The sequence below is a fragment of the Curtobacterium sp. VKM Ac-2889 genome, assembly GCF_015350855.1.
GTDB lineage: Bacteria > Actinomycetota > Actinomycetes > Actinomycetales > Microbacteriaceae > Curtobacterium > Curtobacterium poinsettiae.
The window spans coordinates 230,687-288,357 of the sequence record NZ_JADKSC010000003.1; the positions used below are offsets into that span (position 1 = coordinate 230,687).

Below are 57,671 nucleotides of genomic sequence, written 5' to 3' on the forward strand. Positions count from 1 at the left end.
GTGTCGGTCGTGCGATCGGGGAGGTCTCGTCGATGAGCGGTGTCCCCGTGGTCGACAAGGCGTACACGATCCTCGGGCTGCTGGCCTCGCTCAACATCGGCCTGTTCGTGCTCAACATGGTGCCGCTGCTGCCGCTCGACGGCGGGCACATCGCGGGCGCGCTGTGGGAAGCGATCAAACGACGGTCGTTCAAGCTCGTCGGCAAGGCCGACCCGGGGCCCATCGACCTGGCGAAGACGATGCCGCTGACGATGGTCGTCGTGGTGCTGCTGGCGGGCATGAGCGCGCTGCTCATCTACGCCGACATCGTCCGACCTGTGAACCTGTTCGGGTAGCGCTCGGAGCCACTACGCTCAGCGCATGAGCACAGCCGCCACGAACCCTCCCGAGGTTCGCGCCGTCGAACGACAGGGGCTCGACGTCATCGCCGAGTCGGATCGGAAGGGCTCCCCGAGGGGGCTGTTCTGGCCGTGGTTCGCGGCGAACATCTCCGTCCTCGGCATCGCGTACGGGTCGTTCGTCATCGGGTTCGGTATCTCGCTGGCCCAGGCGACGATCGTCTCGGTCATCGGGGTGGTGTTCTCGTTCCTGCTGTGCGGCATCGTCGCGATCGCCGGCAAGCGCGGTTCGGCGCCGACCATGGTGCTGAGCCGAGCGGCGTTCGGGGTCCGCGGCAACCGGGTGCCCTCGTTCCTCAGCTGGGTCCTCACCGTCGGGTGGGAGACCTCGCTCGCCGCGCTGGCGGTCCTGGCGACCTCGACCGTCTTCACCGAGCTCGGTTGGGACGGCGGGGTGCTGACGAAGGTCGTCGCGCTGATCGTCGTCGCAGCGCTCGTGGTCGGCGCCGGGATCGCCGGGTTCGACGTGATCATGCGCCTGCAGACCGTGATCACCGTCGTCACCGCCGTGTTGACCGTCGTCTACATCGTGCTCGCCGCGCCGACGATCGACTTCGCGGCGCTCGGTGCCCTGCCGTCCGGCAGCACCCAGAACGTCATCGGGGCGCTCGTGCTCGTGATGACCGGGTTCGGCCTGGGCTGGGTGAACGCCGCCGCCGACTACTCGCGGTACCTGCCGCGGGGCGCGTCCACCGGTGGCGTCGTCGGGTGGACGACCCTCGGTGGCGCACTGGCACCGGCGATCCTCGTGGTCTTCGGCGTCCTGCTCGCCGGGTCCTCGCCGGACCTCAACGCTGCCATCCAGGACGACCCGATCGGCGCGCTCACCACGATCCTGCCGATCTGGTTCCTCATCCCGTTCGCGATCGTGGCGATCCTCGGGCTCGTCGGGGGAGCCGTCCTCGACATCTACTCGTCGGGCCTCGCGCTGCTCAGCGCCGGCGTGAAGATCCCGCGGCCGGTCGCCGCCGGGGTCGACGGCGCGTTCATGGTCGCCGGCGCCGTGTACATCGCCTTCTTCTCGGAGAGCTTCGTGAAGCCGTTCCAGGCGTTCCTCGTGACCCTCGGGGTGCCGATCGCCGCGTGGGCCGGCATCTTCGTCGCAGATGTCCTGCTCCGTCGTCGCGCCTACGCCGAGGCGGAGCTCGACGATCGCCGCGGGCGCTACGGAGACGTCCGGTGGCTGCCGATCGCGCTCGTCGTGCTCGGCACGGTGCTCGGCTGGGGTCTGGTCACGAACACGTACGGCGTCCCCGCGTGGCTGAACTGGCAGGGCTACCTGCTCGGCCCGTTCGGACTCGGCGGACGCGGAGGCGCCTGGGCGTACGCGAACCTCGGCGTCCTCGTCGCCCTGCTGGTCGGGTTCCTCGGCACGCTGCTGTTCGCGCGTGGGTCGATCCGCCGTCAGGAAGCACTGAGCACCCCGGAAGCACTCGGCACCCCGGAAGCACTCGGCACCCCGGACGACCTGCGATGAGCGCGGAGGTCCCCGACGACGCCTGGCTCGTCGTCATCGACATGCAGCAGGTCTTCACGGGCGAGAACCCGTGGGCGGCACCGCGCTTCGACCACGCCGGCGCCGGCATCGAACGGCTCCTGCCCCGGTTCACCGGTCGCACGGTCTTCACCCGCTTCGTCGCCCCGGTCCAGCCCGAGGGTGCGTGGGTGCCGTACTACCGCGAATGGCCCTTCGCGCTGCTCCCGGACGCCGACCCGCTGTACGCGCTCACCGAGCCCTTCGCGTCTGCTGCCGCGGACCGGAACGACCCCGTCGTCACGGAACCGACCTTCGGCAAGTGGGGGACGGGCCTCCAGGCCGTCGTCGGCGACCATCCGCACCTGGTGCTCACGGGGGTGTCGACCGACTGCTGCGTGCTGTCGACCGCGCTGGCGGCGGCGGATGCCGGCGCGACGGTGACGGTCGTGGCCGACGCCTGCGCCGGCGCCAGCGACGCGGACCACGACCGGGCCCTCGCGGTGATGCGGCTCTACGCCCCGCTCATCACGGTCGTGGACTCGGTCAGGGAGCTCTGAACGGACCCACGGGGACCAGAGCCGGCATGGTCAGACCGAGCGCGTAGAGTGCTCACGTGCCCGCAGTCAACCTCGGTATGCCCAAGTCCCCCGAAACCCTCGCTACGCGTCGCAAGTCGCGGCAGATCCGGGTCGGCAAGGTGCTCGTGGGCGGCGACGCCCCGGTGTCCGTGCAGTCGATGACCACGACGCAGACCACCAACATCAACGCGACGCTGCAGCAGATCGCCGAGCTCACGGCGTCCGGCTGCGACATCGTCCGGGTCGCCGTGCCCACGCAGGACGACGCCGACGCGCTGGCGATCATCGCGAAGAAGTCGCAGATCCCCGTGATCGCCGACATCCACTTCCAGCCGAAGTACGTCTTCCAGGCGATCGACGCCGGCTGCGCGGCGGTCCGCGTCAACCCGGGCAACATCCGCAAGTTCGACGACCAGGTCGGCGCGATCGCCAAGGCTGCCAAGGACGCCGGCGTCTCGCTCCGCATCGGTGTGAACGCGGGGTCGCTCGAGCCGAGCCTGCTGCAGAAGTACGGCAAGGCCACCCCCGAGGCGCTCGTCGAGTCCGCCGTGTGGGAAGCCTCCCTGTTCGAGGAGCACGACTTCCACGACTTCAAGATCTCGGTCAAGCACAACGACCCGATCGTCATGGTGAAGGCCTACCGCCAGCTGGCCGCCGCTGGTGACTGGCCGCTGCACCTCGGTGTGACCGAGGCCGGGCCGGAGTTCCAGGGCACCATCAAGAGCGCCACCGCGTTCGGCATCCTGCTGGCCGAGGGCATCGGCGACACCATCCGCGTGTCGCTCTCGGCCCCGCCCGCGCAAGAGGTCAAGGTCGGCCTGCAGATCCTGCAGTCGCTCAACCTGCGGGAGCGCAAGCTCGAGATCGTCTCCTGCCCGAGCTGTGGCCGCGCCCAGGTCGACGTCTACCAGCTCGCGAACGACGTCACGAAGGGGCTCGAGGGCATGACCGTCCCGCTCCGCGTGGCCGTCATGGGCTGCGTCGTGAACGGACCGGGCGAGGCACGTGAGGCCGACCTCGGCGTCGCCTCCGGCAACGGCAAGGGGCAGATCTTCGTCAAGGGCCAGGTCGTCAAGACCGTGCCCGAAGCCGAGATCGTCCAGACGCTCATCAACGAGGCGAACCGCATCGCGGACGAGATGGGTCCCGCGGCCGCCACCGGCACGCCCCAGGTGATCATGGCGCCGTAGGCGCGACCACCATCCCGACCGGAGGCCCGGTGCCAGCTGGCACCGGGCCTCCGGTCCGTCGTCGGGCGGCGCCGGCGCTGGCGACAGCGCCGGTCTGCACGGTGCGTGCTTCGCGGTTCCGTGCCGGGTTGATCGCCCCGTGCGAGCCTGCAGGCGCGCACGGGGCGGCTGGTCCCGCACCGGCCGATCAACCCCGCACCGTGCGGCGCTGCTCCGCGACGCCTGCGACGCCGGCGACGCGCGTGCCGCGCCGGTGAACGGCCTGGAGGCCCGGCGCGGCTGCTCGACGTGCGTCCCGTCGGCACGGTGCGGACTTCGCGAGCGGCAGCCGGGTTGATCGCCCCGTGCGAGCCTGCAGGCGCGCACCGAGCGGCTCGTGCCGCACGAGCCGGCGAGCCTCGCACCGTGCCGAGCGGCGATCCTCGCGCACAGCGGCGGGGACACCGTAGGGAACCCGCGCCGCCGGCCCGCCGCCACTAGGCTTGCCCCGTGGTCACACGGCTTTCGCATCTGTTCCTCCGTACGCTCCGCGACGACCCCTCCGACGCCGAGGTGACGAGCCACAAGCTGCTCGTCCGCGCCGGGTACGTCCGTCGCCAGTCCCCGGGGATCTTCGCCTGGCTGCCGCTCGGCCTCCGGGTGCGCGCCAAGATCGAGGCGATCATCCGCGACGAGATGGTCGCAGCCGGTGCACAGGAGGTCCTGCTGCCCGCGCTCCTGCCGCGTGAGCCGTACGAGGCGACGAACCGCTGGACCGAGTACGGCGACGGCATGTTCCGCCTGCAGGACCGCAAGGGGTCCGACTACCTGCTCGCCCCCACGCACGAGGAGATGTTCGCGCTCCTGGTGAAGGACCTGTACTCGTCCTACAAGGACCTGCCGGTCACCCTGTTCCAGATCCAGGACAAGTACCGCGACGAGGCCCGGCCCCGCGCCGGCCTCCTGCGCGGCCGCGAGTTCACGATGAAGGACGCGTACTCGTTCGACCTCACGGACGAGGGGCTCGAGCGCAGCTACCAGGTCATGCGCGATGCGTACGAGAAGATCTTCGCCCGCCTGGGCCTCGACTACGTCATCGTCAAGGCCGATGCCGGCGCGATGGGCGGCTCCAAGTCCGAGGAGTTCCTGCACCCGATCGGCGTCGGCGAGGACACCTTCGTCCGCAGCGCCGGCGGTTACGCGGCCAACGTCGAGGCGTACGTCACCCCGGTCCCCGAGTCCCTGCCGGTCGAGGGCCAGCCCGAACCCGTGCTCCTGCCGGCGTCGGACACCCCGACGATCGACACCCTCGTCGCCCACGCCAACCAGGTCGCCCCGCGCGACGGCGCACCGTGGACCGCGGCCGACACGCTGAAGAACGTCGTCCTCGCGCTCACGCACCTCGACGGCACGCGGGAGGTCGTGGTCGTCGGCCTGCCCGGTGACCGCGACGTCGACCTGAAGCGTGCCGAGGTGTCGTTCGCCCCGGCCGAGGTCGAGGCCGCCGGCGACGACGACTTCAAGAAGCACCGTGGCCTGGTGAAGGGCTACATCGGCCCGCAGGTCCTCGGCGCCGACAGCGCCACCGGCATCCGCTACTTCGTCGACCCGCGCGTGGTCGACGGCACGAGCTGGATCACCGGCGCCAACGAGCGCGGCGTGCACGTCTCCGCCCTCGTCGCCGGCCGCGACTTCGTGGCCGACGGTGTCGTCGAGGTCTCCGACGTCCGTGCCGGCGACCCGTCCCCGGACGGCTCCGGCCCCCTCGAGACCGCCCGCGGCATGGAGATCGGGCACGTCTTCCAGCTCGGTCGCAAGTACGCCGAGGCGCTCGGCCTCAAGGTGCAGGACGAGAACGGCAAGCTCGCCACGGTGACGATGGGCTCCTACGGCATCGGCGTGACCCGCATCCTCGCGATCCTGGCCGAGTCCCACAACGACGAGAAGGGCCTGGTCTGGCCGAAGAACGTCGCACCGTTCGACGTGCACATCGTCGCCACGGGTCGCGACCAGGTCGCCTACGAGCTGGCATCCTCGGTCGTCGCCGAGCTCGAGGGCGAACGGTTCGACGTGCTCTACGACGACCGCCCGAAGGTGTCGCCCGGCGTGAAGCTCCGTGACGCCGAACTGCTCGGCATGCCGATCGTCGTCGTCGCGGGTCGCGGCGCCGCCGACGGCGTCGTCGAGCTGTGGGACCGTGCGACGGGCGACCGCCGCGACGTGCCGGTGGCCGAACTGCTCGACGCGGTCCGCGCGATCTGACACGACGCCGTCGTGTCCGCTGGACACCGCCGATCCGACGAGACGCCGCCCGATCGGGCGGCGTCTCGCGCATCTGGCGGCGTCTCGGCGAGACGACGGCGTGTCACGACCTGGACGTGACCACCTGACGGACGGGAGGCCCGTGGCGACGCCGCCACGGGCCTCCTGTCCGCCGTCTGGTTCTGGGGTACGCTTGTGGCCGACTTCTGCGCAGTTCCACCCCGCAGGAGCGACTCATCTGAATACGGAGGCACCTCGGTGAAGATCGATCTCGCAGTCCTGCGACTCATGGAGCGCGAGCGGGAGATCCCGTTCGACGAGCTCGTCCAGATCATCGAATCTGCCATCCTGACCGCCTACCAGAAGCACGCCGACGAGAACGGCGAGCCGGCCCACGCGCAGTCGCGTGTGGAGCTCGACCGCAAGTCCGGCGAGGTCAGCGTCTACGTCCCCGAGCTCGACGACGAGGGCACCGTCATCGGTGAAGCCGTCGACCAGCCGAGCGACTTCGGGCGCATCGCGGCCTTCGCGGCGAAGCAGGTCATCAACCAGCGCCTGCGCGACATCGGCGACGACAAGATCCTCGGCGAGTTCCGCGGCAAGGAAGGCGACATCGTCGCCGGCGTGGTCCAGCAGGGCCCGAACCCGAAGATGGTGCACGTCGACCTCGGCACGATCGAGGCGATCCTGCCGCCCGAGGAGCAGGTGCCGGGGGAGTCCTACACGCACGGCTCCCGCATCCGCGTCTACGTGACGAGTGTCGCCCGCGGCAACAAGGGTCCGCAGATCACCGTCTCGCGCACGCACCCGGGCCTGGTCCGGAAGCTCTTCGCGCTCGAGGTCCCGGAGATCGCGTCCGGCGTCGTCGAGATCACCTCCCTCGCCCGCGAGGCCGGTCACCGCACGAAGATCGCCGTCAAGGCCAACGAGCCCGGTGTCAACGCGAAGGGCGCCTGCATCGGCGAGCTCGGCGCACGTGTCCGGTCCGTCACGAACGAGCTCGGTGCCGAGAAGATCGACATCGTCGACTACTCGTCCGACCTGGCGTCGTTCGTCGCGAGCGCCCTGTCGCCGGCCAAGGTGACGAGCGCGTTCGTGCTCGACGCCTCGACCAAGGCCGTCCGCGCACTCGTGCCGGACTACCAGCTGTCGCTCGCGATCGGCAAGGAAGGTCAGAACGCCCGCCTCGCCGCGAAGCTCACCGGTGCACGCATCGACATCCAGCCGGACTCCATCCTGGACGGCGAGGACTAGGACGATTTCGCCCCCGGCGTGCCCCTCGAGGGCGCGCCGGATCGCGCACGTCCGAGGCAAGGAGTAGAGTGGTTCCCGTCAGAACGTGCATCGGCAGTCGCCGTCGCGCTTCCCGATCCTCCCTCCTCCGAGTCGTCGCCCTGAGCGATGGCCGTGTCGTGGCGGATCCGAAGGCAGTCATGCCGGGCCGGGGAGCATGGCTCACACCGACCGTCGATGCCTACGATCTGGCCGTCAAGCGCAGGGCTTTCCGCCGTGCGCTCCGGTTGGATCGCGATCCCGACACGTCCGCGGTGCTCGACCACATCGCCGGTCTCCCACAGGAACCGGCCGAGCGCCCGGACATGACAGAACAGGCTGAACGGCTTATGGACAACTGATGAGCGGCTCGAAGTGAGACCCGTCATCCATTGAGTCCTGCCCCTTCACGGGGTGGGACCCGTGAAGGAGAACAGTGGCTAAACCACGCGTACACGAGATCGCAAGCGAACTCGGCGTCGACAGCAAGACCGCACTCGAAAAGCTCAAGGAGCTCGGCGAGTTCGTCCGGGGCGCCAGCTCGAGCATCGAGCCCCCCGTGGCACGGAAGCTCCGTGCCGCCCTGCAGGCAGACGGCGTCCCCGCGTCGAAGCCCGCCGACTCGGCGTCCGCGCCGAGCGCACCCGCCAAGGCCAGCGCGCCGAAGTCGAGTGCACCCAAGCCCGGCGGCCCCCGTCCGGGTCCGGCTCGTCCGGCCCCCGCGCCGGAGCCCGAGGCCCCGGCAGCACCCGCTGCCGACGTGCCGGCACCGGCCGCACCGAAGTCCGTCGCCCAGCGACAGGCCGAGGCCGAGGCCGCGCAGAAGGCCCGTGCCGAGAAGCAGGCCGCTGAGCAGCAGGCCGCCGCGCAGGCCGGCGACTCGACCGACGAAGCACCGAAGTCCGACGCGGTGAAGCCGGGCAGCAGCCCGAAGGCTCCCGCGGCGGCCGGTCCGAAGCCGGGTGGCCCCAAGCCCGGTGCACGTCCGGGCAACAACCCGTACTCGTCGAACCAGGGCATGGGCTCGCGCCCGCCGCGCCCCGGCAACAACCCGTACTCCTCCAACCAGGGCATGGGCCAGCGCCCTGCCGCCGGCGCAGCCGGTGGCGGTGGCATCCCGCGTCCGCAGCCCCCGCGTCCGGGCACGCCCCGTCCGGGTGCTCCGCGTCCGGGTGGTCCCGGTCAGGGCAACCGTCCCAACGGCTTCGGGCAGCGCCCGGGCCAGGGTGGTGGCCGTGGCGGCCCCGGTGCACGTCCGGGTGCCGGCGGCGGTGCCGGTGGCGGCTTCCCGCGTCCGGCCTTCAGCGGCCCGCGTCCCGCCGGTGGCGGTGGCCGTGGTCGTGGCCCCGGTGGTGGTACCGCGGGTGCGTTCGGTCGCGGTGGCGGCAAGAGCCGTGCCCGCAAGTCGAAGCGGACGAAGCGCGCCGAGTACGAGATGCGTCAGGCCCCGTCGCTCGGCGGTGTGCAGGTCCCTCGTGGCGACGGCAACACGGTCGTCCGACTCCGTCGTGGTGCGAGCATCTCGGACTTCGCGGACAAGATCGACGCCATGCCCGGCAACCTCGTGACGGTGCTGTTCCACCTCGGTGAGATGGCGACCGCGACCGAGTCGCTGGACGAGGCCACGTTCGAGGTCCTGGGCGACGAGCTGGGCTACAAGATCCAGATCGTCTCGCCCGAGGACGAGGACAAGGAGCTCCTCGAGGGCTTCGACATCGACCTCGAAGCAGAACTCGAGGACGAAGACGACGACGTGCTGCAGCAGCGGCCGCCGGTGGTCACCGTCATGGGTCACGTCGACCACGGCAAGACCCGCCTCCTCGACGCGATCCGCAACTCGAAGGTCGTCGAGGGCGAGGCCGGTGGCATCACCCAGCACATCGGTGCGTACCAGATCGTCGCCCAGCACGAGGGCATCGACCGCCCGATCACCTTCATCGACACCCCGGGTCACGAGGCCTTCACGGCCATGCGTGCTCGTGGTGCCCAGGTGACGGACATCGCGATCCTCGTGGTCGCGGCGGACGACGGCATCATGCCCCAGACCATCGAGGCGTTGAACCACGCGCAGTCGGCCGGTGTGCCGATCGTCGTCGCGGTCAACAAGATCGACAAGGAAGGCGCGAACCCCGCCAAGGTCCGCCAGCAGCTCACCGAGTACAACCTGGTGGCCGAGGAGTACGGCGGCGACGTCATGTTCGTCGACGTGTCGGCGCGGCAGAACATCGGCATCCAGGAGCTCCTGGACGCCGTGCTGCTCACCGCGGACGCCGGTCTCGACCTGCGTGCCAACCCCGACAAGGACGCACGTGGTGTGGCGATCGAAGCCCGACTCGACAAGGGTCGCGGTGCAGTCGCCACGGTGCTCATCCAGTCCGGCACGCTCCACGTCGGTGACGCCATCGTGGCCGGCACGGCGTACGGCCGTGTCCGTGCGATGACGGACGAGAACGGGGTCGCGGTCAAGGCTGCGACGCCGAGCCGCCCGGTCCAGGTGCAGGGTCTGTCCTCGGTGCCCCGCGCCGGTGACACCTTCCTCGTCACGGAAGAAGACCGCACGGCCCGTCAGATCGCTGAGAAGCGTGAAGCGGCCGAGCGCAACGCCCTGCTGGCGAAGTCGCGCAAGCGCATCTCGCTCGAGGACTTCACCCGTGCGCTCGAAGAGGGCAAGGTCGAGTCGCTCAACCTCATCATCAAGGGTGACGTCTCCGGTGCCGTCGAGGCACTCGAGCAGTCGCTCCTCGACATCGAGGTCGACGACAGCGTCCAGCTCCGCATCCTGCACCGCGGTGTCGGTGCGATCACGGAGTCGGACATCGACCTCGCCACGATCGACAACGCCATCGTCATCGGCTTCAACGTCCGTCCGGACGTCAAGGCCCGTGAACGTGCGGCGCGCGAAGGCATCGACGTGCGCTTCTACTCGGTCATCTACAACGCACTCGACGACATCGAGCAGTCCCTCAAGGGCATGCTCAAGCCCGAGTACGAAGAGGTCCAGTCGGGCGTCGCCGAGATCCGCGAGGTGTTCCGTTCCTCGAAGTTCGGCAACATCGCGGGTGTCATCGTCCGCTCCGGCACGATCACGCGCAACGCCAAGGCGCGCGTCATCCGCGAGGGCGTCGTGGTCGCCGATGGCCTGGCCATCGAGTCGCTGCGTCGCTTCAAGGACGACGTGACCGAGGTCCGCACGGACTTCGAAGCCGGTATCGGTCTGGGCAAGTTCAACGACATCCAGATCGGCGACGAGGTCGAGACGACCGAACTCGTCGAGAAGCCGCGCGACTGATCGCGTGACTCCTCTGGGCCCCGGCCTCCCGACGCGGGAGGCCGGGGCCCGACCCCTTTCCCACGCAGGACCACCGGCGGGAAGTGTCCCGCCACTGCCTCAGGAGGCACCCACATGGCCGATCCGCAGCGCGCACGCAAGATGGCGGACCGCATCAAGGAAGTCGTCGCACGTCGACTCGACAAGGGTCTGCGGGACCCGCGACTCGGGTTCGTCACGATCACCGACGTCCGTGTGACCGGTGACCTGCAGCACGCGTCGATCTTCTACACCGTCTACGGCACCGACGAGGAGCGCGCAGACTCCGCAGCGGCGCTCAAGGCCGCGACCGGCATGCTCCGGTCCGAGGTCGGCAAGAACATCACCGCCCGGCTCACGCCGTCGCTGGAGTTCATCGCGGACGCCCTGCCCGAGACGTCGGCGCACATGGAGGACCTGCTCGTGCAGGCCCAGGTGCGCGACGAGCAGGTCCGTGCGGCCTCGGTCGGCGCGACGTACGCCGGCGACGCCGACCCGTACAAGCGCGACGAGGACGACGAGGACGACGACTCCGAGGACGACGGCGCCGCCGAAGCCCGTTCCTAGACCCCGGGCAGCTGGTAGCCGCTCGCGTCGTCGCCGACGGCGAGACCGTCACGCAGCAGCGACGCGAGCGCCCGGTCGCGCTGGTCTGCGTCCGGCCACACCGGTTCGATCTCGGACCGGGTGACCGGCACGTCGCTGGAGCGCAGCTCGGCCATGATCAGCCCGCGGACCTGCCGATCACTGCCGGCGAACTTCGCCTGGCGCGGTGCCCGCGGTCCGTCGTGCTCCGGGTAGCCGGCAGCACGCCAGGCGCAGCGGTCCGCGATCGGGCAGGCGTCGCACGCGGGGGAGCGTGAGACGCACACCAGGGCGCCGAGCTCCATCACGGCGGCGTTCGTGGCCGCGGCGTCGTCACGGTCCACCGGCAGGACGGACTCCATCAGCGGGAGGTCCTGCTTCGCCTTCGCCGGCCCGGGTTCGCCCTGGCCGAGGACCGCCCGTGCGAGCACGCGGCGAACGTTGACGTCGACGACCGGGTGCCGGTCGCCGTAGGCGAAGACCGCGACGGCCCGTGCGGTGTAGTCGCCGATGCCCGGCAGCGCGAGCAGGGCGTCGACGTCCCGAGGCACCACGTTGCCGTGGTCGGTCGCGATCGCGGTCGCCGCGGCGTGCAGCGCGAGCGCGCGTCTCGGGTAGCCGAGCCGGTCCCAGGCGCGCACCGCCTCGGACGGAGGCGATTCTGCGAGGTCGCGAGGCGTCGGCCACCGGGTGAGCCACGCCTCCAGTCGGGGGATCACGCGCGCGACCTGCGTCTGCTGCAGCATGATCTCGCTGACCAGGGTGCCCCAGGCGGGGAAGCCGGGGCGGCGCCACGGCAGGTCCCGCGCCTGCTGCCGGAACCACGCGATCAGCGGGGTGGCGATGTCGGGCTGTTCCGGCGTGGCCGGTTCCTGCACGCCGGCTCCCGCGGTCGGGTTGTCCACATTCTGTCTGGAGGCCCGACTCGCGTTCACCACGACAGCCTACGGTGGACGCATGGCACGCTGGGCACCCGAAGAGACCGACACGATGGCCGCGATCGCTGCAGAGGCGATCGCGCAGGTCGGCACCAACCGCACCGTCATCGGCATCGACGGGCAGGACGGCACCGACCTCGAACGGGTCGCCGCCGCGCTCGTCTCCGGGTTCGAGCAGCACGGGGTCTCCGCCATGGCGGCCGCTGCGCCGTCGGCCGACCAGGACACGCTCCGGGCCGATCTGGTCACGCCCTTCCGCACGACCGGTGCCGGCGACGGCGTGTTGATCGTGCACGGGCGGGGCCTCCTCGCCCCCGGGGTCCGCACCCTGTGGCGCTGGTCGCTGTGGGTGGAGCAGGAAGCCGGGCGGCTCGAGCGCCGGGCCGACGTCAAGATCGCGGCCTCCGCGGTGCTCGACGTCACCGATCCCGAGCACCCCCGCCGTGAGTGGAACGACGCCTGCTGACCGGCGCTGGTAATCTCTCCTGGTGCTCGAAACCGCGCCGGACGGCATCCTCCTCGTCGACAAACCGCAGGGGATCTCCAGCCACCGGGTGGTCTCCATCGCCCGCCGGCGACTCGGCCTGAAGAAGGTCGGCCACGCGGGCACCCTCGACCCCATGGCCACCGGGCTGCTCCTGCTCGGCATCGGGCCGTCGACCCGGTTGCTCACGCACCTGGTGGGGCTCGACAAGACGTACACGGCGACCATCCGGCTCGGTGTGTCGACGGACTCCGACGACGCCGACGGCACGCCCACCACGGCTCCCGGTGTGACCGCTGCCGACGTCTCGGAGGCCGCCGTCGAGGCCGCCGTCGCCGAACAGCGCGGCGTGATCGACCAGGTCCCGTCCACCGTCAGTGCGATCAAGGTCGACGGGCGCCGCGCCTACGACCTGGCGCGGAAGGGTGAGGCGGTCGAACTCAAGTCCCGCACGGTGACCGTCTCGCAGTTCGACGTCACGAACCGCAACGACCGGACCGTCACCGTGGACGGCACGGACGTCGCCGTGGTGGACCTCGACGTCGTCGTCACCTGCTCCTCGGGCACCTACGTCCGTGCGCTCGCCCGTGACGTCGGCGCGACGCTCGGCACCGGCGCACACCTCGTCGCGCTCCGTCGGACCCGGGTCGGACCGTTCGACGTGCAGGACGCGATCGACCTCGAGGACGATGCCGTCGACGTCCGCGCCGCGCTCGCACGTCCTGCGGACATCGCCCGTCGACTGTTCTCCTCCGTCACCCTCGATGCCGCGTCGGCGAAGGACCTCACCGACGGCAAGCGCGTGGCCGCGGAGCACCCCGATTCGGACGGGCCGGTGGCAGCGGTCACCGCCTCCGACGACCGGCTCGTAGGCCTGGTGTCCGTCCGGCGCGGGCTGCTCCGGGTCATCACCAACTTCCCGGCGCCCGGTGCGTCGTCCTCCTCGCAGACCGGAGCGCGCGCGTGATCGAGTGGTTCATGTGGGTGCAACTGGTGCTCGCGGTCGTGGTGGGGCTCTTCGCGGTCGTCGTGGGGTTCATCGGCTGGAAGCCGAACGACTACACCGTCGGCGCACTCGTGCTGATCGAGCTGCTGCTCCTGGTGCAGGGTGTCATCTCGATCGTGCTGCCGGCGACGGGCAGCCCGCCCGACGGCAACGCACTCGAGTTCGGGGTGTACGCGGTGTCGGTGCTCCTCGTCCCGCCGGCCGCGGTCGTGTGGGCGCTGATCGACCGGACGAAGTGGAGCACCGTCGTGCTCGGCGCCGGGGCATTCACCGTCGCGGTGATGGTCTACCGGATGTACCAGATCTGGTTCGCGCTGAACTGACGTCGCAGGTCATGCGCGCAGCCGCGCGTCGGTAGAATCGGTGCAATGGCGACCAGATCCTCACTCGCGACCGGCATCGGCCGCGTCCTCATCGCCGTGTACGGCATCCTCGCGCTGGCGGCGACCGGACGCAGCGTCGTGCAGATCATCGAGAAGTTCTCGTTCGCACCGTTCGCGTACACGCTCAGCGCCGTCGCCGCGGTGGTGTACATCGTCGCGATGATCGCCCTCATCATGCCCGGTCGGTTCTGGTACCGGGTCGCCTGCGTCACGATCGCGTTCGAGATGACCGGGGTGCTCGTCATCGGCACCCTGTCGCTGTTCGACCGTCAGCTGTTCCCCGACGACACCATCTGGTCGTACTACGGCATGGGCTACGCCTTCGCGCCGCTCGTGCTCCCGATCGCCGGGCTCTGGTGGCTCCGCAAGCACCACCGCACCGCGGTCGCCGAGCCGACACCGGTTGCGTCCTCGTCCACTGCCCCGGCGAGCGAGTAGGGGCCGCCGTGCAGTTCTACGAGGACACCGCCGACGTGGCGGACGGGTTCGGGCCGAGTGCGGTCACCATCGGCAAGTTCGACGGTGTGCACGTCGGGCACCGAGCCGTCATCGCGCACCTGGAGCGTGCTGCGCGCGAGCACGACCTCGTGGCGACCGTGGTCACGTTCGACCGGCACCCGCTCAACGTGATCGACCCACCGCACGTCCCGCCGGCCCTGACGAGCACCGCGCAACGCCGCGAGCTGCTCGAGGACGCCGGGGTCGACGCGACCCTGCTGCTCCGCTTCGACCAGGAACTCCAGTCGAAGTCGCCCGAGGCGTTCGTGTCCGAGATCCTCGTCGACACCCTGCACGCCCGCCTGGTGTTCGTCGGCAGTGACTTCCGCTTCGGCGCGAAGGGCGCCGGTGACGTCTCCCTGCTGCGTGTCCTGGGGGAGCAGCACGGGTTCACGGTCGAGCTCATCGACGACGTGGACCTGATCGACGACGTCCGACCCGACGACGAGCGCCGGGTGTCCTCCACCTGGATCCGTGAGCTGCTCGGCCAGGGCCGCGTCGCCGAGGCCGCACGGCTCCTCGGGCGTGAACACGCCGTCCGCAGCGTCGTGGTGCACGGCAACCAGCGCGGCCGCGCGATGGGGTACCCCACCGCGAACCTCGATCCGGCGTGCGAGGGGTTCGTCCCCGCCGACGGTGTCTACGCTGCGCGGGTGCTCCACGACGGCACGGTCTACCCGGCTGCGGTGTCGGTCGGCAACAACCCGACGTTCGAGGGCGTGCCGGCCAAGCAGATCGAGGCACACCTGCTCGACGTCGACATCGACCTGTACGGCGACCGGATCTCGGTGCTCTTCGTGTCGTACGTTCGCGGCATGGTGAAGTTCTCGTCGATGGACGAGCTCGCCGCGCAGATGCGCCAGGACGACCTGGACATCCGACTGCTCCTCGGGCTGCCCGCGCCGGTCTGAGCCGCGTGTCCGCCGTCCCCGCGATCACGCTGATCCGGCCTGCACGCTGATCCGGCCTGCACGCTGAGTCGGCCTGCACGCTGTGCTCGGCCCGCACGACGACGCCCCCGTGACCGTTCCGGTCGCGGGGGCGTCGTGGGTGGTGCTGCGGCTCAGCCGCCCAGGGCGTCGAGCCAGATCTTGCGGGCGTCGAGGGCTTCCTGCGCGTCCTTGATCTTCCGGGCGTCACCGGTGGCCTGGGCCGCGGCGAGCTCGGACTGGAGCTTGCCGATGGCGTCCTCGAGCTGGCTCGCGAGACCGTTCTGACGGGCCTTGCGCTCCGGGTTCGATTCCTTCCAGTGCGCGTCCTCGAGCCCACGGACGTGGTCCTCGATCGCGCGCAGGCGGTCCTCGACACGACGGACATCGGCGCGGGGGACCTTGCCGATCTCGTCCCACCGGCGCTGGATCCCGGTCAGGGTCTTGCGCGCGGCGACCCGGTCGGTCGCCTGCAGGAGCGGCTCGGCCTCGGTCAGCAGGGCCTGCTTCGCTTCGAGGTTGGCGGAGAACTCTTCGTTCTCGGCCGCGCTCTCGGCGTGGCGCTGCTCGAACAGCACGTCACCGGCGGCCTTGAAGCGGGCCCAGAGTGCGTCGTCGTGCCGCTTGCCCGCACGCCCGGCGTTCTTCCAGTCGTCGAGGAGCTGACGGTAGTCCGGGATCGCGTCGGAGCCGCGGGGTGCGAGGGCCTCGGCCTGCGCCACGAGCTCCTGCTTGCGGGTCCGGGCGTCACGGTGCTGTGCGTCCAGCTCGGAGTAGAAGGCACGACGGTGCTGGTCGACGGTGGACCGCGCTGCGCGGAACCGCTTCCAGAGGTCGTTCGCCTCGTTCTTGGGGATCCGGGGCCCGTCGTGCTGGTGCTGCTGCCAGCGTGCGAACACGTCGTCGAGCTGCGCCGTGATCTGCTTCCACTGCGCGCGCGCCGGGTCGACCGCGGCGAGTGCCTCGGCTTCCTCCACCAGGGCGGTACGGTGCGCCAGCGCGTCCTGCAGGGCCTGCTGCGCCTGCTCTGCCTGCTCCTTGGTGAGCGAGCCGAGCTGCTCGGCCAGGACACCCACGCGGGTCTCGAGCGACTTGATGTCGCCCACCACCCGTGCGTCGGCCACCAGGGCCGTCAGGTGCTCGACCGTCCGGGCGACGTCGTTCGCCGACGCGCCGCGCTGGACGCGCTGCTCGGCGATCTTCACCTGCCCCTCGAGGTCGGCGTACTTCCGCGCGAAGTAGGCGAGTGCTTCTTCGGGGGTGGCGTCCGGGTACTCACCGACAGCACGTTCGGTCTCTTCGTACCGGACGTACACGGTCCCGTTCTCGTCGACCCGCCCCCAGGTCGTTGCTTCGTCAGATCCCACAGGTCTCGCCTCGATCGTGGTCGTGCATCGCCGACGTCACCGTCGGCACGGTCAGGTCGTCAGCCTATTGCACGGACGGGCTCCGCCGCCCGACCGGTGCGACGGGTTGTGGACTACTTCTGCTCCGCGATGGTCGCGTCGGTGATCTTCGTCGCCACCTTCGGCTCGCCGGTGCCGTCGCTGCCGGGGGATGCGATGCCCTTCGCAGCGATCTCCGACTCGAGCTCGGACAGGCCGCTCGTGACCTTCCCGACGACCGTGTAGCCGCCTGTGGAGCCGTCGAGCGTGGTGTCCCCGTAGACGATGAAGAACTGCGTCGACTGCGAGTAGGGGGAGTCCGACCGAGCGATCGCGATCGTGCCCTTCTCGTAGACGCCGTCCTTCGGCACGTTCTCGAGCGGGCCGTACTCGAAGCCCGCGTCGCCGGTACCGTCGCCGTTCGCGGATCCGCACTGCAGGAACTTCAGACCGGCGCTGTCGGCGAGTCGGTGGCACGTGGTGCCGTTGTAGAACTGGTCGCGGATCAACGAGATCTCGGCACTCGCGGCCTGCGGTGCCTTCGCCCCGTCGAGCTCGATGCCGAGGTCGATGCTCTTGTTCAGCGTGAGCGTGCCCGTCCAGGTCGCGCCCTTCGCGATGGACTTGCTCGGCACGTCGCCGGTGTTGCCGGCCGTCGCACTGGCCGACGGCGTCGCCGTGGACGACGCGGAGGTGCTCGGTGTCGGGGCGTCCGACCCCCGCGACCCGGCGAAGGCGAGCTGCGACCCTGTGGCGAGGGCCGCGACGAGGACGAGGGCGCCTGCACCGATCAGGTTGTCGCGCACACGGCGGCTGCGCTGCCGCTCGTGCAGGCCCTGACGGGCTTGGTAGAGGCGGAGCCGCTCGCGCGCCTCACGGTTGTCACGCGCTGGGTTCTTCGGTGCCACGGTGCTGGTCTGCCCTCTCGTCGCAGTGTGCAACGAGCGTAGCCGAACGGTCACCACCACCGGCTCGGAGGCGCGGCGTGCGTCGGTGGTGCGGCTTACGATTGCAGGATGGCAGCGGATCGTTCGGGCATGCACGCGCCCACCACGGGTGGTCGCGCCGGTCTCGCGCAGGGTTCCGTCCCGCTCGCCGTCCGGATGCGACCGACCAGCCTCGACGAGGTCGCCGGCCAGCAGCACCTGCTCGGGCGGGGCTCACCCCTCGTGCAGCTCGCCACCGGCACGCGTGACAACCCCGGCGGGGTCTCCGTGATCCTCTGGGGTCCGCCCGGCACCGGGAAGACCACGCTGGCGCAGGCCATCGCACGCCAGTCCGGCCGCGAGTTCGTCGAGCTCTCCGCCGTGACCGCCGGCGTGAAGGACGTTCGCGAGGTCATGGAGAAGGCACTGACCCACCGCGACCTGTACGGGTCGACCACGGTGCTGTTCCTCGACGAGATCCACCGCTTCAGCAAGGCCCAGCAGGACGCCCTGCTGCCCGGCGTCGAGAACGGGTGGGTGATCCTGATCGCCGCCACCACCGAGAACCCGTCGTTCTCGGTCATCTCGCCGCTGCTCTCCCGCTCGCTGCTCCTGACGCTCAAACCACTCACCGATCCCGACCTCGGCATGCTCGTCGACCGTGCGGTCGAGGACCCCCGGGGCCTCGGCGGCGCCGTCGTCCTGGGCGACGAAGCCCGCAGTGCGATCATCCGGCTCGCCTCCGGCGACGCCCGACGCGCCCTCACCGCGCTCGAGGCCGCTGCGGCATCGGCCACCGCGGCGCAGGACGATGACGACGACACCGTGCCCGTCGTCGACGCCGACACCGTCGCCGCCGCGGTCGACCGGGCACTGCTCCGCTACGACCGACAGGGCGACGAGCACTACGACGTCATCAGCGCGTTCATCAAGTCGGTACGGGGGAGCGACGTCGACGCAGCCCTGCACTACCTCGCCCGCATGATCGAGGCCGGCGAGGACTCCCGGTTCATCGCGCGGCGGATCATCATCTCCGCGTCCGAGGACATCGGCATGGCCGACCCGCAGGCGCTGTCCATCGCGGTCGCCGCGGCGCAGGCCGTCCAGCTCATCGGCATGCCCGAGGGCCGCATCCCCCTGGCCGAGGCGGTCGTCTACCTGGCGACGGCACCGAAGTCGAACGCCGCCTACAACGGGGTGAACCAGGCGATGGCCGACGTCAAGGCGGGGCGGATGGGCACCGTGCCGATGCACCTGCGCGACGCGCACTACGCCGGGGCGAAGCGACTCGGGCACGGCAAGGGGTACGTCTACTCGCACGACGCCGAGCACGGGGTCGCCGAGCAGCAGTACCTGCCGGACGCCCTCGAGGGCACCGAGTACTACACCCCGACGGCCAACGGGTACGAGCGAGAGGTCGGGCCGCGGCTCGAACGACTCCGGAAGATCACACGCGGGCACTAGTGTCGGTGCTTCTTCGCCGGGCTGGATGCTGCTAGCATTGACGGGCCTACGTCCTGGTCCTCGAGCACGGCTGCGTCGAGGACAGAGTGCCACTCCGGTGGTACGGGGGCAGAGGTTCGGACTGTAGCCGTCCGATCCCACAGGCTCATCCCTCTGGATCCCGTCGTCGGGACCGAGCACGTGCTGCACCACTGAGCGTGCTGTTGGAGTGCCCGGCGAGTATTCAGTTCGAACAGAGAAAAGGACCCTGTGTCTACCAAGTCACGTACCCGCAGCAAGACCCGCCTGTCGCGCGCGCTCGGCATCCCGCTGACGCCGAAGGCGGCCCGTTACCTCGAGAAGCGCCCCTACGGGCCCGGTGAGCACGGCCGTACGCGCCGTCGTGCGGACAGCGACTACGCCGTCCGCCTCCGTGAGAAGCAGCGTCTGCGCGCCCAGTACGGTATCCGCGAGAAGCAGCTCCGCATCGTCTTCGAAGAGGCCCGCAAGACGAAGGGCCTGACCGGTGAGAACCTGGTCGAGCTCCTCGAGCAGCGCCTCGACGCCCTCGTGGTCCGTGCCGGGTTCGCCCGCACCACCGCGCAGGCCCGTCAGCTGATCGTGCACCGTCACATCCTGGTCGACGGCAAGCTCGTCGACCGCCCCTCCTTCCGCGTCAAGGAGGGCCAGCTGATCCACGTCAAGGCGAAGTCCGAGTCGATGGAGCCCTTCCAGGTCGCCGCTGCCGGTGGCCACCAGGAAGTCCTCCCGAAGGTCCCGGGCTACCTCGAGGTCGAGATCGAGAAGCTCCAGGCCCGCCTCGTGCGTCGCCCGAAGCGCGCCGAGGTCCCCGTGACCTGTGAAGTGCAGCTCGTCGTCGAGTACTACGCAGCTCGCTGATCCACTGAACACACCCGAACGGCGGGTCGTCCTCTCGAGGGCGACCCGCCGTTCGGCGTTCCGGCGCCGGCGGCTAAGCTTGTCCGGGCATGCACCGCCCGGGTGCACAGAGGGAGAGGCACCGTGAAGCAGCTGTTCTTCGTCGCCGTCGGCATCGTCATCGGCTTCGCCGTCGCACACCGGGTCGCCCAGACCTCCGGTGGCGCCCGGCTCTTCGCCGAGGTGAACGCCAAGACGAAGGCCTTCACGGGTGCCGTCGCGGACGGCTACCGATCGCGCGACGCCGAGCTCCGCACGGACGTCTGAGCGCTCCGCTTCGAGCTGTCACGACTCTCCTCCACCCACGACCTGAACCCAGGAAGCACCATGCAGACCGCAGAGATCCGCCGCCGTTGGCTCCAGTACTTCGGTGACCGCGGCCACACCGTCGTCCCGTCCGCATCCCTCGTCTCCGACGACCCGTCGCTCCTCTTCACGGTCGCCGGCATGGTGCCGTTCATCCCGTACCTGACCGGGCTCATCCCGGCGCCGTTCCCGCGGGCGACGAGCGTGCAGAAGTGCATCCGGACGAACGACATCGAAGAGGTCGGCAAGACCCCTCGCCACGGCACGTTCTTCCAGATGAACGGGAACTTCTCGTTCGGCGACTACTTCAAGGAGCAGGCGATCCAGTTCGCCTGGGAGTTCCTCACCAAGTCGGAGACCGACGGGGGGCTCGGCTTCTCGCCCGACGACCTCTGGGTCACCGTCTACGAAGAGGACGACGAGGCGATCGCCTTCTGGAAGCAGCACTCGTCGCTGCCCGACGAGCGGATCCAGCGTCTGGGCAAGGACACGAACTACTGGTCGACCGGGCAGCCCGGACCCGCGGGTCCCTGCTCCGAGATCTTCTTCGACCGCGGCCCCGACCACGGCATCGACGGCGGCCCGGCCACCGACGACGACCGCTACGTCGAGATCTGGAACCTCGTCTTCATGCAGTACCAGATCGCCGACGTGCGGTCGAAGTACGACTTCGAGATCACGGGCGAACTGCCGAACAAGAACATCGACACCGGCATGGGGCTCGAGCGCGTCGCCTTCATCAAGCAGGGCGTCGACAACATGTACGAGATCGACCAGGTGCGCCCGGTGCTCGACCGCGCGGCCGAGATCTCCGGCCGTCGCTACGGTGCCGTGCACGAGGACGACGTGCGCATGCGCGTCATCGCCGACCACGTCCGTTCCTCGCTGATGCTCATCGCCGACGGCGTGAGCCCGTCGAACGAGGGCCGCGGGTACATCCTCCGTCGCCTGCTCCGCCGGACCGTGCGCGCCATGCGCCTGCTCGGCGTCGAGGCCGCCACGTTCCCCGAGCTCTTCCCGGCGTCCCGCGACGCGATGCGCGACGCCTACCCCGAGGTGGCGTCCGACTACGACCGGATCTCCCGCATCGCCTACGCGGAAGAGGAGACCTTCCTCCGCACCCTGGCGCAGGGCACGACCATCCTCGACGTCGCGGTCGAGCGCGCGAAGCAGGACGGTGCCCCGTCGATCGGCGGCGACACGGCGTTCCTGCTGCACGACACCTTCGGGTTCCCCATCGACCTGACGATGGAGATGGCCGAGGAAGCCGGCGTGCACGTCGACCGCACGGCGTTCGAGACCCTGATGTCCGAGCAGCGCGCCCGGGCGAAGGCCGACGCGAAGAGCAAGAAGACCGCGATCGCCGACTTGAGCGTCTACAGCGCGTTCCGGGCGAAGGGCGAGACGACCTTCCTGGGCTACGACGCACTCGAGACCGAGACGCGCGTGCTCGGCATCATCGTGGACGGCGTCAGCGTCGACCGCGCGGTGGTGGGCGACATCGCCGAGGTCATCCTCGGCGAGACCTCGCTGTACGCCGAGTCCGGCGGCCAGGACGCCGACCAGGGCTCGATCGTCGGCAACGGGTTCGACCTCGAGGTCCTCGACGTCCAGCGACCGGTCTCCGGGCTCTGGAGCCACACCGTGCAGGTCCGCTCCGGCGAGGTCGGGGTCGGCGACGCCGCGAGCACCGTCGTCGATGCCGAGTACCGCCGTGGCGCGACCCAGGCACACTCCGCGACGCACCTGGTGAACGCGGCGCTCCGCGACATCCTGGGGCCGGAGGCGCTGCAGGCCGGTTCGTACAACAAGTCCGGCTACATGCGCCTCGACTTCTCGTGGTCGCAGCCCGTGTCGCTCGAGACCCGCTCCGAGATCGAGGAGGTCGTGAACACCGCGATCCGCACCGACCTCGAGGTGTCCACGCGCATCCTGCCCATCGACGAGGCGAAGGCCCTCGGCGCGCAGGCCCTGTTCGGTGAGAAGTACGGCGCCGAGGTCCGCATGGTCGACATCGGCGGCCCGTGGTCCCGCGAGCTCTGCGGTGGCACCCACGTGGCCTCGAGTGCACAGATCGGACTCGTCAACCTGGTGGGGGAGTCGAGCGTCGGTTCGACGAACCGCCGCGTCGAAGCGCTGGTCGGGCTCGAGGGGTTCCGCGACCTCGCCGTCGAGCGCACGATCGTGTCGCAGCTCTCCAGCGCGCTCAAGGCACCCCGTGCCGACCTGCCGGCCCGCGTGCAGAACCTGATGGAGGACCTGCGGAGCGCCCAGAAGAAGCTCGCCGAGTACGAGTCGGCGAACCTGCAGCAGCGCGTGCCCGCCATCGCCCGCAACGCCACGACCGTCGGTGCCACCACCGTGGTCGCCGAGACGGTCGACGGACTGCAGTCCGGCGACGACCTGCGCTCGCTCGCCACCGGTGTGCGGGGCCAGCTCGGTGACGGTGCTGCCGTCGTCGTGCTCGGGGCGGTCGTCGGTGGCAAGCCGATCGTGATCGTCGCGACCAACGACGCCGCTCGTGCTGCCGGCGTGCAGGCGGGCCCCCTGGCGAAGGAGGCCGCCGGCGTGCTCGGTGGCGGTGGCGGTGGCAAGCCGGACCTGGCGCAGGGCGGCGGGACCGACGCGGCCGCGCTCCCCGCGGCGCTCCGTGCCGTGACCGCACGGCTCGCGGGCTGACCGTGGGCATCCGGTCCGGGCGGCGGCTCGGCGTCGACGTCGGGCGCGCCCGGATCGGGGTCGCGGTGTGCGACCGTGACGGCCTGCTGGCGACGCCGGTCGAGACCGTCCGTCGCGACGACTCGAAGGACCTCCGGCGCATCCTCGAGCTCGCGGACGAGTACGACGTCGTCGAGGTCGTGGTCGGTCTGCCCCTGTCGATGTCGGGCGCGGACACCGCCTCGACCGAGGACGCCCGCGTGTTCGCCGCCCGGATCGCAGCGCGTCGTCCGGTGCGCCTGGTGGACGAACGACTGTCGACGGTGACCGCCCAGCGCGGGCTGCACCAGGCCGGCAAGAACACGAAGAAGTCCCGGGCCGTGATCGACCAAGCAGCCGCTGTTATCATTCTGCAACACGCGCTCGACCACGAGCGCAGTGCAGGTGCCCCTCCGGGCACCACGCTTCCCTGACAGGGCTGCCCGGTACCGCGCAAGGGTGCTCCCGTCGTCAGTCCGCGGACGACGGTGCCCAGGTGGAGTTCCCGACCGAGAGACCGAGGACGTTGGCAGACGATCTGGACTGGAACGCGATCATCGCGCCCGGCAACGACGCCGAGCGGCGGAAGGCGACTTCCGACCGCACGACAGGCACCGATGACCGCGACGACGCTGGTCGGGTGACCCCACCGCCCGCGCCTCCGATGTCCCGACGCGAAGCCCGCGCACTCGAGGCCGAACGAGCCCGCGTCGCCGGCTCACCCGCCCCGGAGCCCACCGACGAGCCGCAGGCCCCCGAGCCGGCCGACGATGCTCCGGCGACCACGCGCGACGAACGCCCGGCGTCTCCCGCCGACGCACCGATCGCCACCAGCCCCGACGAGCTGCACCCCGAGGTCGCAGCACTCCTGACCGGCGAACTGCCGACCGGGTCCGCGGCGACCGCCGCGGGCGGCGGGTCCGGTGCCGACGGGACGGACCACGGCGACGCGACCGGCGGCGGTGGCGCCGCGGGAGGCGGCGGACGCGGCGGACGAGGCGGCAGAGGACGCTCCTCCAGGCAGCCGCGCGACCCGCGACCGAAGCGTCGACGCGGACCGCTCGTCGCCGGGCTCGTGATCGTCGCGGTGGTGCTGGCCGCGGGTGTCGGGGCCTACACGTTCGCCGCCCCGAAGATCCAGCAGCTGATCGGCGCGATCAGCGGTGCGCAGGAGCCCGACGACTACACCGGTGACGGCACCTCGAAGGTGACCATCACCATCAAGCAGGGGGACATCGGCGAGAACGTCGCCGCGACGTTGCAGCGCAGCGGCGTCGTCAAGGACTCGAAGGTGTTCTACAAGCTCCTGCTCGCCTCGCCGGACGTGCAGTTCCAGCCCGGTTCGTACGCGCTGAAGAAGCAGATGAGCTCCAAGTCCGCGCTGGCCGCCCTGCAGGACAAGGACAACCGGGTCCAGGCGTCGATCATCATCCCCGAGGGCACCGCGCTGGCCGACATCGAGGCCGGCATGGTCTCGAAGGCCGGCCTGACGAAGAAGCAGGTCGACGCGGCCGCGAAGGACCTGTCGGCGTACGACCTGCCGGCAGGCGTCACGACGCTCGAGGGCTGGCTCTTCCCCGCGACCTACCCGATCAACCCGGGCTGGTCCGCCGAACAGTACTTCAAGTCGATGGTCGACACGATGAAGGAGCACCTCGCCGCCGCCGGCGTCAAGGAGGCCGACCAGGAGCGCACCATCGTCTTCGCGTCGCTGGTGCAGAAGGAAGCCGGGCTCGCGGCCGACTACCCGAAGGTCGCGCGGGTGTTCCAGAACCGGCTCGACCAGGGCATGAAGCTCCAGTCCGACGCCACGGTCGCGTACGGCACGGGCAACACGCACACCGTGACCACGACCGACGAGGAGCGCGCGGACGCCTCGAACGAGTACAACACCTACGTGCACGAGGGGCTGCCGCCCGCACCGATCTCGAACCCGGGTGACGTCGCGATCAAGGCGGTCACGGCTCCGGCCGCGGGCAAGTGGCTGTACTTCGTGACGGTCGACCTGGAGTCGGGCAAGACGGTCTTCTCGGACACCTACGACCAGCACCTGGTCGCGGTCGAACAGTTCCAGGCCTGGCTGCGAGCGCACCCCGACTACCAGTAGGCGCCGACGTCGCACGGACGAACGCTGTGGGAGGATTGCCGCATGCTTCGTTGGTTGACCGCTGGTGAGTCCCACGGACCCGAACTGATCGCCATGCTCGAGGGCCTGCCCGCGGGTGTCCCGGTGTCGTTCGAGTCCATCCGTGCCGACCTCGCACGCCGCAAGCTCGGCTACGGCCGCGGCTCGCGGATGAAGTTCGAGCAGGACGAGCTGCACGTGTCCGGCGGCGTCCGACACGGTTACTCGCTCGGCAGCCCCATCGCGATCCGCATCGGCAACACCGAGTGGCCGAAGTGGGTCGAGGTCATGAACCCCGAGCCGATCGAGTCCACCGAGATGTCCCGCGGCCGGAGCGCCCCGCTCACCCGACCGCGTCCGGGTCACGCCGACCTGGTCGGCATGCAGAAGTACGGCTTCGACGAGGCCCGCCCGGTCCTGGAGCGTGCGAGCGCCCGTGAGACCGCGGCACGCGTGGCGCTCGGAGCCGTCGCGAAGTCCTTCCTGGCCGAACTCGGCATCCGTTCGGTGGCGCACACGCTGCAGGTCGGGACGGTCCGGGTGCCGGACGGCACCGACCTGCCGCTGCCCGACGACGTGGACCGCCTCGACGAGGACCAGCTGCGCTGCTTCGACGCCGAGACCTCCGCGCGCATGGTCACCGAGGTCGAGGCCGCCAAGAAGGACGGCGACACCCTCGGCGGTGTCGTCGAGGTGCTGTTCTACGGTGTTCCGCCCGGCCTCGGCTCGCACGTCCACTGGGACCGCCGGCTCGACGCCCGCCTCGCCGCGGCGATCATGGGCATCCAGGCCATCAAGGGTGTCGAGGTCGGCGACGGCTTCGCGACCGCCGGTCGCCGTGGCTCCGCGGCCCACGACGAGCTGTACCGCGAGGACGGCGAGATCTACCGCACGAGCGACCGTGCCGGTGGGACCGAGGGCGGGATGTCCACGGGCACCGTGCTGCGCGTCCGAGCCGGCATGAAGCCGATCGCCACGATCCCGCACGCCCTGCACACGGTGGACGTCGTCTCCGGTGAGGACGCCGCGGCGCACCACCAGCGCTCGGACGTCTGCGCCGTGCCGGCTGCGGGGGTCGTCGCCGAGGCGATGGTGGCCCTGGTGCTCGCCGACGCGGTGCTCGAGAAGTTCGGCGGCGACAACGTCGTCGAGACCAAGCGCAACCTCGACGCCTACCTGGCCGCGATCCCGGAGACCCTGCGCACGCGCCGGACCGAGCCCTCGGCGACCTCGACCGACCTGTGAGCACCGACGTTCGACGCGCCGACGCGCCCGTGGTCGTCATCGGCCCGATGGGTGCCGGCAAGTCGAGCGTCGGCAAGCGGGTGGCGAAGGCCCTCGGTGTGCCGTTCACGGACACCGACCGGGCCATCGTCCGCGAGCACGGACCGATCCCCGGCATCTTCGCCGACCGCGGTGAGCCGGCGTTCCGTGCGCTCGAGGCCGAAGCCGTCCGGGCAGCGCTGTCCACGGGCGGCGTCGTCGCCGTCGGCGGGGGAGCCGTCACCCACGCGGACACCCGGCGGGCCCTGACCGGAGCGCGCATCGTCCTGCTCACCGTCTCGCCCGAGGCCGTCGCCGAGCGCATCGCCGGGTCCGACCGGCCGTTGCTGGCGAACGGTGGGATCGACGCCTGGCAGACGATCATGGACGAGCGAGCGGCCACCTACGCCGAACTCGCGCACGTCGTGGTCGACACGTCCCGACGGCCGATGTCCCGTGTGGTCGACGACGTCGTCACGTGGGTGCGCAGCGACGCTGGCACGAACGCCGCGCCCAGCAGCACGACCAGCAGCACCACCAGCACCGAAGGAGCACCGTGACCGAGCCGACCCTGCCCGCCGGGACCACCGAGATCCGGGTGGGCGGTGACGACGGCTACACGGTGGCCGTCGGCACGGACCTGCTCGGCACCCTGCCCGGGATCCTGGGCCCGCGCGTCGCGAAGGTCCTGATCGTGCACTCGCCGACGCTCGGCGCCCGGGCGAACGAGCTCCGAGCACTCCTGGTCGAAGCAGGCCTCGAGGCCCTGATCGCCGAGGTCCCCGACGCCGAAGGCGCCAAGCGTGTCGAGGTCGCGGCGTTCTGCTGGCAGATCATGGGGCAGGCCGACTTCACCCGCACCGACGCGGTCATCGGCCTGGGCGGCGGTGCCGTCACCGACCTCGCCGGCTTCGTCGCCGCGACGTGGCTGCGCGGTGTCGCGTACGTGTCCGTCCCGACGAGCGTGCTCGGCATGGTGGACGCCAGCGTCGGCGGCAAGACGGGCATCAACACGAACGAGGGCAAGAACCTGGTCGGCGCCTTTTCCGCCCCCCGCGCCGTCGTCGTGGACCTCGACCTCGCCCGCACCCTGCCGCGCAACGAGATCCTGACCGGGTTCGCCGAGATCGTGAAGGCCGGGTTCATCGCCGTGCCCGAGATCCTGGACATCGTCGAGGCCGACGTCGCCCGGGTGACCGACCCGACGACGCCGGAGTTCCGCCGGGTCGTCGAGCTCGCCATCGCGCTCAAGGCCGAGGTCGTGTCGGACGACTTCACCGAGCAGGGCCGACGCGAGATCCTGAACTACGGGCACACCCTGGGGCACGCGATCGAGCACGCCGAGCGGTACCAGTGGCGCCACGGCGCGGCGGTGTCGGTCGGCATGGTGTTCGCCGCCGAACTCGCCCGGCTGACCGGACACCTGGACGACGCCACGGTCGACCGCCACCGGACGATCCTGGAGTCGCTCGAGCTTCCGACCTCGTACGGCGTCGGACGCTGGCAGGGGCTGCTCGCAACCATGCGTCGCGACAAGAAGGCCCGTGCCGGCATGCTGCGGTTCATCATCCTGGACGGCGTCGGCAAACCCGTCGTGCTCGAGGGCCCCGAGGACCACCTGCTCTTCACCGCCTACCAGGAGGTCGGCGTCTAGCCTGCTCGGTCAGCGCAGGACCCGACGAATCCACTGCAGAGACCGAGCCCCGCGCCGGGCCCGCGCGGACCTGTGGAAGCCGCGCCGGGCCTCCAGGCTGTGGAGGAGGATGGGACGACGTGACGGACGGCACCACCCGCACGCGGCGGACCCAGCAGCGGGGAGCAGACTGACGGGCGTGCCCACCCCACCCCGACTGAGCGACCTCTCCGGCCCGCGCGACGCCGACACCGGCACGCTGCGCTCCCGGGGCCGGCGTTTCACCGAACTCCTCTCGATCGCCCGCCGACACCACCTGGTCCCCTTCCGCCGCCTCAACTTCTCGCACGACCCGGCCACCTCGGACCTGCGTCGCGACCAGGCCGAGCACCTGCGCCGCGCGCTCGAGGAAGCCGGCGGCGGGTTCGTGAAGATGGGCCAGCTGCTCTCCACGCGCGACGACCTGCTGCCCGAGGAGTGGACCGAGGGACTCGCGCACCTGCAGCGGAACGTCACGGCGGCGCCGGCGGACGAGGTCCGTGCGCTGCTCGAGCAGGAGCTCGGTGCGCCGGTCGACCAGGTCTTCGCCACGTTCGACCCGGTGCCGGTGGCGGCGGCGTCGATCGCGCAGGTGCACCGCGCCCGGCTGCCCGACGGCACCGCGGTCGCCGTGAAGGTGCAGCGGCCGGGCATCGACGCCGCCGTGCGCCGCGACGTCGACATCGCCCTGCGGGTCGTCCGGTTCATGGCCAGGTGGTCGACCGAGGCGCGACAGGTCGGCGTGCAGGACATCGCCGGCCAGTACGCGGACGACCTGATCCGTCAGGTGGACTTCGTGTCCGAGCTGCGGAACCTCACTGCGCTCCGTGCGGCCCAGGCCCGCAGTGCGCGTCCGGACGAGGTCCGGTTCCCGGACCCGTACCCGGACCTGTCCGGCCGGCGCGTGCTGGTGATGGAGTTCCTGGAGGGCGACACGCTCAGCGCGATCCGCGCCGAGCGCTCCGAGCGCGACCTCGACGCGCCGATGCGCGCGATCCTCCGCGCCTTCCTGCGCCAGGTCGTCTTCGACGGCCTGTACCACGCGGACCTGCACCCGGGGAACGTCCTGGTGCTGCCCGACGGGCGGCCCGCGTTGATCGACTTCGGATCGGTCGGGAGGCTCGACCCGGGTCTCCGGGACACGGTCCAGGACCTGTTGGCCGCCTACCTGCAGGACGACACGTCGCGGATCGCTGATGCGGTCCTGCGGATGGCGCCCGTGCGCGATGCGCACGACGAGCCCGACTTCCGTCGGGACATCGCCCGCTTCGTCGCGGACGAGCTCGGCCCGGGTGCACGCATCGGCGTCGACACCGTGGACGACGCGGTCGAGGTCTTCGGGCGGTACCGGTTGAAGCCGCCGCCGGACTTCGTCGCTGCGGCGCGTGCCCTGGCGATCTTCGAGGGCACACTCCGCACGCTCGTACCGTCCTTCGACCTGCTCGAGGAGTCCCGCGGACTCGCCCGGGAGCAGATCACCGACCAACTCCGGCCGGGCAAGCTCCGCGACCTGGCGGCGAAGGAGCTGCTCGGGGTCGTGTCCGCGGCCCGCCGGCTGCCGCGCCGGGTGGACCGCATCGGCGAGGCGATCGAGACCGGCCGGTTCACGGTGAACATCCGGCTCTTCGCGGACAGCCGCGACCGGCAGCTCGTGTCCGGCATGATCCGGCGCATCCTGCTCGTGCTCCTCGGGGCCGGGGCGGGGGTCCTGGCGATCGTGTACCTGTCGTTGCCGGCGCGGCCGACGGCGACCCTGTCCACCGGGGTCGCGGGTGCGTTGCTCGGGGGAGCGGCGGTGGTGCTGCTCGCCTGGGCGGCGGTCGACGCCTGGCTCGCCCGACGACGGCGCTGAGCGCGACGGGCACCGCTCCGGCCGCCGGGCGGGCGTCCGCTACACTCGTCCGGGGCCGTCCGCGGCCCGAGGACACTTCACAACACGACCGAACGGGACACCGACGACTCATGGCCAGTACCACAGACATCAAGAACGGCGCCGTTCTCATCATCGACGGCCAGCTGTGGTCGGTCGTCGAGTTCCAGCACGTCAAGCCGGGCAAGGGCGGCGCGTTCGTCCGCACGAAGCTCAAGAACGTCGTCTCCGGCAAGGTCGTGGACCGCACGTTCAACGCCGGCGCGAAGATCGACACCGCTGTCGTCGACCGTCGTGACTACCAGTTCCTCTACGAGGACGGCGACTCCTACGTGTTCATGGACACCGACACGTACGACCAGATCCCGGTCTCCGCGACCGTGGTCGGCGACGCCAAGAACTACCTGCTCGAGTCCGCGATGGTCACCATCGCCATGAACGAGGGCAACCCGCTGTACGTCGAGCTCCCGACGTCGATCGTCACCGAGGTCGAGACCGAGCCCGGCCTGCAGGGTGACCGTTCGTCCGGTGGCACCAAGGACGCGACCATCATCGCGACCGGTCACCGCATCCAGGTCCCGCTGTACCTGGAGAGCGGCACCCTGGTGAAGATCGACACGCGCGACGGCAGCTTCCTCGGCCGCGTCAACTCCTAGGCGCTGACCGTATGAGTGCTCGTTCGAAGGCCCGCAAGCGCGCCCTCGACATGCTGTACGTCGCCGAGGTGCGCGAGCTGCCGATCGCGGACGTGCTCGCCACCGAGACGGTCCGGCACCTGGACCAGCCGGAGCGTGCCTCCAGCTGGGACTACGCCCGGCAGATCGTCACGGGTGTCGACGACGCCCGTCACGAGATCGACGCCGTGATCGTCGACCACGCCCAGGGCTGGTCGATCGCCCGGATGCCGGTCCTCGACCGCTGCATCCTGCGGATGGCCGTCTGGGAGCTCCGGTTCAACCCCGAGGTCCCCGACGCCGTCGCGATCGCCGAGGCGGTCGAGCTCGCGCAGTCGCTGTCCACCGAGGACTCTGCCGGCTTCGTCAACGGCGTGCTCGGGGCCGTCGCCGGCGGTCGTGCACCGTCTGGTCGGACGGTCGCAGGAGACCAGGAGTCCCGGTAGGGTTGGCCACGTCAGCATCCTTTAATGCCGTCCAGTGAGGCGGGGAAGGGGGTCGACGTGGGAACCAGAACGGTCCTGCAACAGCCCGACATCACGCGTGCCCTGACACGCATCGCGCACGAGATCCTCGAAGCCAACCACGGGGGCTCGGACCTCGTGCTCCTCGGCATCCCGACCCGCGGCGCCGTCCTGGCGGAACGCCTCGGCCGGATCCTGGCCGGCATCGAGCCGGAGTGGTCCTCGGCCGCCGGTGGCATCGGGACGGAGCGTGTCGGCACGCTCGACGTCACCATGCACCGCGACGACCTCGGCCACGGCATCGGTCGAGCCCCGCACCGGACGGTCATCCCCGCCGGCGGCATCGACGGCAAGGTCGTCGTGCTCGTCGACGACGTGCTGTACTCCGGCCGCACCGTCCGCGCCGCGCTCGACGCGCTGCAGGGCATCGGCCGGCCGCGTGCCGTCCGGCTCGCCGTGCTCGTCGACCGCGGCCACCGCGAACTGCCGATCCGCGCGGACCACGTCGGCAAGAACCTGCCCACGGCGTCCGACGAGCGGGTCACCCTGCACCTGGCCGAGACCGACGGCGACGACACCGTGTTCATCGAGCAGGGGGTGGCGTGATGCGGCACCTGCTCTCCACCGCCGACCTGTCCCGCGACCAGGCCGTCCACATCCTCGACGTCGCCGAGGAAATGGCCGAGGTCAACACGCGCGAGGTCCGGAAGCTCCCGGCCCTGCGCGGCAAGACCGTGGTGAACCTGTTCTTCGAGGACTCCACGCGCACGCGCATCTCGTTCGAGGCCGCCGCGAAGCGCCTGTCCGCCGACGTCCTGAACTTCGCCGCGAAGGGCTCGAGCGTCTCGAAGGGCGAATCCCTGAAGGACACCGTGCAGACCCTCGGCGCGATGGGCATCGACGGCATCGTCATGCGCCACGGCGCGTCCGGCGCCCCGCGGGTGCTCGCCGACGCCGACTGGATCGACGTGCCGGTGGTCAACGCCGGCGACGGCACCCACGAGCACCCGACGCAGGCGCTGCTCGACGCCTTCACGATGCGCCGCCGCCTGCACGGCACCGGTTCGCGCGGCCAGGGCCTCGACGGCGTGCGGGTCCTGATCATCGGCGACGTGCTGCACAGCCGTGTCGCCCGCTCGAACGCCTGGCTGCTCCGCACCCTCGGCGCGAGCGTGACCTTCGCCGCGCCACCGACCCTGCTGCCCGCCACGACGACACCGTTCGGGGCCGCGGTGCACCACGACCTCGACACCGCCCTGGCCGAGGACCCGGACGTCGTCATGACGCTCCGCATCCAGCAGGAACGCATGAACGACGCCTTCTTCCCGAACCCGCGCGAGTACACGCGGCACTGGGGCCTGACGGCGGCGCGCTTCGGACGGCTGTCCGAGCGCACGCTGATCATGCACCCCGGTCCGATGAACCGCGGACTCGAGATCGCCGGCGTCGCCGCCGACGACCCCCGCTCGACCGTCGTCGAGCAGGTCGAGAACGGCGTCTCGGTCCGGATGGCCGTCCTCTACCTCGCCCTGACGGGCAACGCCGGCAACGGCACCGACGCGAAGGAGTCCGCCGCATGACCGCTCACCTGATCCGTGGCGCGCAGCTGGTCGACGGCTCGCGTGCCGACATCCGTCTGGAGGGCCGGCGCATCACCGCGATCGGGTCCGGTCTCGACGCGGTCGGCGCCACCACCGTGGACGCGGACGGGCTCATCGCCCTGCCCGGTCTCGTGGACCTCCACACCCACCTGCGCGAGCCCGGCCACGAGGAGTCCGAGACGGTCCTCACCGGCTCGCGTGCCGCGGCCGCCGGCGGCTTCACCGCCGTGAACGCGATGGCGAACTCGAGCCCCGTCGCCGACACCGCGGGCGTCGTCGAGCAGGTCCAGGCGCTCGGTGACGACGCCGGGTACGTCACGGTCCGCCCGATCGGCGCCGTGTCGCAGGGGCTGCAGGGCACGCACCTGTCCGAGATCGGTGCGATGGCGACCTCGCGGGCGAAGGTCCGGGTGTTCTCGGACGACGGCTCCTGCGTGGCCGACCCGCTGCTCATGCGCCGGGCACTCGAGTACATCAAGGGGTTCGGCGGGGTGCTCGCGCAGCACGCCCAGGAGCCACGCCTGACCATCGGCGCGCAGATGAACGAGGGCCGGCTGTCCTCCGAGCTCGGCCTCGCCGGGTGGCCCGCCGTCGCGGAAGAGGCGATCATCGCCCGCGACGTCCTGCTCGCCGACCACGTCGGGGCGCGGCTGCACGTCTGCCACGTCTCGACGGCCGGCAGCGTCGAGGTGATCCGCTGGGCGAAGTCCCGTGGCATCGACGTCACGGCCGAGGTCACGCCGCACCACCTGGTGCTCACCGAGGACCTCATCGCCGGGCACGACGGCGCCCCCGGGTACGACGCCCGCTACAAGGTGAACCCGCCCCTCCGCGCCCGGGAGGACGTCGAGGCGCTCCGCGCGGCCCTGGCCGACGGCACCATCGACATCGTCGCGACCGACCACGCACCGCACACCGCCGAGGCGAAGTGCTGCGAGTGGCCCGCCGCCGCGAACGGCATGGTCGGTCTCGAGTCGGCGCTGAGCGTGGTGCAGTCCGCCGTGGTCGACGACGGCCGGCTCGACTGGGCCGACGTCGCCCGGGTGCTGTCCGAGGCGCCGGCGCGGATCGGTCAGGTCGAGGGGCACGGGCAGCGCATCGCCGAGGGCGCCCCCGCCGAGATCACGCTCTACGACCCGTCGGCCAGCCGCGAGTTCGCGGTCACCGACCTCGCCGGCCAGTCGCAGAACTCGCCGTACCTCGGCATGACGCTGCCCGGCCGGGTCGTCGCCACCTTCCACCAGGGGTACGCGACGGTGCTCGACGGCCGGGTCGTCGACGCCGACACGATCGCGGCGCACGCCGCGGCGCTCCGGACGGGGGCGCGCGCATGAGCGGCGACGCACAGCGCTGGCTCCTCGGCGCGGTGATCCTGCTCGCGGTCGCCGCCCTGTTCGTCGCGATGGCGCGCACCTGGCGGACCCGGACCAGGAAGCAGGCCGAAGCCGTGCCTCCCGTCCGTGTGCCGGCCGACCTGGCACCGGCGGTCGGGTCGTGGGACGGGTTCACCGTCGCGACGACCCGCGCCGACCAGCCGTTGGAACGCATCACCGCAGGCGGCCTCGGGTTCCGCGGCCGCGGCGGGGTGACGGTCCACGCGACCGGCGTGGTGATGCGCCTCGCCGGTACCGACGACCGCTGGATCGCGCGCGATGCGGTCCGCGGCGCCGACCGCTCCACGTGGGCCATCGACCGCGTGGTCGAACCCGGGGGACTGGTCCGTCTGCGATGGACGGCGACCGGCGCCGCAGGTGCGACGGACCTGGACACCTACTTCCGGTTCCCGGAGGGCGACGCAGCCGCGCTGCACGCCCTGCAGGGACTGACCGAGACCGGGCCGCAGGCGACTGCGGCCGATGCTCCGCGAACCGCGGGCGAAGGGAAGAAAGCATGACACGCGAACGGGCCGTCCTGGTCCTCGAAGACGGCACCCGGTACGACGGCTGGGCCTACGGCGCCCGTGGGCGCACGCTCGGCGAGGTGGTCTTCGCGACCGGCATGACCGGCTACCAGGAGACGCTGACCGACCCCTCCTACGCCGGGCAGATCGTGGTGCAGACCGCGCCGCACATCGGCAACACGGGGGTGAACGACGAGGACCCCGAGTCCCGTCGCATCTGGGTCGCCGGGTACGTGGTGCGCGACCCCAGCCGCGTGGTGTCGAACCACCGCGCGAACGCCACGCTCGACGACCACCTGGTGCGCGACGGGATCGTCGGCATCGCAGGGATCGACACCCGCGCCCTCACCCGCCGCATCCGCGACGCCGGCGCCATGAAGGGCGGCGTCTTCAGCGGCGCCGACGCGGCACTGCCGGAGTCGGAGCAGCTGGACGCCGTGCGGTCGCAGGCCACCATGGCGGGCGCGAGCTTCTCGTCGCTGGTGTCCACCCCGGAGACGTACGTGGTGTCGGCCGAAGGTGAGCAGATCGGCACCCTGGCCGTCCTCGACCTCGGTGTGAAGGCGTCGACCACCCGGTACCTCGCCGCCCGCGGCTTCGAGGTGCACGTCGTGCCGCAGGACATCTCCGCCGAGGAGCTGGAAGCCCTCGCACCGGATGCCCTGTTCTACTCGAACGGCCCCGGTGACCCCGCCGCCTCGGACGCGCAGGTCGAACTGCTGCAGGGCAGCCTGCGCACCGGCCGGCCGTTCTTCGGCATCTGCTTCGGCAACCAGCTGCTCGGCCGTGCCCTGGGCTTCGGCACCTACAAGCTGCCCTTCGGCCACCGCGGCATCAACCAGCCGGTGCTCGACACGACCACGGGCAAGGTCGAGATCACGAGCCAGAACCACGGCTTCGCGGTCGACGCGCCCCTGGGCGAGGTCATCGAGTCGCCGGCCGGGTTCGGTCGGGTCGAGGTCTCGCACTACTCGCTGAACGACGACGTGGTCGAGGGTCTCCGAGCGCTCGACGTGCCGGCGTTCAGCGTGCAGTACCACCCCGAGGCCGCCGCCGGGCCGCACGACAGCATGTACCTCTTCGACCGGTTCGCGGACATGGTGCGCGAGCGTCGCGACGGTGAGCCGCTCGACGCGGCCACCGCCGACGCCACGACCCCCGCAGCAGACATCACCAAGGAAGCGAACTGATGCCCAAGCGCGCAGACATCAACTCCGTCCTCGTCATCGGTTCCGGCCCGATCGTCATCGGTCAGGCCGCCGAGTTCGACTACTCCGGCACCCAGGCGTGCCGCGTCCTGCGGGCCGAGGGCGTCCGGGTCATCCTGGTCAACCCGAACCCGGCGACGATCATGACCGACCCCGACTTCGCCGACGCGACCTACATCGAGCCGATCACGAACGCGTCGCTCGAGGAGATCATCCGCATCGAGAAGCCGGACGCCGTCCTGCCGACCCTCGGTGGTCAGACGGCCCTGAACGCGGCCATCGCGCTCGACGAGGCGGGCATCCTCGCCAAGCACGGCGTCGAGCTCATCGGCGCCAAGGTCGAGGCGATCCAGCGCGGCGAGGACCGCCAGCTCTTCAAGGAGCTCGTGCTCGAGTCCGGTGCCGACGTCGCCCGCAGCCACATCGCGCACACGCTCGAAGAAGCGAAGGAGTTCGCGAAGGACCTCGGGTACCCGCTGGTCGTCCGCCCGTCCTTCACCATGGGCGGCCTCGGCTCGGGCTTCGCCTACAACGAGGCCGAACTCGTCCGCTTCGTCGGCGACGGGCTGCAGTCCAGCCCGACGACCGAGGTCCTGCTCGAGGAGTCCATCCTCGGCTGGAAGGAGTACGAGCTCGAGCTGATGCGCGACAACTACGACAACACGGTCGTCATCTGCTCCATCGAGAACGTCGACCCGGTCGGTGTCCACACCGGTGACTCGATCACGGTCGCCCCCGCGCTGACCCTGACCGACCGCGAGTACCAGAACATGCGGAACATCGGCATCGACATCATCCGTCGCGTCGGCGTCGACACCGGTGGCTGCAACATCCAGTTCGCCGTCGACCCGTCCAACGGCCGCGTCATCGTCATCGAGATGAACCCCCGCGTGTCCCGATCGTCGGCCCTGGCGTCGAAGGCCACGGGGTTCCCGATCGCGAAGATCGCCGCGAAGCTCGCGATCGGCTACCGGCTCGACGAGATCGAGAACGACATCACGAAGGTCACCCCGGCGAGCTTCGAGCCGACGCTCGACTACGTGGTCGTGAAGACCCCGCGGTTCGCGTTCGAGAAGTTCCCGGCGGCCGACGCCACCCTGACCACGACGATGAAGAGCGTCGGCGAGGCGATGGCCATCGGCCGGAACTACGCCACGGCGCTGCAGAAGTCGCTGCGCTCGCTCGAGAAGCGCGGGTCGAGCTTCCACTGGGACACCCCGGCTGCCGAGCTCGACAAGGACGCCCTGCTGGCGAAGTCGTCGATCCCGACCGACGGCCGCATCGTCACGGTCCAGCAGGCCCTGGTCGCGGGTGCCACCGCGGACGAGGTCTTCGAGGCCACCAAGATCGACCCCTGGTTCATCGACCAGATCGTGCTCATCAACGAGGTCGCGGACGAGGTCCGTGCCGCGGACACCCTCGACGCGGACACGATGCGCTGGGCGAAGGAGCACGGCTTCAGCGACACCCAGATCGCGAGCCTGCGCAGCACGGACGCGGCACCGGTCTCCGAGCAGCAGGTCCGTGACGAGCGGCACGCCCAGGGCATCCGACCGGTCTTCAAGACGGTCGACACCTGTGCCGGCGAGTTCCCCGCCCTGACGCCGTACCACTACTCGTCGTACGACACCGAGACCGAGATCACGCCGAGCGACCGCAAGAAGGTCGTCATCCTCGGTTCCGGTCCGAACCGCATCGGGCAGGGCGTCGAGTTCGACTACTCCTGCGTGCACGCGTCCTTCGCGCTGAGCGCCGCCGGGTTCGAGACGATCATGATCAACTGCAACCCCGAGACCGTGTCAACCGACTACGACACCTCGGACCGCCTGTACTTCGAGCCGCTCACGGCCGAGGACGTCCTCGAGGTCATCGAGGCCGAGGCGGCGTCCGGCGAACTCGTCGGTGTCGTCGTGCAGCTCGGTGGTCAGACCGCACTGGGCCTGGCGAAGCCGCTCGAGGCCGCCGGGATCCCGATCCTCGGCACCAGCCCCACCGCGATCGACTCGGCCGAGGAGCGCGGGCAGTTCTCCGCCATCCTCGACGCGGCCGGGCTGCTCGCACCGCGGAACGGCACGGCCCACGACCTGACGAGCGCGACCACGGTCGCCGAGGAGATCGGGTACCCGGTCCTCGTCCGCCCGTCGTTCGTGCTCGGCGGCCGCGGCATGGAGATCCTCTACGACTCCCCGTCGCTCGCGGACTACTTCGACCGGATGGCCGACCAGGCGATCATCGGCCCGGAGCTCCCGCTGCTGGTCGACCGGTTCCTGGACGACGCCGTGGAGATCGACGTCGACGCGCTCTTCGACGGCGAGCGGCTCTACATCGGCGGCATCATGGAGCACCTCGAAGAGGCCGGCATCCACTCCGGCGACTCGGCCTGCACCCTGCCCCCGGTCGGCCTCGGCCGCGCGGAGATCCAGGGCGTCGTCGACGCGACCGAGAAGATCGCCCGCGGCATCGGCGTGCAGGGCCTGCTCAACGTCCAGTTCGCCATCGGCGCCGGCGTGCTCTACGTCCTCGAAGCGAACCCGCGCGCCAGCCGCACGGTGCCCTTCGTCTCGAAGGCACTCGGCATCCCGCTGGCCAAGGCCGCGTCCCGCATCATGACCGGCACCACGGTCGCCGAGCTCGTCGCCGAGGGCATGCTGCCCGAGCGCGACGGTGCCTTCGTGCCCGCGCAGTCGCCGGTCGCCGTCAAGGAAGCCGTGCTGCCGTTCCGACGCTTCCGCACCCGCGAGGGCCAGGTCGTCGACTCGGTGCTCAGCCCCGAGATGCGCTCCACCGGCGAGGTCATGGGCATCGACCGCGACTTCCCGCGGGCCTTCCTCAAGTCGCAGGACGCCGCGTACGGCGGCCTGCCGACCAGCGGCACGGTCTTCGTGAGCGTCGCCGACACCGACAAGCGCGCGATCGTGCTGCCGGTGCACCGCCTGCAGCAGCTCGGCTTCACGATCATCGCGACCGAGGGCACGGCGGAGATCCTCCGGCGCAACGGCATCGAGGTCGGCATCGTCGGCAAGTACAGCCAGGGTGGCGAGAGCGTCGTCGACCTGCTGGCCACCGGCGAGGTCGACATCGTCATCAACACGCCGTCCGGTGCTGCCGGTCGTGCGGACGGGTACGAGATCCGTGCGGCCACGGTCGCGGCGGACAAGCCGCTGTTCACGACGATCGCGCAGATCGGTGCGGCCGTCGCGGCGATCGAGACGATCGGTTCGCCGCTCAACGTCCGCAGCCTGCAGGACTACGCGCTCGAGCGCGCGACCTGGTGACGGCTGCCAGCGTGGGCACGAACCGGTCAGGAGGCCCGGCCTCCTTCGGTGACCGACTCGCGTCCGCCGTGCGCGAGCGTTCACCGCTCTGCGTCGGCATCGACCCCCACGCCGCCACCCTGGCGGCGTGGGGGCTCGCCCGCGACGAGCAGGGCCTTGCCGCATTCGGCGCGGCCCTGGTCGACGCGGCCGCCGGCCGCGCGGCGATCGTGAAGCCGCAGGTCGCCTTCTTCGAGGCGGCGGGGGTGGCGGGCTACCGCGCGCTCGACGCGACGATCCGTCGGGCACGCGATGCGGGCCTCCTGGTCGTCGCCGACGTGAAGCGGGGCGACATCGGGACGACCGGTGACGACTACGCGCTGGCATGGCTGGACCGCGACGGGCCGTTCGCGGCCGACGCGATGACGGTGTCGCCGTACCTCGGGTACGGCTCGCTCCGGGGCACGATCGACGTCGCGCGCCGGAACGGTGCGGGGGTCTTCGTGCTCGCGGCGACGAGCAACCCCGAGGCCCGGGTGCTGCAGACCGCGGTGCTGGCCGAGGGACCGCGTACCGGCCGGACGGTCGCGGCCGGTATCGTCTTGGACGTGGCAGACGACAACCGGTCCGTGGGCGATCAGGCCCTGGGCGACGTCGGGCTCGTGCTCGGCGCGACCCTTCACCTCGACGACTTCGGCATCGACGCGGACGCGATCGGCTCCGCGCCGGTCCTCGCCCCGGGCTTCGGCGCCCAGGGGGCCCGCATCGAGGACCTCCGGGCGCTGTACGGCGCCCGTGCCGAGCAGGTGCTCGTGAGCGAGTCGCGCGGCCTGCTGACCGACGGTCCGGACGGGGTCGCGGCCCTCGTCGCCGACCGCGCCGACCGCATCCGCACGGCACTGGCGGCGGCAGCGTGACCGACGCGCCCGAGGGCCTGCCCGCGCACCGCACCCCGCCAGAGGTGGACCGCGTCGCCGCGGCGAAGGCCGCCGTCGCCGCACGACGCGCCCGGGCTGCGGTGAAGGCGGCGATCGCGTCGGGGGAGCGCTCCGCACTCGACGTCGCCCGTGCCGCGTGGGACGACTCGCTGGTCGAGACGACCTCGGCCGAGCGTTCGCTGCGGGTCCGCGACCTGCTCGTCAGCCTGCCGGGCATCGGCCCCGCACGAGCCGAGGCGATCATGGGGACCCTGCGGATCGCACCGTCGAAGCGCCTCGGTGGCCTCGGCACCCGGCAGCGGACCGCGCTGGCGGACTGGCTCGCCGCCCGCGGTCGCAAGCGTGGTGCCTCGAAGCTCGTCGTGCTCGCCGGACCCACCGCGGTCGGCAAGGGCACGGTGAGCGCGCACATCCGACAGCAGTACCCGGACGTCAACCTCAGCGTCTCCGCCACCACCCGGAAGCCCCGCCCCGGCGAGGTCGACGGTGTGCACTACTACTTCGTGGACGACGCCGAGTTCGACCGGATGATCCGCGACCGCGAGCTGCTCGAGTGGGCAACCGTCCACAACTCGTACCGCTACGGCACCCCGCGGCCGCCGATCGACCGTGCGCTCGACGCCGGCGAGAAGGTCATGCTCGAGATCGACCTGCAGGGCGCACGACAGGTCCGTGACGCCATGCCCGAGGCCGTGCTGGTGTTCCTGCTGCCCCCGACGTGGGAGGAACTGGTGCGCCGACTCATCGGCCGTGGCACCGAATCCGCGGAGGAACAGGCGCGTCGTCTCGAGACCGCGAAGGTCGAGCTGGCCGCCCAGGACGAGTTCGACGTGCGGATCGTGAACTCCGATGTCGGCACCGCGGCACGTGAGGTCGTAGACTTGTTCTCTGCGCCCTGACGGGTGCACTGACTTCGAGGAGACACCATGGCCAACCCCCAGGGCATCATCGACCCGCCCATCGACGACCTGCTCAGCAAGGTCGAGTCGAAGTACGCGCTCGTCATCTTCGCGTCGAAGCGCGCCCGCCAGATCAACGACTACTACGCCGACCTGCACGAGGGCTCGCTGTTCGACAACGTCGGCCCGCTCGTCGACTCGACGATCGACGACAAGCCGCTGTCCGTCGCGCTCCACGAGATCAACGAGGACAAGCTCACCGTCACCAAGCAGCAGCAGCCCACCGACTGATCCCGGTGACTGCAGCTGCTCTCCGCCTCTTCACGTCCGAGTCGGTGACCGAGGGGCACCCCGACAAGATCTGCGACCAGATCTCGGACAGCATCCTCGACGCGCTGCTCACGGTCGACCCGAACGCGCGCGTCGCCGTCGAGACGATGGTGACCACCGGGCTCGTGCACGTCGCCGGCGAGGTCACGACCTCCGGCTACGTCGAGATCCCGAAGCTCGTCCGTGACGTCATCACCGGCATCGGCTACAACTCGTCGGACGTCTCGTTCGACGGTGCCACCTGCGGTGTCGAGGTCTCGATCGGTGCGCAGTCGCCCGACATCGCGCAGGGTGTGGACGAGTCGCTCGACTCCCGCACCGGTGCGGTCGATCCGCTCGACCGTCAGGGCGCCGGCGACCAGGGCATCATGTTCGGCTTCGCGACGAACGAGACCCCCGAGTACATGCCGGTCGCGATCTGGCTGGCGCACCGTCTCGCCGAGCGCCTGGCCGCGGTCCGCAAGTCGGGCGAGCTGTCGTTCCTGCGTCCCGACGGCAAGACCCAGGTCACCGTCGGGTACGACGGCGTCGTGCCGAAGACCGTCGAGACCGTCGTGCTCTCCACGCAGCACTCGCCGAGCGTCACGCTCGACGAGCTCACCGCCGCGATCACCGAGCACGTGATCCGTCCGGTCCTCGACCTCGTCGACCTCGACTCCTCGCACGTCGACGTCATCGTGAACCCGACGGGTCGCTTCGAGATCGGTGGACCCCAGGGCGACGCCGGACTCACCGGCCGCAAGGTGATCGTCGACACGTACGGCGGGGCCTCCCGTCACGGTGGCGGAGCGTTCAGCGGCAAGGACCCGTCGAAGGTCGACCGTTCGGCCGCCTACGCGCTGCGCTGGGTCGCCAAGAACGCGGTCGCCGCGGGGCTCGCCGACCGGCTCGAGGTGCAGGTCGCGTACGCGATCGGCCGCGCGAAGCCCGTCGGGCTCTACGTCGAGACCTTCGGCACCGGACACGTCGACGACGCCACGATCGAAGCCGCCATCCGCCAGGTGTTCGACCTGCGTCCGGCCGCGATCATCCGCGACCTCGACCTGCTCCGACCGATCTACGCGCAGACCGCGACCTACGGCCACTTCGGCCGCGAGCTCCCCGGGTTCACGTGGGAGCAGCTCGACCGTGTCGAGGAACTCCGCGCTGCCGCAGGACTCGTCGCCGCGACCGTCTGAAGCACCGCGTGACCACCGTCGCGCGCGTCGTCCTCGACTCGCCGCTCCCGCAGTTGGACCGTCTGTTCGACTACCGGGTGCCGGCCGAGCTCGAGGACGACTGCGTCGCGGGGGTCCGCGTCAAGGTGCCGCTGCGCACCGGGGCGCGGATGTCCGACGGGTACGTGGTCGAGATCGTCACCGAGGGTGAGTACCCCGGTGAGCTCAGCCAGATCGAGGCCGTGCTGTCCCCGGTGCCCGTCCTGGCGCCGGAGATCTGGACCCTCGCGCGCGCCGTCGCGGACCGGGCGGCGGGCGTCGCCTCCGACGTCCTGCGCCTCGCCGTCCCACCGCGGCAGGTGCGCGCCGAGAACGCCTGGCTCGCCCGTGACACCGCGTGGTCGCCCCCGCCGGTGACCGCTCCGCCCGTCACCGGCTACGCCGACGGCGTCCTGGAGGCCGTGGTGACGGAGCACGGACGTGCTGCGGTCGCCGCCGTCCCCCAGCCCGTGGCGGTGGGTGACGCGGACGCATCGGTGTGGGTGCCGGGATGGGCTGCGACGCTCGCCCAGGCCGCGGCGCACACGCTGGCGGCCGAGCAGTCCGCGGTGGTCGCCGTGCCGGACTTCCGCGACGTCATCGACCTCGAGCGCGCCCTGCTCGCCGTGCTGCCGCCGGAACGGGTGGTGCGGTTCGACGCGAAGCAGACGAACGGGCAGCGTGCGAAGGCCCTGCTGCAGGCCCGCACGCACCCGGTGGTCGCGATCGGGAACCGCACGGCGATGTACGCGCCGGCGACGGAGCTCGGGCTGATCGCGATGTGGGACGACGGCGACGCCTCGTTCATCGAGCAGCGGGCCCCTTACGTGCACACGCGCGACGTCGCCCTGGTGCGGGCGGCCCAGTCCGGTGCCGCGCTGCTGTTCGTCTCGCACGCGCGCAGCACCGACGTGCAACGCCTGGTCGAGCTGCACTGGCTGCAGGACGTCGTCCCGTACCGCGTGAAGACCCCGAAGGTCATCCCCACGGTGCAGCAGACCGGGGCCGAGGGCTTCGCCGCCCAGGCGCGCATCCCGAGTTCGGCCTGGCGCGCCGCGCGCGAGGCGAGCCAGCACGGAGCCGTCCTGGTGCAGGTCGCGAGCCCGGGCTTCGGCACCGGCCTGGTCTGCGCCGAGTGCGGCGAACGGGCGCACTGCCGGGTCTGCGGCGGCCCGCTCGGCAGCCCCCACCGGGGCGCCACCCCCCAGTGCCGGTTCTGCGGTGCCCTGGCCGTCGGGTTCCGCTGCCCGACGTGCGGCAACGGCACCGTCAAGCCGGTCGGCCAGGGCGCACAGCGCACCGCGGAGGAGCTCGGGCGGGCGTTCCCCGGCACCCGGATCATCGTCGCGGACGGATCCCGTCCGCTCGACGAGGTCCCCGCGAAGCCGTCGGTCGTCGTCGCCACCCGCGGGGCGGAACCCTCGGTGCCCGGCGGTTACGCCTGCGTGCTGCTGCTCGACGGCGAGAAGATGCTCGCCCGCGAAGGGCTGCGCGTGCAGGAGGACGTGCTGCGCTTCTGGACGAACGCGGCGGCGAAGTCGGCCCCCGGCGCCGAGGTGTACCTGGTCGGGATCGGTGGGCGTCTGGCGTCTGCGATGGCCCTGTGGCGGCTCGACGGACCCGCGCACGACGAACTCACCGACCGCCGTGAACTCCACTTCCCGCCGGCCGTCCGGGTGGCGACGATGACCGGCACCGACGAGGCCGTCACCGCTGCGGTCGAGGCCCTGGGCGATGCCGTCGTCGGTCCGGTGCTCGGCCCGGTCCCCGTCGAGGACGACGCCCTGCCGGGCACGGTCCGGGCGATCGTGCGGTTCCCGTACGCCCACGGTGCCGAGGTCGCGGCGACGCTCAAGGCCGAGGTCATCCGGCGTTCGTCGACCCGGCGGGTGCTCAAGGGTGGCAACCGCCGACGGGCCGCTCCGACGCTGCGGGTGCGGCTCGACGACGCCGAACCGTTCTCCGAGGTCTGAGCCCGGCCGACCGGGTGGGCACGACTGGGTGGCCCCGACGCAGAACGACACCGCCGACGTCGTGGGACGTCGGCGGTGTCGTTCGGGGTCTGCCGCGTTGCTGCGACAGTCGGGTGTGCGCCGGTCAGGCGTTGGCGGGCCGGCGACGCTCGCGCGGCAGCACGACGCCGAGGGCGACCATGCCGATGGCGAGCACGAGGTGCAGCCAGTTGTCGGCGTTGTTCAGCGGGACGAAGTTCGCACCCGAGCTGTGCCCGGCGGTGAACAGGCCGTAGACCCACAGGACGAAGTAGACGACCCCGCCGAGCACGAGGTACATCCGCGAGCCGGTGGCCCGGTTGGCGGCGAGCAGTCCGACGACGCCGAACAGCAGGTGGACGATGTTGTGCAGCACCGACACCTGGAAGATGCCGAGCAGCATGCCCATCGACTCGTGTCCGGCGCCGGCCAGGTCACCGGTCGTGATGCCGGGGACGAACCCGGCGATCCCGACGAGCAGGAACACGATGCCGACCACGAGGGCGGCCTTCTGGACGGACGAACCGGCGTAGCGGTTGGTGGCGGTGGTGACGTCGCTCATGGTGGTTCCTTTCCTGATGTGGTTCAGACCGTACGCAGCCACCGCGCAGTCGGTTCACGGACGGTCCACGGAACGCACCTCGCCGCGCACGGCCCGTGGGAGACTCGAGGCGTGACGACGGGGGAACGGGGCGGTCCGCTCACGGACTGGCGCTACCAGGGGACGCTGCGGCGCTACCAGCAGGACGTGCTCGACCGGGTGCCCGTGGTGCCAGGGGACCCGGTGCACGTGGTCGCGCCGCCGGGCTCCGGCAAGACCCTGCTCGGGCTCCTGCTGGCCGGCCGCGCCGGAGCCCGCGCGCTCGTCCTCGCGCCGACCGCGACGATCCGCTCCCAGTGGGCCGTCTCGGCTGCCGCGCTCGACGGTGCTCCGGCCGTCCGCGTGTCCGAGGACCCCGAGCACCCCGGTGACCTGACCGCGCTGACCTACCAGATGCTCTCGGTCCTCGAGACCGGCAACCCGCTCACCGAGCTCGCGGCTGCGGACTGGCGCCGCGAACTCGTCGAGGGCGGCCGCGACGAGCAGGCTGCGGCAGCGTGGCTCGTCGACCTCGATGGCTCCAACCCGACGGCGTACCGGAAGGGGATCGCGCGGCGCTCACGGGCCATCCGCCGTCGACTCGCCCGCGAGGACCCGGCGCTCCTCGCGACCGCGCTGCACCCGAACGCCCGGGCCCTGGTCGACCGGCTCGTCGCGCACGGCGTCGGCACCATCGTGCTCGACGAGTGCCACCACCTGCTCGACCACTGGGCGCTCGTGGTCGCGTACCTCGCCGCACGCATCCGGCAGGCCGGCCGTGAACCCCTGCTCATCGGGCTCACCGCCACCCTGCCGTCCACCGACGACCGGGACGCGCACGACAACTACACCGCGCTGCTCGGCGACGTCGACCACGAGGTCCCGACGCCGGCCGTGGTGAAGGAGGGCAACCTCGCGCCCTACCGAGACCACGTCTGGTTCGTCGAACCCACGCAGGACGAGATCGCGTTCCTCCGCGAGCACGAGGACCAGCTCGCGAGCCTGGTGGCGACGACGTTCGACGACCCCGACGGCGCGGACTGGCTGGTGCACACCCTGCAGCCACCCGTCGACCAGTCCGACGGTGACCGCTCGGCCACGGCATCGCCCGAGACGCGGCTGGCCCGTGCGTTCGACACCGACTTCGCCGTCGCCGAGTCCGCCGCGCGCATGCTCGCGGAGGTCCGTCCGGACCACCCGGTCCTGGCCTTCGTCCACCACGCCGCCCGGAGCACACCCGACGCCGAGCAGCGACTCCGGCTGCTCGCCCGCTACGCCCTCGACCGGCTCCTGCCCGATCCCGACCGAGCGGAACAGTGGCAGCGGATCAAACGGTCCATCGTCGACTTCGGCTTCACCCTGACGGACCGCGGGGTCCGGCGTGGCCGCGACCCCGTCGACACCGTCCTCGCCTCGTCCGCGGCCAAGGACACCGCGGTGGGGGAGATCCTCCGGCTCGAACTCGAGCAGGAGGGCGCGGGCCGCCTGCGCACCGTCGTCGTCACGGACCACGCCACGCACGGCAACGCCCGTGGCTCGGGTGGGCGCGACGCCGGCGCGCTCCGCACCTTCGCGACGATCGCCGCGGACCCGACCCTCACCGGCCTGCACCCCGTCCTCGTCACCGCGAAGCACCTCCGCATCGCCGCCCGCGACGCCGACGTCCTGCTGCCCGCGCTCCGACGCCACCTCGGCACCGAACTGCCCGCCAGCCCGGTGGACGGCACACCGGGGGTGCTCGCGGTGGAGACCGCCGGCACCGGCTCGGCCGCGGTCATCGCCGCCGTCTCGGCACTGCTCACCGACGCGACCACCCGTCTCGTCGTCGGCACCCGCGGACTCCTCGGCGAGGGCTGGGACTGCCCGGCGGTGAACACCCTGATCGACCTCACGGCCGTCGCGACGTCCTCCGCCACCCAGCAGCTCCGCGGCCGCACCCTGCGCCTCGACCCCGCCTGGCCCCGCAAGGTCGCCCACAACTGGACCGTCACCGCCGTCGTGCCCGCTGACGTCCCGCTCCTCGCAGCGCCGGACGTCAGCCGCATGCACCGGAAGCACGATCAGCTCTGGGGACTCCTCCGCGAGGACGACACCCAGGTCGTCCGCGGCACCGGGACCGCACTCTCCGACGCACACGCCCTGCGGCTCGCCGCGATCGTCGCCAAGGACAAGCGGCGGAGCGTCCGAGCGCTCGACGACGACATCGCGGCGGCGCTGCCGTCCCGTGAGCAGACCCACGCGGCCTGGCGCATCGGCGAGCCGTACGCCGACCGCGAGAGCACGGCGGCCGTCCTCCACGAACCCGATGCCGCGCCGTGGACCACCGGCCCCACCGCAGCCGCCGTGATGACCGTCGTGCTCGCGCTGGTGCTCGCGGTCGTCGCACAGTCGTTCCGTGTCGTCGTCGAACTCTGGCGCGCCGGCGTCGTCCTCGGCGTCGTCGGTGCGGTCCTCACCGTGGTCGCCGCGACCGCGGTCGCCTGGCCGGTCGCCCGCCAGCTCGGCACGGCGCTGCGACAGCGGTTCGACACCGCGCACGGCTACCGGAGCGCCGTCCGCGTCGTCATCGACGGCCTGCACCGCGCCGGACGCATCCCCGCCTACGGTGACGGCGACATCCGCGTCACCCCGACGATGGTCGGCAGGCTGCCGGTGGCGTTCACCATGGAGGCCCTCGGCGGGACCGTGGAGGACCGCCGCACGGTGACGAGCGCACTCGCCGAGGCGTTCGGTCCGGTCCGCACGCCGCGGTTCCTGCTCGAGACCGGGCGCGGCGAGGCAGCGCGGCTGCGCCGGGCACCGCTGCTGGCGCTCGCGCTGTGGATCGCACGGACGACCACCCGCGGCAACCGGTTCCTGGCGGTCCCGACGGGGATCGGACGACGGCGGGAGGACGCCGAGGCGTTCGCCGCCGACTGGGACCGTTCGGTCGGTCCGTGTCGACTCCACGAGATCGACTCGCCAGCGTCGCTCGTGCTGCTGCTCCGCGCTCGACGTGACTCCGGGGCGACGAAGACGCCGCCGTCCCTGCGTGACCAGTGGTCCTGACGACGGGCTGGTGACGTCGGCCGGTGCTCGTGCCAGCCGCGGGCGACGCGCGTGGGACGATGGACCCATGCGTCTCGTCGTCGCCGGCAGCCCCGCTGCGGCCGTCCCCACCCTCCGCCGTCTGGCGGCGTCCGACCACGAGATCGTCGCGGTGCTCACCCGGCCGGCCACCCCGCAGGGCCGCAAGCGTGTCCTCACCCCGACCCCGGTGGCCGTCGTCGCCGCGGAGCTCGGACTGCCGGTCATCGAGGCCTCGCGCGTCGACGACGCCGTCACCGCCCGTATCACGGACCTCGACGTCGACCTCGGCGTGATCGTCGCCTACGGCGCTCTGCTCCGCCGTCCGGCCCTCGACGCCCCGCGGCACGGGTGGATCAACCTGCACTTCTCCGACCTGCCGGCGTACCGCGGCGCTGCTCCCGTGCAGCGTGCGGTGATGGCCGGCGACACCCGGACCGCCGCCACGGTCTTCCAGCTGGTCGAGGCGCTGGACGCCGGCCCGGTGCACGCCGCGCGGCCCTTCGAGATCGACCCCGAGGCGACCTCGGGCGAGGTCCTCGCCGCGATGGCCGAGGTCGGCGCCGACGTCGTGGCGGACGTCGTGGACGCCATCGCCGCCGGCACCGCTGTCGCGACCGAGCAGTCCGGCGAGCCCACGCTCGCCCCGAAGCTCACGATCGACGACGGCCGCGTCGACTTCGCCGCTCCGGCAGCGGTCGTGCACGCCCGGCTGCGCGGCGTCACGCCCGAGCCCGGCGCGTACGCCCACCTGGGCGAGACCCGCGTGAAGCTGCTCCGCAGCACGCTCCAGCCAGGAGGCGCCGAGGACCCCGCCCCGTCGCTCGCGCCCGGTGCGCTCGCGCTCCACGGCGGTCGGCTGCTGGTCGGGACCGCCGACACCCCGCTCGTGCTGCTCGAGGTGCAGCCGGCGGGCAAGAAGGCGATGGACGCCGCCGCCTGGGCCCGTGGCCTCGGCGAACTGGACGGGAAGGTCCTCGCATGAGCCCCCAGACGAAGCCCCAGGCTGCCCGCCGTGGCCCCCGCCCGGCCAGTGCCCGCCGCGTGGCGTTCGACGTGCTCCGCGCCGTGCAGGTCGACGACGCCTACGCGAACCTGCTGCTGCCGACGCGCATCCGTCGTGCCGGGCTCACCGCCCGCGACGCCGGGTTCGCGACCGAGCTCACCTACGGGTCGATCCGGATGCTCGGCCGCTACGACGTCATCATCGCGCTGGCCTCCGGTCGCCGGGCCGAGAACATCGAGGCGGACGTCCTCGACGTTATGCGCCTGGGCGCCCACCAGCTGCTCGCCATGCGCACGCCGACGCACGCCGCCGTCGACGCCACGGTGGAGCTCGCCCGCGAGGTCGGTGCCCGCCGCGCCACCGGGTTCGTCAACGCCGTGATGCGGAAGATCGCCGCCCGCACCGACGACGAGTGGGACGCCCTGATCACCGAGGGCCGCGCCGGGGACGCCCTGCTCGCCACCCGGTGGTCGCACCCGGTCTGGGTCGTCTCCGCGCTCCGCGACGCCCTGGCTGCCGAGCGCTCCCGCGACGAGCTCGCAGCCCTGCTCGCTGCCGACAACGCAGCACCCCGGGTGCAGCTCGCAGCCCTGCCCGGACTCGCCACCGACGAGGACATCGCCACCGCGACCGCGCGCACCGCGCCGGACGACGACACCGACGCCGCGTTCGCTGACGCGACCGGTGCGGACGACGTGCCCGCGGCCCTGGTGCCCGCGGACGACGAACCGGAGGCCGACGGCGCGACCGGCACCGTGCCTCCCGTCCGGGCCGACGAGCCCGTCGTGCAGGCGGACGCCGCGCCGGTGTCGCCCGTCGGCATCCGCGGCATCTCCGGCGACCCGGCGCGCGTGCCGGGCGTCGCCGCCGGGCGCCTGCGCGTGCAGGACGAGGGGTCGCAGCTCGCCGCGCTGGCGCTGAGCCGCTCGTCGGACGTGCGTGCGGGGGAGCGGTGGCTCGACATGTGCGCCGGTCCCGGCGGCAAGGCCGCGCTGCTCGCCGCCGAGGCGCAGCAGGGCGGGGCGACCCTGGTCGCCAACGAGCTCGTGCCCGCCCGGGCCGGACTCGTGCGGAACGCCCTCGGCGTGTTCGGCGACCACGTGCGGGTCGTCGAGGGCGACGCCCGTCGGTACGGCCGCGACGGCACCGGGATGACCTTCGACCGCATCCTGCTCGACGCCCCGTGCACCGGGCTCGGCGCACTGCGTCGCCGGCCGGAGGCCCGCTGGCGGAAGCTCCCCGAGGACGTCGAGGAGCTCGCCGCGCTGCAGACCGAACTGCTCGACGCCGCCGTCCGCGTGCTCGCACCGGGCGGGATCCTGGCGTACGTGACGTGCTCGCCGCACCTGGCCGAGACGCGCGGGCAGGTCGACGCGCTGATGGGGCGGCACGGTGACCGGCTCGAGCAGCTCGACACCGCCACGGTCGTCCGGGGTGTCGCCGCTCGTGACCCGGAGATCGCGGACGGCGCCACAGCGCAGCTGTGGCCGCACCGGATCGGCACGGACGCGATGTTCATCGCGCTGTTCCGCCGCGTCGACTGAGGCCCCGACGCGCGGCACGCCGGTAGGCTTGCCCGGTGACGATCCGCATCTCGCCGAGCATCCTGTCCGCCGACTTCGCGAACCTCGAGCGTGAACTCCACCGCATCGAGACCGCCGACCTGGTGCACGTCGACGTGATGGACAACCACTTCGTGCCGAACCTGACGCTCGGGCTGCCGATCGTCGAGCGCCTGCAGCAGGTGTCGCCGGTGCCGCTGGACGTGCACCTCATGGTCACCGACGCCGACCGCAACGCGCCGAAGTACGCCGAGACCGGTGCGTCGAGCGTCACGTTCCACTTCGAGGCAGCCGAGGACCCGGTGGCGACCGCAGCGGCGATCCGGTCGAACGGTGCCCGCGCGGCCGTCGCCGTGAAGCCCGGCACGCCGATCACGCAGGTGCTGCACCACCTCGACGCCTACGACATGATCCTGCTGATGACGGTCGAGCCCGGGTTCGGCGGCCAGTCGTTCATGCCGTCCGTGATGCCGAAGCTCGCTGACGCGCGCGCGGCGGTCGACGCCTCGGGGCTCGACGTCTGGCTCGAGGTGGACGGGGGCATCTCGGTGGACACCGTGCCCGAGGCCGTGCGGAGCGGTGCCGACACGCTCGTCGCGGGGTCCGCGGTCTTCGGCGGCGAGCCCGCCGCGCGCATCACCGACCTGCGCGAGGCCGCCGCTCGGGCACGCTCGTGACCGGGGGAACGCCGGACGGTACCGGCGTGGCCGAGGCGACCACCGCCTCCCGTCCGGACGGTGCGTCGGCAGCGTCAGCGGAGACCGGTAGCCTGGACCCCGTGAAGACGTTCGACGACCTGTTCCAGGAGCTCACCGAGAAGGCGCGCACGCGCCCCGAGGGCTCCGGCACCGTCGCCGAACTCGACGCCGGCGTGCACCAGATCGGCAAGAAGATCGTCGAGGAAGCCGCCGAGGTCTGGATGGCGGCCGAGTACGAGGGCGACGAGCGCACCTCGGAGGAGATCTCGCAGCTGGTCTACCACCTCCAGGTCCTCATGGTCGCCAAGGGGCTCACCCCGGCGGACGTCTGGCGACATCTGTAGGACGCGCTCGGGCACCAGCCCGCGCACCGACCTCGATCCGCCACGACCCCGACCAGAAAGCAGACCCCTGATGCTCCGCATCGCCGTGCCCAACAAGGGCTCCCTGTCCGAGACCGCGTCCGACATGCTGCGTGAGGCCGGGTACGCCGGTCGCCGTGACCCGAAGGCGCTGCACCTGCTCGACGAGCGCAACGGCGTCGAGTTCTTCTTCCTCCGCCCACGGGACATCGCCACGTACGTGGGGTCCGGCGCACTCGACGTCGGCATCACCGGCCGTGACCTGCTGCTCGACTCCGGCTCCGAGGCGCACGAGGTCGACGCGCTCGGCTTCGCCGACTCCACCTTCCGGTTCGCCGGCACGCCCGGACGGTTCGCCTCGCTGCAGGACCTCGACGGCGTCCGCGTGGCCACGAGCTACCCCGGCCTCGTCGGAGCGTTCCTCGCCGAGCACGGGGTCACCTCGACGCTCGTGAAGCTCGACGGCGCCGTCGAGAGCGCCGTGCGGCTCGGGGTCGCCGACGCTGTTGCCGACGTCGTGTCGACGGGCAGCACGCTCCGACAGGCGGGCCTCGAGATCTTCGGCCCGGTGATCCTCGAGTCGACCGCGGTGCTCGTCTCCACCGACGAGACCATCGCCGGCATCGACGTGCTGCGTCGGCGGCTGCAGGGCGTGCTCGTCGCCCGCGGCTACGTGATGCTCGACTACGACGTCCCCACGGCACTGCTCGAGCAGGCGACGGCGGTGGCGTCCGGCATCGAGTCGCCCACGGTGTCGCCGCTGCACGACCGCGAGTGGGCGGCGGTCCGCGTGATGATCCCGCGCGACGACGCGAACCTCATCATGGACGCGCTCTACGACCTCGGCGCCCGGGCGATCCTCGTCAGCCCGATCCACGCCGCACGCCTGTGACCACCGGCGGCGTGTCGGTGCGGGTCATCCCGTGCCTCGACGTCAAGGGCGGCCGAGTCGTCAAGGGTGTCAACTTCCTCGACCTGCAGGACGCCGGTGACCCCGTCGAGCTCGCGGCGCGGTACTACGAGCAGGGTGCCGACGAGCTGACCTTCCTCGACGTCGGCGCCACGGTCGAGAACCGGGCGACGATGTACGACACCGTGACCCGGACGGCCGAACAGGTCTTCATCCCGCTCACCGTCGGTGGTGGGGTGCGCAGCGTCGACGACGTGTCGCGGCTGCAGCAGTGCGGTGCGGACAAGATCGGCGTGAACAGCGCGGCCATCGCCCGCCACGAACTCGTCGGCGAGATCGCCGACCGGTTCGGCGCGCAGGCCGTCGTGCTCTCGCTCGACGTCAAGCGGTCGGACCGGATGCCCTCGGGCTTCGTGGTCACCACCCACGGGGGGCGGACCGAGTCCGACCTCGACGCGATCGCCTGGGCACGCGAAGCCGTCGAACGCGGTGCGGGGGAGCTGCTCGTCAACTCGATCGACGCCGACGGCACGAAGAACGGGTTCGACCTCGAACTCGTGGCCGCGGTGCGCGCGGTCTCGTCCGTCCCGGTGATCGCCTCAGGAGGCGCGGGTCGCGTCGAGCACTTCGCCCCCGCCGTCGACGCGGGTGCGGACGCGGTCCTCGCCGCCAGCGTCTTCCACCGTGGCGAGATGACCGTGGGGGACGTCAAGGCCGCGCTCCGCGCGACCGGTCACGCCGTCCGCTGATCCGCCGCCGTAGGCTAGGAGTCTCATGACCGACAGCACCAGCACCGACACCGAGGCGGTCCTCGACCGCGCACACTTCGGTGCGGACGGCCTGCTCCCCGCCATCGTGCAGGAGGAATCGTCGAAGGACGTCCTCATGCTCGGCTACATGGACCGGGAAGCCCTCCGCCGCACCCTCACCGAGGGCCGTGTGACCTTCTGGTCGCGGTCGCGGAACGAGTACTGGCGGAAGGGCGACACGTCGGGACACGCGCAGTACGTCCGCGGGGCCGCGCTGGACTGCGACGACGACACGCTCCTCGTGACGGTGCACCAGGTCGGGGCGGCGTGCCACACCGGTGCGCACCGGTGCTTCGACGTCGACCCGCTCGCGCCCGTGACCATGTCCGCCCCGGCCGACGCAGCCGTGGAGGCGACCCGATGACCGCCGCGACGATCTCCGAGAACCCGCACACGACCTCCCGGCCGGAGTTCGACGGTCTGGTCGACGACCACCGCGTCATCCCGGTCGTCCGCGCCCTGTACGGCGACAGCGAGACGCCGGTCGGCGTGTACCGCAAGCTCGCCGACGGCCGCCCCGGGTCGTTCCTGCTCGAGTCCGCCGGCCAGGGCGGCCTGTGGTCGCGCTGGTCGTTCGTCGGGGTGCGGAGCTTCGGCGTCCTGACGCAGGACGGCGACCGCGCGGCGTGGATCGACACCGGCATCGACGCCGAGCGGGCCGTCGGGTCCCTCGACGGTGCCCCGCTGGACGTCCTCGCGCGGCTGCACGAGCGCTGGGCCACGCCCCGCGTGCCCGGCTCGCCGCCGCTCGTCGGCGGCACCGTGGGCTTCATCGGGTGGGAGGCCGTCCGGCAGCTCGAACACCTGCCGAACGTGCCGCCGTCCGACTTCGACGTGCCCGGACAGGCGCTGTCGTTCGTCTCCGAGCTCGCCGCCCTCGACCACCGCACCGGGCTCGTGCTGCTCGTCGCGAGCGTGCTGAACGACGGCACGGACGACGCCGATGCCCTGTGGGCGGACGCGCAGCAGCGCCTCGACCGCATGCAGGGCGACCTGGTGCAGCCGAGCGTCGCGACCGTCGCCGAGGCGTTCGAGATCGCGGAGCCGACCCCGACGCACCGGACGAGTCCGGCCGACTACATGGCCGCCGTCGAGCGGTCGAAGGACTTCATCCGCGACGGCGACGTGTTCCAGGTCGTCATCTCGCAGCGGTTCGACCACGAGGTGACGGCCGACCCGCTTGACGTCTACCGCGTGCTCCGGACCCTGAACCCGAGCCCGTACATGTACTTCCTGGCGCTGGCGGACACCGCCGACGAGCGGTTCTGGATCGTCGGCGCCTCGCCCGAGGCGCTGGTGAAGGTGCAGGGCGACCACGCCGTCACCCACCCGATCGCCGGGTCCCGCCCGCGTGGTGCCACGCCCGAAGAGGACGTCCGCCTCGGCGAGGACCTGCTCGGCGACCCGAAGGAGCGCGCGGAGCACCTGATGCTCGTCGACCTGTCCCGCAACGACCTGCAGAAGGTGTGCGAGCCGGGCACGGTCGCCGTCACCGAGTTCATGACGGTCGAGCGGTTCAGCCACATCATGCACCTGGTGTCGAGCGTCGAGGGCCGCATCCGTCCCGAGGCCTCGGCGATCGACGTGTTCCGGGCGACGTTCCCGGCAGGCACGCTCTCGGGCGCGCCGAAGCCCCGAGCGCTCCAGATCATCGACGAGCTCGAGCCCGCCAAGCGTGGTGCGTACGCCGGTGTCGTGGGCTACTTCGACTTCGCCGGGGACGCCGACCTGGCGATCGCGATCCGCACCGCCCTGATCAAGGACGGCGTCGCCCGCGTGCAGGCCGGGGCCGGCCTCGTGGCCGACTCCGACCCGGAGACCGAGCACGTCGAGGCGGTCAACAAGGCCGCGGCCCCGTTGCGTGCCGTCGCGACGGCGAACCGGATGCGCGAGGTCCGTTCGTGAAGCGGTCGCGCCCGATCGTCGTCGTCGCCGGACTCCTGGTCGCCGGCATCATCATGCTCGCGTGGACCCAGACCTGGTTCACCGTCCGCCTGCACGCGGGAGCGGCAGTCACGTCGACGGTCGCCGCCGACGGCGCAGCGGTCGTGCCGCAGTTCACCGCGCTGGCGATCGCGAGCCTCGCGCTGTTCCTCGCGATGACCATCGCCGGACGGGTGCTGCGCATCGTGCTCGCCGCCGTGGAGATCCTGCTCGGCCTCGGCGTGGTCGTCAGCGGCATCACCGCGGCCGCCGACCCGATCGCCGCTGCACGCGGCGCCGTGGGCGAGGTCGCCGGGGTGAGCGACCTCGGCGCCGTCCGGAGCGTCGTGTCGAGCGTCAGCGTGAGCCCGTGGCCCGCAGTCGGCATCGCGGGCGGCGTGCTCGCCGTGCTGCTGGGCGTCGTCGTCATCGTGGTCCAGCGCGCCTGGCCCGGACCGAGCCGGAAGTACGGAGCCGCGACCGCCGGAGCCGCCGCCGCGGCGCGGGCCGCGGCACCCGTCGAGCGCGATGCGGTCGTCGACTGGGACGACCTGAGCGCGGGCGTGGACCCCACCACCGTGGACGGCGCGGGCGCGGGGGCGCCGAGTGACGACACGGTAGGATCGACAGGGCGTCGCTCGACCGACGACGCCGGAGCAGAACGAGGAGCACCGTGAGCAACACTGAGCCCGCAGAACTCGGCGAAGGCCACTCGCCGGCCGCCTGGACCGCCGTCGTGATCATGCTGATCGGATTCGCGGCAGGCACGCTGTTCTTCTGGTTCGACCAGCCGTGGGGCGTCTGGGCCTCCGCTGGCGTCGTCCTCATCGGCCTCATCGTCGGTGGCGTGATGAAGAAGGCCGGCTACGGCGTCGACGGTCCGAAGTTCGTCCCCAAGCACCACGGCGAGTAGGGGTCTGCCGATGCCGAACGTGCTCGAGACCCTCGTCGCCGGCGCCCTCGAAGACGCCGCAGCCCGTCGTGTCGATCGCCCGTACGCGGACGTCGAACGCGACCTCGACCGGGTGGCGTCGCCCCTCGACGCCCTCGCGTTCCTGAGCCCGGGCGACCGGGTGAAGATCATCGCCGAGGTGAAGCGCGCCAGCCCGTCCCGCGGGGCGATGGCCGCGATCGCCGACCCCGCAGGCCTCGCCGCCGACTACGAACGTGGTGGCGCGTCGACGATCAGCGTCCTGACCGAGGGGCGCAAGTTCCTCGGCAGCCTCGCCGACCTCGAAGCCGTGAAGGCCCGTGTCGGGGTCCCCGTGCTCCGCAAGGACTTCATCGCCGACCCGTACCAGGTCATCGAGGCCCGGGCGTCGGGTGCCGACGTCGTGCTGCTCATCGTGGCGGCGCTCGAGCAGGCCCGCCTGGTCGAGCTGCACACGCTCGCCGAAGAACTCGGCATGCGCGTCCTGGTCGAGGCGCACTCCGGTGACGAGGTCACGCGTGGCCTGGACGCCGGTGCCCGCATCCTCGGCGTGAACGCCCGCGACCTCACCGACTTCTCGCTCGACCGCGACCTGTTCGGGTCGCTCGCCGACCGCATCCCCGACGGGGTCGTGCGCGTCGCCGAGTCCGCGGTCTCCGGTCCCGCCGACGTCGCCCACTACCGTGCAGCGGGCGCCGACGTCGTGCTGGTCGGCGAGGCGCTCGTGACGGGGAGCGACCCCGCCGCGACCCTCGCGTCGTTCATCGACGCCGCCGACCAGGCCTGACCGGCTCACCAGGCCGCCGAACCGCGGCCCGGTCCGCTCCACGCATCGAGGCCGCCGACCGCGGCCGCACGTTCCACCCGTCCGACGCGGCCGACCGGCCGCGTCGGACTCGTCCCGGGAGACACATCGTGACCTCACTCCGCGACCTGCACGGCCCCTACTTCGGCGACTTCGGCGGACGCTTCGTCCCCGAGTCCCTCGTCCTCGCGCTCGACGAGCTCGAGGCCGCCTTCCGTCAGGCCTGGGCGGACCCGGCGTTCCGTGCGGAACTCGACGCGCTGCACCGTGACTACACCGGGCGTCCGTCGATCATCACCGAGGTGCCGCGGTTCGCGAAGCACGCCGGTGGCGCCCGGATCATCCTGAAGCGCGAGGACCTGAACCACACCGGCTCGCACAAGATCAACAACGTCCTCGGCCAGGCCCTCGTCGCCCGCCGCCTCGGCAAGACCCGCCTGATCGCCGAGACCGGGGCCGGGCAGCACGGTGTCGCCACCGCGACCGCCGCAGCCCTGTTCGGCATGGAGTGTGTCGTCTACATGGGCGCCGTCGACACCGAGCGCCAGGCGCTCAACGTCGCGCGGATGCGCCTGCTCGGCGCCGAGGTGATCCCGGTCGAGACCGGTTCGCGCACCCTCAAGGACGCCATCAACGACGCCCTGCGCGACTG

At 71.5% G+C, this 57,671-nt stretch carries 54 protein-coding genes (2 of these 54 running past the window's edge); 50 read left to right on the forward strand and 4 right to left on the reverse strand.

What is annotated here, in order from left to right; all coding sequences use genetic code 11:
- The 9 genes from ITJ50_RS11275 to rbfA form a co-directional block, all read left to right on the forward strand.
- On the forward strand, window positions 1-335 hold the final stretch of the coding sequence (locus ITJ50_RS11275; protein WP_017885728.1) for a M50 family metallopeptidase. 994 nt of this gene lie to the left of the window's left edge; the window shows 335 of its 1,329 coding nt (coding positions 995-1,329); its start codon lies beyond the left edge, outside the window; its stop codon occupies window positions 333-335.
- Between the two features lie 25 nt (window positions 336-360).
- Complete coding sequence (locus ITJ50_RS11280; protein WP_194590521.1) at window positions 361-1,875, forward strand: purine-cytosine permease family protein; 1,515 nt, start codon at window positions 361-363, stop codon at window positions 1,873-1,875.
- Window positions 1,872-2,432 (forward strand): cysteine hydrolase family protein, encoded by a 561-nt coding sequence (locus ITJ50_RS11285; RefSeq protein WP_017885726.1) that lies wholly within the window; start codon window positions 1,872-1,874, stop codon window positions 2,430-2,432. Before ITJ50_RS11280 ends, ITJ50_RS11285 begins: the two co-directional genes overlap by 4 nt.
- 56 nt (window positions 2,433-2,488) lie before the next feature.
- Window positions 2,489-3,643 (forward strand): flavodoxin-dependent (E)-4-hydroxy-3-methylbut-2-enyl-diphosphate synthase, encoded by a 1,155-nt coding sequence (gene ispG / locus ITJ50_RS11290; RefSeq protein ID WP_194590522.1) that lies wholly within the window; start codon window positions 2,489-2,491, stop codon window positions 3,641-3,643.
- A 489-nt stretch (window positions 3,644-4,132) separates the two neighbouring features.
- Complete coding sequence (locus ITJ50_RS11295; protein ID WP_194590523.1) at window positions 4,133-5,884, forward strand: proline--tRNA ligase; 1,752 nt, start codon at window positions 4,133-4,135, stop codon at window positions 5,882-5,884.
- A gap of 258 nt (window positions 5,885-6,142) precedes the next feature.
- Window positions 6,143-7,138, forward strand: a complete 996-nt coding sequence (nusA, locus tag ITJ50_RS11300) for a transcription termination factor NusA (protein ID WP_031259736.1) — start codon at window positions 6,143-6,145, stop codon at window positions 7,136-7,138.
- 68 nt (window positions 7,139-7,206) lie between these two features.
- Entirely contained in the window at window positions 7,207-7,518 is a 312-nt protein-coding gene (locus ITJ50_RS11305; protein WP_042540193.1) for a YlxR family protein, read from the forward strand.
- 74 nt (window positions 7,519-7,592) lie between these two features.
- On the forward strand, window positions 7,593-10,445 hold the full coding sequence (gene infB / locus ITJ50_RS11310) for a translation initiation factor IF-2 (RefSeq protein ID WP_042540195.1): 2,853 nt from the start codon (window positions 7,593-7,595) through the stop codon (window positions 10,443-10,445).
- Between the two features lie 114 nt (window positions 10,446-10,559).
- Window positions 10,560-11,030: a 30S ribosome-binding factor RbfA gene (rbfA, locus tag ITJ50_RS11315; RefSeq protein WP_042540197.1), complete on the forward strand. Its 471-nt coding sequence runs from the start codon at window positions 10,560-10,562 to the stop codon at window positions 11,028-11,030.
- On the opposite strand, the gene ITJ50_RS11320 is transcribed toward rbfA, so the two are convergent.
- Window positions 11,027-11,953: an A/G-specific adenine glycosylase gene (locus ITJ50_RS11320; RefSeq protein WP_371831432.1), complete on the reverse strand. Its 927-nt coding sequence runs from the start codon at window positions 11,951-11,953 to the stop codon at window positions 11,027-11,029. The two genes, rbfA and ITJ50_RS11320, sit on opposite strands and share 4 nt — an antisense overlap.
- Window positions 11,954-12,005: 52 nt before the next feature.
- On the opposite strand from ITJ50_RS11320, the gene ITJ50_RS11325 reads away from it, so the two are divergent.
- Genes ITJ50_RS11325 through ITJ50_RS11345 form a run of 5 tightly spaced genes read left to right on the forward strand, consistent with a single transcriptional unit; the run spans window position 12,006 to window position 15,268 of the window.
- The gene (locus tag ITJ50_RS11325; RefSeq protein ID WP_052481889.1) at window positions 12,006-12,452 is read left to right on the forward strand and encodes a hypothetical protein; all 447 of its coding nucleotides are present in this window, start codon (window positions 12,006-12,008) and stop codon (window positions 12,450-12,452) included.
- A 22-nt stretch (window positions 12,453-12,474) separates the two neighbouring features.
- Entirely contained in the window at window positions 12,475-13,437 is a 963-nt protein-coding gene (gene truB / locus ITJ50_RS11330) for a tRNA pseudouridine(55) synthase TruB (protein ID WP_194590524.1), read from the forward strand.
- Window positions 13,434-13,799: a hypothetical protein gene (locus ITJ50_RS11335; protein ID WP_017887160.1), complete on the forward strand. Its 366-nt coding sequence runs from the start codon at window positions 13,434-13,436 to the stop codon at window positions 13,797-13,799. The genes truB and ITJ50_RS11335 overlap by 4 nt, the downstream gene beginning before the upstream one ends.
- Before the next feature lie 45 nt (window positions 13,800-13,844).
- Window positions 13,845-14,297, forward strand: a complete 453-nt coding sequence (locus ITJ50_RS11340; RefSeq protein WP_194590525.1) for a hypothetical protein — start codon at window positions 13,845-13,847, stop codon at window positions 14,295-14,297.
- 8 nt (window positions 14,298-14,305) lie between these two features.
- Window positions 14,306-15,268, forward strand: a complete 963-nt coding sequence (locus tag ITJ50_RS11345; protein ID WP_017887162.1) for a bifunctional riboflavin kinase/FAD synthetase — start codon at window positions 14,306-14,308, stop codon at window positions 15,266-15,268.
- A 152-nt stretch (window positions 15,269-15,420) separates the two neighbouring features.
- Here the strand turns inward: ITJ50_RS11345 and ITJ50_RS11350 are convergent, their stop codons facing one another.
- Together ITJ50_RS11350 and ITJ50_RS11355 are read right to left on the reverse strand one after the other, a co-directional pair.
- Window positions 15,421-16,653, reverse strand: coding sequence for a DUF349 domain-containing protein (locus ITJ50_RS11350; protein ID WP_017887163.1), 1,233 nt, complete (start codon window positions 16,651-16,653; stop codon window positions 15,421-15,423).
- A gap of 113 nt (window positions 16,654-16,766) precedes the next feature.
- Complete coding sequence (locus ITJ50_RS11355) at window positions 16,767-17,579, reverse strand: peptidylprolyl isomerase (protein ID WP_017887164.1); 813 nt, start codon at window positions 17,577-17,579, stop codon at window positions 16,767-16,769.
- A gap of 129 nt (window positions 17,580-17,708) precedes the next feature.
- On the opposite strand from ITJ50_RS11355, the gene ITJ50_RS11360 reads away from it, so the two are divergent.
- From ITJ50_RS11360 to ITJ50_RS11470, 23 genes are all read left to right on the forward strand, one after another.
- On the forward strand, window positions 17,709-19,061 hold the full coding sequence (locus tag ITJ50_RS11360) for a replication-associated recombination protein A (RefSeq protein ID WP_017887165.1): 1,353 nt from the start codon (window positions 17,709-17,711) through the stop codon (window positions 19,059-19,061).
- Window positions 19,062-19,310: 249 nt separating this feature from the next.
- Entirely contained in the window at window positions 19,311-19,940 is a 630-nt protein-coding gene (rpsD, locus tag ITJ50_RS11365) for a 30S ribosomal protein S4 (RefSeq protein ID WP_017887166.1), read from the forward strand.
- Window positions 19,941-20,063: 123 nt separating this feature from the next.
- Complete coding sequence (locus ITJ50_RS11370) at window positions 20,064-20,246, forward strand: hypothetical protein (protein ID WP_017887167.1); 183 nt, start codon at window positions 20,064-20,066, stop codon at window positions 20,244-20,246.
- Between the two features lie 60 nt (window positions 20,247-20,306).
- Window positions 20,307-22,964 (forward strand): alanine--tRNA ligase, encoded by a 2,658-nt coding sequence (gene alaS, locus ITJ50_RS11375; RefSeq protein ID WP_017887168.1) that lies wholly within the window; start codon window positions 20,307-20,309, stop codon window positions 22,962-22,964.
- Window positions 22,965-22,972: 8 nt separating this feature from the next.
- Window positions 22,973-23,416, forward strand: coding sequence for a Holliday junction resolvase RuvX (gene ruvX, locus ITJ50_RS11380; protein WP_031259739.1), 444 nt, complete (start codon window positions 22,973-22,975; stop codon window positions 23,414-23,416).
- Window positions 23,417-23,508: 92 nt separating this feature from the next.
- Window positions 23,509-25,089: an endolytic transglycosylase MltG gene (gene mltG, locus ITJ50_RS11385; RefSeq protein ID WP_140448099.1), complete on the forward strand. Its 1,581-nt coding sequence runs from the start codon at window positions 23,509-23,511 to the stop codon at window positions 25,087-25,089.
- A gap of 42 nt (window positions 25,090-25,131) precedes the next feature.
- A complete protein-coding gene (gene aroC, locus ITJ50_RS11390) occupies window positions 25,132-26,352 on the forward strand; it encodes a chorismate synthase (protein WP_031259741.1) in 1,221 nt (406 codons plus the stop codon).
- Window positions 26,349-26,930: a shikimate kinase gene (locus ITJ50_RS11395; RefSeq protein ID WP_140448097.1), complete on the forward strand. Its 582-nt coding sequence runs from the start codon at window positions 26,349-26,351 to the stop codon at window positions 26,928-26,930. Before aroC ends, ITJ50_RS11395 begins: the two co-directional genes overlap by 4 nt.
- On the forward strand, window positions 26,927-28,024 hold the full coding sequence (aroB, locus tag ITJ50_RS11400) for a 3-dehydroquinate synthase (RefSeq protein WP_017887173.1): 1,098 nt from the start codon (window positions 26,927-26,929) through the stop codon (window positions 28,022-28,024). Before ITJ50_RS11395 ends, aroB begins: the two co-directional genes overlap by 4 nt.
- Before the next feature lie 178 nt (window positions 28,025-28,202).
- Window positions 28,203-29,894: an ABC1 kinase family protein gene (locus ITJ50_RS11405; RefSeq protein WP_194590526.1), complete on the forward strand. Its 1,692-nt coding sequence runs from the start codon at window positions 28,203-28,205 to the stop codon at window positions 29,892-29,894.
- A gap of 110 nt (window positions 29,895-30,004) precedes the next feature.
- Window positions 30,005-30,568, forward strand: coding sequence for an elongation factor P (gene efp, locus ITJ50_RS11410; RefSeq protein WP_017887175.1), 564 nt, complete (start codon window positions 30,005-30,007; stop codon window positions 30,566-30,568).
- 11 nt (window positions 30,569-30,579) lie between these two features.
- Window positions 30,580-31,032, forward strand: coding sequence for a transcription antitermination factor NusB (nusB, locus tag ITJ50_RS11415; RefSeq protein ID WP_017887176.1), 453 nt, complete (start codon window positions 30,580-30,582; stop codon window positions 31,030-31,032).
- 24 nt (window positions 31,033-31,056) lie between these two features.
- On the forward strand, window positions 31,057-31,656 hold the full coding sequence (gene pyrR / locus ITJ50_RS11420) for a bifunctional pyr operon transcriptional regulator/uracil phosphoribosyltransferase PyrR (protein WP_017887177.1): 600 nt from the start codon (window positions 31,057-31,059) through the stop codon (window positions 31,654-31,656).
- Window positions 31,656-32,630, forward strand: a complete 975-nt coding sequence (locus ITJ50_RS11425; RefSeq protein ID WP_194590527.1) for an aspartate carbamoyltransferase catalytic subunit — start codon at window positions 31,656-31,658, stop codon at window positions 32,628-32,630. The genes pyrR and ITJ50_RS11425 overlap by 1 nt, the downstream gene beginning before the upstream one ends.
- Window positions 32,627-33,985, forward strand: coding sequence for a dihydroorotase (locus ITJ50_RS11430; protein ID WP_017887179.1), 1,359 nt, complete (start codon window positions 32,627-32,629; stop codon window positions 33,983-33,985). The genes ITJ50_RS11425 and ITJ50_RS11430 overlap by 4 nt, the downstream gene beginning before the upstream one ends.
- Window positions 33,982-34,545, forward strand: coding sequence for a hypothetical protein (locus ITJ50_RS11435; protein ID WP_051596738.1), 564 nt, complete (start codon window positions 33,982-33,984; stop codon window positions 34,543-34,545). Before ITJ50_RS11430 ends, ITJ50_RS11435 begins: the two co-directional genes overlap by 4 nt.
- On the forward strand, window positions 34,542-35,741 hold the full coding sequence (carA, locus tag ITJ50_RS11440) for a glutamine-hydrolyzing carbamoyl-phosphate synthase small subunit (protein WP_042540294.1): 1,200 nt from the start codon (window positions 34,542-34,544) through the stop codon (window positions 35,739-35,741). The genes ITJ50_RS11435 and carA overlap by 4 nt, the downstream gene beginning before the upstream one ends.
- A complete protein-coding gene (gene carB, locus ITJ50_RS11445) occupies window positions 35,741-39,034 on the forward strand; it encodes a carbamoyl-phosphate synthase large subunit (RefSeq protein WP_194590528.1) in 3,294 nt (1,097 codons plus the stop codon). The genes carA and carB overlap by 1 nt, the downstream gene beginning before the upstream one ends.
- A gap of 11 nt (window positions 39,035-39,045) precedes the next feature.
- Window positions 39,046-39,930: an orotidine-5'-phosphate decarboxylase gene (gene pyrF, locus ITJ50_RS11450; protein ID WP_323749907.1), complete on the forward strand. Its 885-nt coding sequence runs from the start codon at window positions 39,046-39,048 to the stop codon at window positions 39,928-39,930.
- Entirely contained in the window at window positions 39,927-40,850 is a 924-nt protein-coding gene (gene gmk / locus ITJ50_RS11455; protein WP_323749908.1) for a guanylate kinase, read from the forward strand. The genes pyrF and gmk overlap by 4 nt, the downstream gene beginning before the upstream one ends.
- 27 nt (window positions 40,851-40,877) lie before the next feature.
- A complete protein-coding gene (gene rpoZ / locus ITJ50_RS11460; protein ID WP_017887186.1) occupies window positions 40,878-41,141 on the forward strand; it encodes a DNA-directed RNA polymerase subunit omega in 264 nt (87 codons plus the stop codon).
- 5 nt (window positions 41,142-41,146) lie between these two features.
- Window positions 41,147-42,358 (forward strand): methionine adenosyltransferase, encoded by a 1,212-nt coding sequence (gene metK / locus ITJ50_RS11465; RefSeq protein ID WP_017887187.1) that lies wholly within the window; start codon window positions 41,147-41,149, stop codon window positions 42,356-42,358.
- Between the two features lie 8 nt (window positions 42,359-42,366).
- Complete coding sequence (locus ITJ50_RS11470) at window positions 42,367-44,349, forward strand: primosomal protein N' (protein ID WP_194590530.1); 1,983 nt, start codon at window positions 42,367-42,369, stop codon at window positions 44,347-44,349.
- Window positions 44,350-44,473: 124 nt separating this feature from the next.
- Here the strand turns inward: ITJ50_RS11470 and ITJ50_RS11475 are convergent, their stop codons facing one another.
- Complete coding sequence (locus ITJ50_RS11475; protein ID WP_017887189.1) at window positions 44,474-44,929, reverse strand: DUF4383 domain-containing protein; 456 nt, start codon at window positions 44,927-44,929, stop codon at window positions 44,474-44,476.
- Window positions 44,930-45,040: 111 nt separating this feature from the next.
- On the opposite strand from ITJ50_RS11475, the gene ITJ50_RS11480 reads away from it, so the two are divergent.
- From ITJ50_RS11480 to trpB, 13 genes are all read left to right on the forward strand, one after another.
- Complete coding sequence (locus ITJ50_RS11480) at window positions 45,041-47,995, forward strand: DEAD/DEAH box helicase family protein (RefSeq protein ID WP_194590531.1); 2,955 nt, start codon at window positions 45,041-45,043, stop codon at window positions 47,993-47,995.
- Window positions 47,996-48,062: 67 nt separating this feature from the next.
- A complete protein-coding gene (gene fmt, locus ITJ50_RS11485) occupies window positions 48,063-48,998 on the forward strand; it encodes a methionyl-tRNA formyltransferase (protein ID WP_194590532.1) in 936 nt (311 codons plus the stop codon).
- Window positions 48,995-50,563: an RsmB/NOP family class I SAM-dependent RNA methyltransferase gene (locus ITJ50_RS11490; RefSeq protein WP_228500810.1), complete on the forward strand. Its 1,569-nt coding sequence runs from the start codon at window positions 48,995-48,997 to the stop codon at window positions 50,561-50,563. The genes fmt and ITJ50_RS11490 overlap by 4 nt, the downstream gene beginning before the upstream one ends.
- Before the next feature lie 35 nt (window positions 50,564-50,598).
- Window positions 50,599-51,258 carry a ribulose-phosphate 3-epimerase gene (gene rpe / locus ITJ50_RS11495; protein ID WP_017887193.1) on the forward strand — a complete coding sequence of 220 codons (660 nt, stop codon included), beginning with the start codon at window positions 50,599-50,601 and terminating at the stop codon, window positions 51,256-51,258.
- Window positions 51,259-51,359: 101 nt separating this feature from the next.
- A complete protein-coding gene (locus ITJ50_RS11500) occupies window positions 51,360-51,623 on the forward strand; it encodes a phosphoribosyl-ATP diphosphatase (RefSeq protein WP_031259753.1) in 264 nt (87 codons plus the stop codon).
- Between the two features lie 70 nt (window positions 51,624-51,693).
- Window positions 51,694-52,533, forward strand: coding sequence for an ATP phosphoribosyltransferase (gene hisG / locus ITJ50_RS11505; RefSeq protein ID WP_017887195.1), 840 nt, complete (start codon window positions 51,694-51,696; stop codon window positions 52,531-52,533).
- Window positions 52,530-53,300, forward strand: a complete 771-nt coding sequence (hisF, locus tag ITJ50_RS11510; RefSeq protein WP_017887196.1) for an imidazole glycerol phosphate synthase subunit HisF — start codon at window positions 52,530-52,532, stop codon at window positions 53,298-53,300. The genes hisG and hisF overlap by 4 nt, the downstream gene beginning before the upstream one ends.
- A gap of 25 nt (window positions 53,301-53,325) precedes the next feature.
- Entirely contained in the window at window positions 53,326-53,724 is a 399-nt protein-coding gene (gene hisI, locus ITJ50_RS11515; protein WP_017887197.1) for a phosphoribosyl-AMP cyclohydrolase, read from the forward strand.
- Window positions 53,721-55,265: an anthranilate synthase component I gene (locus ITJ50_RS11520; RefSeq protein ID WP_017887198.1), complete on the forward strand. Its 1,545-nt coding sequence runs from the start codon at window positions 53,721-53,723 to the stop codon at window positions 55,263-55,265. The genes hisI and ITJ50_RS11520 overlap by 4 nt, the downstream gene beginning before the upstream one ends.
- Entirely contained in the window at window positions 55,262-55,960 is a 699-nt protein-coding gene (locus ITJ50_RS11525) for a Trp biosynthesis-associated membrane protein (protein WP_017887199.1), read from the forward strand. Before ITJ50_RS11520 ends, ITJ50_RS11525 begins: the two co-directional genes overlap by 4 nt.
- Complete coding sequence (locus ITJ50_RS11530) at window positions 55,957-56,196, forward strand: HGxxPAAW family protein (RefSeq protein WP_017887200.1); 240 nt, start codon at window positions 55,957-55,959, stop codon at window positions 56,194-56,196. Before ITJ50_RS11525 ends, ITJ50_RS11530 begins: the two co-directional genes overlap by 4 nt.
- 19 nt (window positions 56,197-56,215) lie before the next feature.
- Window positions 56,216-57,001, forward strand: coding sequence for an indole-3-glycerol phosphate synthase TrpC (trpC, locus tag ITJ50_RS11535; protein ID WP_031259757.1), 786 nt, complete (start codon window positions 56,216-56,218; stop codon window positions 56,999-57,001).
- A gap of 128 nt (window positions 57,002-57,129) precedes the next feature.
- A protein-coding gene (trpB, locus tag ITJ50_RS11540) for a tryptophan synthase subunit beta (protein ID WP_017887202.1) crosses the window boundary here: on the forward strand, window positions 57,130-57,671 show its 5' end (the start). 673 nt of this gene lie beyond the right edge of the window; the window shows 542 of its 1,215 coding nt (coding positions 1-542); the start codon lies at window positions 57,130-57,132; the stop codon falls past the right edge of the window.

What these genes read in the sequence shown, in the direction of transcription:
- carA (WP_042540294.1), top strand. Translation starts at nt 34,542, where the DNA reads ATGACACGCGAACGGGCCGTCCTGGTCCTCGAAGACGGCACCCGGTAC.
- carB (WP_194590528.1), top strand. Translation starts at nt 35,741, where the DNA reads ATGCCCAAGCGCGCAGACATCAACTCCGTCCTCGTCATCGGTTCCGGC.
- ITJ50_RS11425 (WP_194590527.1), top strand. Translation starts at nt 31,656, where the DNA reads ATGCGGCACCTGCTCTCCACCGCCGACCTGTCCCGCGACCAGGCCGTC.
- nusB (WP_017887176.1), top strand. Translation starts at nt 30,580, where the DNA reads ATGAGTGCTCGTTCGAAGGCCCGCAAGCGCGCCCTCGACATGCTGTAC.
- rbfA (WP_042540197.1), top strand. Translation starts at nt 10,560, where the DNA reads ATGGCCGATCCGCAGCGCGCACGCAAGATGGCGGACCGCATCAAGGAA.
- ITJ50_RS11520 (WP_017887198.1), top strand. Translation starts at nt 53,721, where the DNA reads ATGACCGCCGCGACGATCTCCGAGAACCCGCACACGACCTCCCGGCCG.
- hisG (WP_017887195.1), top strand. Translation starts at nt 51,694, where the DNA reads ATGCTCCGCATCGCCGTGCCCAACAAGGGCTCCCTGTCCGAGACCGCG.
- ITJ50_RS11435 (WP_051596738.1), top strand. Translation starts at nt 33,982, where the DNA reads ATGAGCGGCGACGCACAGCGCTGGCTCCTCGGCGCGGTGATCCTGCTC.
- ITJ50_RS11325 (WP_052481889.1), top strand. Translation starts at nt 12,006, where the DNA reads ATGGCACGCTGGGCACCCGAAGAGACCGACACGATGGCCGCGATCGCT.
- pyrR (WP_017887177.1), top strand. Translation starts at nt 31,057, where the DNA reads ATGCCGTCCAGTGAGGCGGGGAAGGGGGTCGACGTGGGAACCAGAACG.
- rpoZ (WP_017887186.1), top strand. Translation starts at nt 40,878, where the DNA reads ATGGCCAACCCCCAGGGCATCATCGACCCGCCCATCGACGACCTGCTC.
- ITJ50_RS11340 (WP_194590525.1), top strand. Translation starts at nt 13,845, where the DNA reads ATGGCGACCAGATCCTCACTCGCGACCGGCATCGGCCGCGTCCTCATC.
- efp (WP_017887175.1), top strand. Translation starts at nt 30,005, where the DNA reads ATGGCCAGTACCACAGACATCAAGAACGGCGCCGTTCTCATCATCGAC.
- ITJ50_RS11475 (WP_017887189.1), bottom strand. Translation starts at nt 44,929, where the DNA reads ATGAGCGACGTCACCACCGCCACCAACCGCTACGCCGGTTCGTCCGTC.
- ITJ50_RS11360 (WP_017887165.1), top strand. Translation starts at nt 17,709, where the DNA reads ATGCACGCGCCCACCACGGGTGGTCGCGCCGGTCTCGCGCAGGGTTCC.
- ITJ50_RS11280 (WP_194590521.1), top strand. Translation starts at nt 361, where the DNA reads ATGAGCACAGCCGCCACGAACCCTCCCGAGGTTCGCGCCGTCGAACGA.
- ITJ50_RS11490 (WP_228500810.1), top strand. Translation starts at nt 48,995, where the DNA reads ATGAGCCCCCAGACGAAGCCCCAGGCTGCCCGCCGTGGCCCCCGCCCG.
- alaS (WP_017887168.1), top strand. Translation starts at nt 20,307, where the DNA reads ATGCAGACCGCAGAGATCCGCCGCCGTTGGCTCCAGTACTTCGGTGAC.
- aroC (WP_031259741.1), top strand. Translation starts at nt 25,132, where the DNA reads ATGCTTCGTTGGTTGACCGCTGGTGAGTCCCACGGACCCGAACTGATC.
- fmt (WP_194590532.1), top strand. Translation starts at nt 48,063, where the DNA reads ATGCGTCTCGTCGTCGCCGGCAGCCCCGCTGCGGCCGTCCCCACCCTC.
- ITJ50_RS11430 (WP_017887179.1), top strand. Translation starts at nt 32,627, where the DNA reads ATGACCGCTCACCTGATCCGTGGCGCGCAGCTGGTCGACGGCTCGCGT.
- hisI (WP_017887197.1), top strand. Translation starts at nt 53,326, where the DNA reads ATGACCGACAGCACCAGCACCGACACCGAGGCGGTCCTCGACCGCGCA.
- ITJ50_RS11285 (WP_017885726.1), top strand. Translation starts at nt 1,872, where the DNA reads ATGAGCGCGGAGGTCCCCGACGACGCCTGGCTCGTCGTCATCGACATG.